A 54097-nucleotide genomic window follows, 5' to 3' on the forward strand; every position below is an offset into this window, starting at 1 on the left:
CATACGCGACGTTTCGTTCTCGGCCTGAGCAGTTCACCATTCCTCGTTATGGAGCAGCTCGCAGGCGAGTTACGATACCGAATCCCATCAATTTCTTCCGATTGTCGGCAGTGATCTCCAATGGGTGGGTCGAAATTCGAAATCATATTTCGAAGTCTAGGATTACAGAGTTCAGGCCAATTTTAGACGCCGAGGGTCCGCGGGCGGTATTCAAGTTAGATTTTGGCATTATTGATAAAAGGACGGCAGAAATACTATCTGATTATGATTATGCATTTAAAACTGATATAACTCGATTTTACCATAGTATATATACGCATTCTATAGCTTGTGCGCTCTATGGAAAAGATTGGGTGAAGAAAAATAGATATCAAAAGTAATTCAAAGAATCTCTTGGTAATCTACTAGATTTAGAACTTAGAAAAGGTCAGGAAGATCAGTCTGTTGGGATGCCGATTGGGCCTGATACTTCGCGCATTCTGTCGGAAGTGGTTGCGGTGGGGTTGGAGCGAGAGCTTCAGCCGCTGCTTCACGATCTTGATCGACGCTCGATCCGTTATGTGGATGATATTCTAATCGGGTTCGACGAGGGCGAAAATGATGATCAAGTGGCCGCCGCACTAGAGGCGGCCATGTCTCACTACGAGCTCGATATTAATGTCTCCAAGACGCGAACTTTGGGGAAGCGGGGTGTAGAGTGCATTGAGTGGGTTTCGGAACTTAGAGCTTGCCGAGTGCGGCTACGGAGCGCCGAAAATCAACGGAGTGACCTAGAACGTTTCTTTACGCTTGCGCTATTTTACGCTGATCAAAATGAAAAAGACGCTGTTTTAAAATGGGCCATGAAACGTGCCAGGTCGTTCAAGCTAAATAATGTTAATTCGAGTCTGTATTTCGACTATATGATAAGATGTTCGCGTAAGTCGTTGTCGACGTTGCCGATATTAGCTCAATCCCTGATCGAGGCGCATAGTAATTCAGTTCCGATCCCCCTCGACCGGGTGGAGAAATTTGTTCGCGATACCATCCGTGTCCACTCCCGCGTAGGGCACGCCTTCGAAGTGAGTTGGTCCCTCCTGATCGCAAAGGGGCTGCGTATTCGTCTGAGGCGGGAGCAACTGACTGACGTTTTCAAGTTGGAGAGCAGCCCGTGTGCACTGCTCTGTATGGATCTTAACGCTCGTGGTCTAATTGAAGGAGGAATCGACGAAGCGGCATGGCTTCCATATGGCACCGCTGATGGGCTGGCGTCCCCCATGTGGCTCCTCGCCTACGAAGCTGCACTGAAGGGATGGTGGTCAGACGGGCGTCGCGACTATGTCCGCAACCATCCTCTTTTTGGTCCTATGCTTCGACGAGGAGTTTTCTTCTACGACGAAAAGCGGAACGTGCCGCGTCTCCGCAAGGAGTTAAAGGAGGCCAAGACGCAACGAATTCGGGCAGGCCTGATCCTTAGCAATTGGCTGGACTACCTTTGACCAGTTCGTTGCTTCGAATCTCGGAATCTGAGTGTCAGCGGCCGGCGGAGTTCGGTTGGGAGGCCATCCAAAAAGCGGGGGTTGAAACAGCTCCGATGTTGGTTCGACCATCTGCCCCCCTCACCCCTCAAACCGCTCCATGAACCCCACCACCCGGCGGTCCACGCGCGCATCCTGACCGCGGATCGGCCGTACCAGCGACTGCCCCTCCAAAGCCCGCGAGCCAGCCACATAGGCCCACCCGAAGCGAAGGCGCCGTCGCCGAAGTCGATGCGCGGGTCTTCGAGCGTCAGCCCCACCCAGCGCGGGGGTATCACCCCCGCGCTGGGCTTCAGCGCCAGCCGCTCCGCTCCTGCGGCTCGCCCCCCTATCAGGCCTTCCGGATGCCCGGCGGCTGCCAGGTGCCCCTGCCGGCGGGGAGGATGGAGGGGGGCGTTTCCTTGGGCCAGTAGAGGCGCATCACCAGGTAGATGGGGCCGTCCGGCGCGGGCAGCCAGTTGCTCTCCTTGTCCGGGCCGGGGGACTTGTTCTGGATGAGGAGGGTGACCGACCCGTCGGCGTTGCGCTTCAGGTTCGGCAGCATCGGCGAGTTGATGAGGTAGCGGTCGATGGGGTTCTTGATGAGCAGCTGGTTCACGCCGTCATACATGGTCACCGACCAGAAGGCGTTGACCGGCGGCAGGCCATCGGCCGGGAAGGTCAGGGTGTAATTGTGCCTGGAGCCGTCGAGGGTCTGGCCATCGGCATCCAGGCGCGTCATCGGATAGGTGGCCTCGACGGCGTCATTGCCATAGATGCCGGCCTGGGCCCCCACCGCCCGCAGCAGCCAGTCGCCGTTGAAGAAGGCGGCGTCGCCCGCGGGCGAGCCCACCCGCCAGCCGTTGAAGTTCGTGCCGAAGGCCGCCACGGCCTCGGTCACCTTGCGCTGGCCCTCCTTGAGGCCCAGCAGGATCTCGGCCTTTTCCTCCAGCGAGAGGGTCTTGAAATCGAAGCTCTTGCCGGCCCCGACGCCGATGGTGGCCAACTGCGCGCGGATCTCGCGCTCCTCCGGCAGGGCGGGGGAGAATTGCAGCGCGAAATCGAGGAACTCGAAGAAGTCCGTGCGCGCGAGGTCCTTGGTGAACTTGGGGAAGTCCGGCACCGGCGCGGCCGGCGGCGCCGCCTTGCCGAGGAAGGCGGAGAGCGGCCGCAACTGGTAGCCCGCCTGCACCTTCTTCACGTTGTCGATGTCGGCGGCATCGAACAGCTGGGTGCGGAAGATGGTCAGGGCAAAGTCGGTGCTGGCGCGAAAGACCTTGCGGATTCCGGGCGTCGTCTCGCCGGTCCAGCGCGGCCCGACCGCCAGGAAGTCGCCGGCGTCGTTGCCGGTGGCGCGACTGCCGATATAGCCGTAGTTGAAGGTGTTGCCGTCCACCAGCTGGACCGAATAATAGCGCTTGGGGTCCACCGCCGGCACCGAGATGACCTGTGGCTCGGCGCGCAGGTCCAGCCACGCCAGCGAATAGGGCGTGTCGCTGTTTGGCGTGGGGACCGAGGTGTCCTGATAGGTGAAGACACGGGCTTCGTTGTAGATCTGGTTGAACGGGGCCTTGAACTGGCCCGAGTTCTTGTCGACCACGTATTCGTACATCACCCCATAGTTCATCACCAGCGGCAGGCCGTAGATGAAGCCGGCCTCGGCGATGTCCTTCGCCTTGAAGAAGCCGGGGCGATCGGGAGCCGGCGCCGCGCGGGACAGGCCGGGCACGAGGGCCGGCGCGGACAGCCCGCCGGCGGCGAGGATCTTCAGGAAATGACGCTTTGAAAGCATGGGCGACCTTCTCTTGTGGGAAGGGACGCTGCCACTCCCGGCAACGGCCCGGCCTCGGTTTGGATTGAGCCATCCGTCCTGTGTTTATGTGCGACGCTTGAACACCAACAGGTTTCGCCATGACGTGGAGAGAGTCGGTCTAAATTGAGGACTGTTTCCGACAGTTGTTCCCCATGATGATGTGCTCATTTCTAGCGTGAGTCGCAGGCAGGTAAACCCAGGGCTCCAGGTGATGTCGCGCCGGCTTAAATCCTTATCCAGACCGGAAATTTAAGCGGAAGCAGGGGCCAAGGAGAATGCGTTGATTGGAATGTTTAGTGCATGAGGGCGGTTTCTGCGTCAACTGTCGAAAAACCGGCGCGCGGCGATACATGCAATAATCAAACGCAGTGCGCCAACTTAATACCGCCATCGACTCTGTCGTTCCGTCATGATAGATGACGCTGCGTCAGACTTATCCTCACCCCTCGAACCGCTCCATGAACCCCACCACCCGCCGGTCCACGCGCACGTCCTGTCCCCGGATCGCCCGTACCAGCGAGAGCCCTTCCAGCGAGCGCGCCCGCGACAACGCCACATAGGCCTGCCCCGGGGCGAAGGCGCCGTCGCCGAAGTCGATGCGCACGTCTTCCAGGGTCAGGCCCTGCGCCTTGTGCATGGTCAGCGCCCAGGCGGGGGCCAGCGGCAGCTGGGTGTAGGTGCCCACCACCTGCGCCTCGATGCGGCCGCCCGGCTCGTCCCAGCCGTAGCGGATGCGCTCCCAGGTGAAGGATTCGATCTCCACCACCGGCCCGGCATCCAGCTTCACCATGGCGGAATTGTCGCCCAGCCCCACCACGGTGCCCACCGAGCCGTTGACCCAGCGCCGGGCCGGATCGTTGCGCAGGGCCATCACCCGCGCGCCGCGCTTCAGCACCAGCCGTTCCGCCACCGGCAGGCGGTCGCCCTCCAGCCCGAACTCGCCCTTCAGCAGGCCGGAGAATTCGCGGCCGGCGTCGGCCAGGGTGGCAAGGCCTCGGGCGTTGTAGGCGTCGGCGCGGGCATTGGTGGGGGTGAGCAGCACCGGAAGGGCGCCGTCGCGATGGGGGCGCACGCAGGCGTCGTTCAGGGCCTCCGCCGCCTCCCGCGCGCCGCGTCCGCGCCGGATGGCGTCCAGCATGGCGATGAAGGCGCGGTCGGTCTGCCGGTGCACGTGGGTAAACGGCACGCCGACCGGCTCGCGGTCGGCCAAGGCCTTGGCGTTGAAGGCGAAGGGGCCTTCATAGCCCATCCGGCCCAGCATCTCCTGCTCGGCCATGGGCACCACCGGGGGGAGCTGCAGGAAATCCCCCACCAGCACCATCTGCACCCCGCCGAACGGCTCGGAAGTGTCGCGGGCGATGCGGAGCGAAATGTCGATGGCGTCCATGAGGTCGGCGCGGACCATGGACACTTCGTCGATCACCACCCGGTCGAGTTTCTTGAGCAGGCGGCGCACCTGCACCCGTGGCTTCACCTCGTCGGGGTTGAGCAGGCGCGGGGGGATGCCGAAGAAGGAATGGATGGTCTGCCCGCCGGCCTGGAGCGCCGCGACGCCGGTGGGGGCCAGGAACACCTGCCGCCCGCGCGGGGTCTTGCGCAAGGCGTGCAGGAAGGTCGTCTTGCCGGTGCCGGCCCCGCCCAGCACCATGAGCAGCGGGGCGCGGCTGTCGATGGCGGCGAGTGCCCGGCCGGCCGCGTCCGCCACGTCGGGAGCGGCCGGCAAATCGCTTGGCGAGTCACTCGGCAAATCGCTCACGACAGGAGGCCGGCCTCGCGGGCGAGGTCGAGGAGGGGACGCTGGGGCCGCGCGCCCATCTGGCCGATGATCTCCCCCGCCGCCAGCGCGCCGAGGCGCAAAGCGGTGGCCGGGTCCAGCCCGCGCGTGTAGCCGGCGAGGAAGCCGGCGGCGAAGAGGTCGCCGGCGCCGGTGGTGTCCACCACCTTCTCCACCGGATGGGCCGGCACGCTCACCACCGCGCCGGAGGTGACAAAGGAGGCCCCCTTCTCCGAGCGCGTCACCACCGCCTCCTTCGCATCGCGGCGCAGGGCGACGATGGCGGCATCGAAATCGGCGGTCTCGTAGAGGGATTTCAGCTCGCCCTCGTTGCAGAACACGAGGTCCACGGTGCCGCCCCGGATCAGGTCCAGGAACTCGCCGCGATAACGGTCCACGCAGAAGGCGTCAGACAGGGAGAGGGCCACCTTGCGGCCGGCGCCGTGGGCGATCCGGGCGGCGGCGAGGAAGGCCTCCTTCGCCGGCGGCGGGTCCCACAGATAGCCTTCCAGATAGGTGATTGCGGCGCTTTCCACCTCGCCCGCATGGATATCGGCGGTGGTGAGATGCTGGGCGGCGCCGAGATAGGTGTTCATGGTGCGCTCGCCGTCGGGCGTCACCAGGATCAGGCAGCGCGCGGTAGCGGGTCCGTCGGCGGCGGCCGGCGTGGCATAGGCGACCCCGGCGGCGCGGATGTCGTGGCCGAAGACGGTGCCGAGCGTGTCCGCCTTCACCCGGCCGACGAAGCCGGCGCGCCCGCCGAGGGAGGCGATGCCCGCCGCCGTGTTGGCCGCCGAGCCGCCCGAGGCCTCGGTGCCCGGCCCCATGGCGGCGTAGACCTCTTCCGCCCGTGTCTCGTCGATGAGGGCCATGCCGCCCTTCACCATGGCGTGCCGGGCCAGGACATCCTCCTCGGCGCGGGAGAGGACATCGACGATGGCATTGCCGATGGCGAGAACGTCGAGGGCGCTTGAGGTCACGAGGGGCAATCTCCGCAAAGAATCGGCGGAGCCGTAGCATTGGGCGAGGGGCCGGCGCAATCTTCGCCTTAACCCTGCGTTTGTCCCTGGCGGCTAGGCTGTATAGGGCGGCGTGCCTTCCTGTTGCGGCCAAGGCTTTGTTTTTGACACTTTTGTAGCCGTAGAGAACAGACCATCGGGGTGTCATCCAGGGGCGGGGCAGCCGTGCTTCGTTACGCGCGCGTCACCAGAAGTGATGGCGTGCCGCGCGCCAGGGATGATAAGGCAGATAAACCCCTGTGGAATCAGTGCCCGCGCCAGCGTGGAGCAAGAGGGAACATGTCGCGCAAATATTTCGGGACGGACGGTGTGCGCGGGCGCGCCAACGCAACGCTGACGGCCGATCTGGCGCTTCGGGTCGGCATGGCCGCGGGCCTGACCTTCCAGCGGGGCGAATACCGCCACCGCGTGGTCATCGGCAAGGACACCCGACTGTCCGGCTACATGATTGAGAACGCCCTGGTGGCGGGCTTTACCTCCGTGGGCATGGACGTGCTGCTGCTCGGCCCGGTGCCGACCCCGGCGGTGGGCATGCTCACCCGCTCCATGCGCGCCGACCTGGGCGTGATGATCTCCGCCTCGCACAATCCCTATGACGACAACGGCATCAAGCTGTTCGGCCCCGACGGCTTCAAGCTCTCCGACGAGGTGGAGCGGGAGATCGAGGGGCTGATCGACGAGGACATGGCCAAGCGCCTCGCCAAGCCCGCCGAGATCGGCCGGGCCAAGCGGCTCGAAGGCGTGCACGCCCGCTATATCGAATATGCCAAGCGTACCCTGCCGCGGGACCAGACCTTCGACGGTATCCGCGTGGTGGTGGATTGCGCCAATGGCGCCGGCTACAAGGTCGCCCCCGAAGCCCTGTGGGAGCTGGGGGCGGACGTGGTCTCCATCGGCGTCGAGCCCGATGGCATGAACATCAACCGCGACGTGGGCTCCACCTCGCCCGCCGCGCTGTCCGCCAAGGTGCGGGAAGTGCGCGCCGACATCGGCATCGCCCTCGACGGCGACGCCGACCGGGTGATCATCGTGGACGAGAAGGGCCACGTGGTGGACGGCGACCAGCTGATGGCGGTGGTGGCCGAGAGCTTCAAGGAAGACGGCCGCCTCGCCCGCAGCGGGCTGGTGGCCACCGTCATGTCCAACCTGGGCCTGGAGCGGCATCTGGCGGGGGAGGGCATCTCGCTCGCCCGCACTGCCGTGGGCGACCGCTACGTGCTCGAGCGCATGCGCGCGGACGGCTACAATGTGGGCGGCGAGCAGTCCGGCCACATCATCCTGTCGGACTATTCTACCACCGGAGATGGCCTCGTGGCCGCGCTCCAGGTGCTCGCCGTGGTGGCGCGGCGGGGCAAGCCGGTGTCCGAGGTGTGCCATCGCTTCGATCCGCTGCCGCAGATCCTCAAGAATGTGCGCTATGCCAGCGGCCGGCCGCTGGAGGACGAGAAGGTGAAGATCGTGATCGCCGATGCGGAGCGCCGCCTCGCCAATCATGGCCGCCTGCTGATCCGCCCTTCGGGCACCGAGCCGGTGATCCGGGTGATGGGCGAGGGCGACGACCGCGACCTCGTCGAGAACGTGGTCGACGACGTCATCGACGTGCTCCAGAAGGTCGCCGCCTGAGCCCCCGCTTAACTGTTCGTCAGGGTTAATCCGGCCTTAAAGCTTGCTATGCGAGGGTCTGCTTCGAAAGCGGATCTTGGCACGGGTTCAAGCAATGGTGCGGTTTTGGAGTGCGGGGCGTTGTGGTCTCGCCGGCGCGGCGGCGGTGGCCTTCCTGTCGGCCGGAACGGTGGCGCAGGCGGCTGACCCCGAGGCCGCCGACATGCTGGCCAAGCTCGGCCGCCCCGGCGATTTCTCCCTTGCCCCTCCCGAGGTTTCGGACGATGCCCCCTCCGGCTGGTACATGCGGGCGGATGCCGGCTATGTGGCCTCCACGGGTGGCCGCGTCACCACCGCGGGCGTGCCGGCGGGCAGTGATCTGTCCGGCTCGGGCTGGTCGGTGGGTGGCGGGCTGGGCTACCGGTTTCTCCCGGTGCTGCGCGGCGAGGTGAGCCTCGACTATCTCGACCTCGGCACAGCCCGGAACGGCGTCGCCCACCTGTCGTCGAACGCGACGGTGGCACTGGCGAGCCTGTACTGGGACGTGATCACGCTGGCCGGCTTCACGCCCTATCTGAGCGCCGGCCTCGGCTTTTCCATTAATACGCTCGATGTGACCCCGGCTGCCTTCGGCCCAGCGGTGAACGACTGGCAGTTCGCGTGGTCGGCGGGGGCGGGGTTGTCCTACGCGCTCAGCTCCGACCTCAGCCTGGATGTGGGCTACCGCTACCTGGATCTAGGGTCGCCGTCGTCCGCCGGAGTGTTCGCTGTGAGCGATACAATTGCCCACCAGGTGCGCTTCGGCGTGCGCTACATGCTGCGGTGAGCATTCAACACCGGCAGGCAAAAAGCGAGCTTCAGCGGTGCCGTCCGCGCCGCGCCATGAGCCAGCGGATGCGGTCGGCCAGTTGCTGGGGCTGATAGGGCTTGTCCACGGCCGGGCCATCCTCGCACAGGTCGGTGGCCTGGGCGGCGGCCATGGCGGGCGAGCCGGCCAGCACCACATCCATGTGGGGATGGGTCTCCCGCAGCCAGCGCGCGAGCGCAAAGCCTTCCCGGTCGCCGGTCGCGGCGGCGTCGGCGAGCACGATGTCGATGCCCTCGGCCTCCACCTCCAGGATCAAGCCTGCTTCTTCGCCGGTCGCCGCCTCCAGCACCCGGTAGCCGCAGCCACGCAGGTAATCGGCGATGACATGGCGGACGACGATGTCGGTCTCCACCACCAGGACGGTGGGGGCGGGCTCGGCTGCATCGGCTTGCATCATCAGGAGGCCTCGTTTGCGAACTGGGCGTGGATGAGCTGGATCACGGTTTCCACGCTGTAGGGCTTGGCGAGGAAGGGCGCGACCAGGGCCGCCACCGAACCGTCCAGATGGCCGGAGGTGAGGATCACCGGCAGGCTGGGGCGCTCCGCCTTCAGCATGCGGGCCAGCTCGTAGCCGTCCAGCGTGCCTTCGGTGCGCACGTCGGTGAACACCACGTCCACATGCAGGCCAGCGATGATGGCCTCGTAGGCTTCCTGCGCCGAGGCCGCCTCGATGACGGTGAGGCCGGCCTCCCGCAATTCGCCCGCCGTGACCAGCCGGACGAGGGCATCGTCCTCGACCAGCAACACTGTGCGTGCGGCTGCTACCGTACTTGGCGCGAGACCTGGAGCTGACATGATCCGATTATTCTTCCGGCGCGACGTCGAACCTGAGAACGCCGTTATCGCGCTCCGGTTCCCCCGACTTTCAAAGAGGGGGGCACAAAATCAGGAAAGCCGATGCCCGCCATCCCAACTTTCGATTGGCCGGCGGCGGCCGGGCCGTTGACAGTGCGCGAGACTTTCCAAGTTCGCCTGCCAAATTCGCCTTCCAGAAAACAGGACACCAGCGGTGGCAACCACGATCTTCTTCATCAACGGGCCGAACGCCAATCTCTACGGCCTCGACCCGTCCGGCACCTACGGCAGCGAGAGCTTCCCGGCCATCGAGGCGCGCTGCCACGCCCATGCGGCGGCGCTGGGGGTCACCCTCGATTTCCGCCAGTCCAACCATGAGGGCGTGATCGTGGACTGGATCCAGGAAGCGCGGGCCAAGGCGGATGCCATCGTCATCAATGCGGCGGGCCTCACCTATACGTCCATCGCCATCCTCGATGCGCTGCTGGCCTTTCCCAAGCCCATCATCGAGGCGCACATGAGCAATGTGTACCGGCGCGAGCCGTTCCGGCACCATTCCTTCGTCTCCAAGGCGGCGACGGGGATCGTGGCGGGCCTTGGCGCGCTGGGCTACGAACTCGCCATCAGCGCGGCGGCGAAGCTGGCCGCGGCGCAGGCGGAGGGGACGGGCAAGTGAGCGAGCAGGCGAGCGGGGCGCTGGTGTTCTACAGCGCCGTGGACATCGGACAGGAATGGACGAGCGCCCTTCAGGCCGCCCATCCCGGCCTCGACGTGCGGATCGCACGGGCGGGGGACGGCCATGTGGAGGGGGATCCGGCGGAGGTCCGCTACGCGCTGGTGTGGAAGCCGCCCCACGGCTTCTTCGCGCGCTTCCCCAACCTGAAGCTCGTCATCAATCTCGGCGCCGGCGTGGATGCCCTGGTGGCGCGGGATGATCTGCCGGACGTGCCGGTCACCCGCCTCAGCGACCCCAACATGTCGCAGATGATGGCGTCGTTCGTGCTGTTCTGCGTGCTGCGCCACGCCCGCGACATTCCCACCTTCGAGCGGGCGCAGCGGGAGGGGCGCTGGCACTATGTGCATCCGCGCACGGCGGCCGAGACCCGCGTGGGCGTGCTCGGCCTCGGCGACCTGGGCGCGGTGGCGGCTCTGGAGCTGGCCCGGCACGGCTTCGACGTGCGGGGCTGGTCGCGCACCCCCAAGGCGCTGGAGGGCGTTTCGTGCTTCCACGGCCTTGAAGCCTTGCCCGGGTTCCTCGCAGGCAGCGACATCGTGGTGGTGATGCTGCCGCTGACGCCTGACACGCGCGGGCTCGTGAACGCCGCGCGCCTCGCGCAGCTGCCCAAGGGTGCCAAGTTCATCAACGTGGCCCGCGGGGCGGTGGTGGACGAGGCGGCGCTGATCGAGGCGCTGCGCTCCGGCCACATTGCCGAGGCAACCCTCGACGTGTTCGAGGTGGAGCCGCTGCCCGCCGAAAGCCCGCTCTGGGCCATGGACAACGTGCTGGTGACACCGCACCTCGCCTCCGTCGCCATCCCGCGCACTGCCGCGCCCCAGATCGTGGAGAACATCCGCCGCATCGAGGCGGGCGAACAGGTTTTGAACCAGGTGGACCCCAAGCGGGGGTATTGAAGCGCGAGGGGAGGGGGTCCCCTCGCGCTTGTGGCGGTCGGTCCCTCAGCGCTTGGCGATGGCCTCGCGGGCGCGGTCGTGGGGCGCGACCGCCTCAGGCGTCACGGCGTCGCCGAAATCGGCCATCTCATAGAGCGGCCGGATCTCGATCTCGCTCGGGCCGGGCATGGGGTTGGGGCAGCGCTTCACCCAGGCGACCGCCTCTTCCATGTCCTTGACCTCCCACAGCCAATAGCCGGCGATCAGCTCCTTGGTCTCGGCGAAGGGGCCGTCCATGACGATGCGTCCCGGGCCGTCGAAGGCGACGCGCTTGCCATTCGAGGACGGCTTCAGGCCGTCGCCGGACAGCATGATGCCGGCATTGGCCAGCTCCTCGTTGAACTTGCCCATGGCCTCCAGCAGTTCGGACGAGGGCATGAGGCCCGCCTCGCTGTCGGCCGTCGCCTTCACGATCACCATCACGCGCATGTCGCTCTCCTCGGTTCTGGCTGGCCATGGCGGCCTGCATCCCCCCAAGGACGGACGCCGGCGGCCGTCCCGACATCCCATTTGAATTTTACGCTACGTCATCGTGCCGCGCAGCCTCGGGAGCAACGCAGTTTCTTCACACGAACCGGTGCCCACTTCGCTCGAAACCACTTTAGTCCATGTCCGGTGCGATGGACCCGGGGGCGAACATGCCGCCGGGGGAGAAGGCATCGGACAGGAAGCGTGCGAACACCTCCACCGCCGGGCGCATGGGCTGGCGGCGCAGGGTGAGGCGCATCACCTTCACCGGCGGCAGGCGCTCCTTCAGCGGTCGCACCGCTACCCGGCTGCCGTCATAGGCCATGGTGGTGCGGGGCGAGGCATTGTGCAGCGTGTAGCCGCGCTTCTGCCCCACGAGGCCCCGGATCAGCTCGTAGGAGCGCGAGCGGTAGGCGATGCGCGGGGTGATGCCGGCGGCATCGAACAGGGAGAAGAAATAGTCGCGGGTGTGGGGCAGGTCGTAGAGCAGGAAGGGCTCGTCGGCCACGTCCTTCAGCGAGACCACGCTCTTGCCTGCCAAAGGATGATCGGCCGCCACCACCAGCAAAGGCGGCAGGTCGATGAGCAGTTCCCCCGACAATTCCTCCGGCACCGCATAGCCGTAGGACACGGCGATCTCCAGCCTGCCGGAGAGGATGCCGTCGAGGATCTCCCGCTGGTCTCCTTCTTCCAGCTTCACCGTGATGCCCGGCTGCACCTCGGCAAAGCGCGCCAGCAGCGCCGGCATGAAGCGCGGCGCGATGGTGAGGAAGCAGCCCAGCGCGATTTCCCCCCTCAGACTGTCGCCGAGCGCCTCGGCGGTCTGGGCGAAGTCGCGGGCGTGGGCGAGGAGATGGCGCGCCTCGTTCACATAGCGCTGCCCGGCCGAGGTGAGCGAGATGCCCCGCGCATGGTGGCGGACGAAGAGCTGAAGCCCGAGATCCGCCTCGGTCTGGGCGATGGCGGCGGAGATGGAGGGCTGGGACACGTTGAGCTGGCGTGCCGCCTCGGTGACGTTGCCGCAATCGGCCGCGGCCACCACGTAGCGCAGGGCGCGCAGGGACACGTTCATCTCCCCGGGGCTTCCGGGCAGGCCAAGACGCTGGATGGAAAAGGCAATCGCGAAAGCGGGCAGGGGGCGGACACGACCACGTCGGCGAGGCTCCGGTGACGGCCCCACTGTGGCGCATTGATCTGGATCATAAAAGCCGATCTTTTCGCCTCAGAGAAAATATTTTATCGATCCGAGCGCCGGCCCCACACTCTGCACCAATCCTAGGCATGACCAATTCGGGAGCAGGCGCGAGATGATCAGGACCGGAGCCGCCTACAAGGACGGCCTGCGCGACGGGCGCGAGATCTGGATCGACGGCGAGCGGGTGAAGGATGTCACCACCCATGCCGCCTTCAAGCCCATCGTGGATATCAAGGCGCGCATGTACGACCTCCACCACGAGGAGGCCACCGCCCCGGCGCTGACCTATGTGGAAGACAATGCGGTGCATTCCATCTTCCACCAACCGCCCACCACACAGGAGCACTGGCACGCCAAGCGCCAGGGTGTGGACATCCTTTTGAAGGACGTGGGAGGGGTGGTCACCCGCGTCGGCGATGAGACCATCGGCGAGATGTGGTCGCTGCAGGACGGTCGCGACATGCTGGCCGCCATCGACCCGCGCTTCGCCGCCAACATCGACAACCACATCAAGCGCGTGGTGGAGGAAGACCCCTTCCACGTCTCCGCCAATACCGATCCCAAGGGCGACCGCTCCCGCCACATCTCCGAGCGCGACCCGGACATGATGGTGCACGTCACGAAAGAGACGGACGCGGGCATCATCATCCGCGGCGCCAAGTACGAGACCGCCGCCGCCTATGCGGACCAGGCCTATCTCAAGCCCACCGTGGGTGCCTGGACCGACGAGAAGGAAAGTGACTACGCGCTCGGCTGCATCGTCAAGATGGGCGCGCCGGGGGTGAAGCACATCTGCCGCTCGGGCTTCGCCGGCCGCACCAACCCGGCCGACTATCCCCTCGCCAATCGCTACGACGAGGTGGATACGCTGGTGATCTTCGACGACGTTCTCATCCCCTGGGAGGACGTGTTCTTCTATCGCTATACCAAGGCGGCCCAGTTCGTGCGCGGCACGCTGCACCGCTACTCGGCCTATCCTTATGTGCTGCGCCTGCTCTACGTGGCCGACATGATGATCGGCGCGGCGCTGTGGAACGCCAAGCAGACCGGCCTCGACAAACTCCAGTCGGTACAGGAGAAGCTGGCGGACCTTGCGGTCTATCGCGAGGGCATCAACGCCCACCTCACCGCCTCCATCGCGCTGGCCGAGAAGAGCCCGGCGGGGCTGCTCATGCCCAACCAGTCCATCCTCTATGCCGGGCGCGTGCTGGCCTGCTCGCAGCTTCCGGCCATGATGCATGCCACCCGCGAGCTGATCGGCGGCCAGATCTGCGTGACGCCGAACGTGGCGGCGTTCGAGGCCGAGGGCACCTCGGACTGGCTGAAGAAGTTCTACACCCTCAACGACAATTGGGAATCCGACGACCGGCGCAAGCTGCTCGCCTTCGCGCGCGATCTCGTCTCGTCCGATTATGCCGGCCACCGCCTCGCCTTCGTGCAGTTCGCCCAGGCGCCGCACTTCAATCACTTGGCGGCGGTCTACAAGAGCTTCGACTTCGAGGGTCCGCTGGACTTCGTGCGCAAGACCGCCGGCCTCTCCGACAGGGTGAAGGGGTCGCTGAAATGAGCGCCCCCATCGATCCGGCGCTGTTCCGCGAGGCCATGCGGCGCATGGCGTCCGGGGTGGCGGTGATCGTCACCGACGGGCCGGCCGGGAAGGCCGGGCTCACCGTCTCCTCGCTGGCCTCTTTGTGCATGGAGCCGCCCTCGCTGATCCTGTGCATCCATGAGAAGAGCGCGGCGCTGGCGACCATCGAGGCCAACGGCGTGTTCGTCGCCAACGTGCTCGCCCATCACCAGTCGCGGGTCGCCGACGCCTTCGCCGGCCAGATCCCCGAACTGCGCGATGACCGCTTCGCCGCCGCCCGTTGGGACGTGGCGGCGAGCGGTGCGCCGGTGCTCGCCGACGCGCTCACGAGCTTCGATTGCCGGCTCGCCGCCCACCACGCCTATGGCACCCACCGCATCGTGGTGGGCGAGGTGACCGCGGTCCACGGCATCGAGGCCGAGGCCGAGCCGCTGCTCTACGCCAACCGCGCCTATCGGCGCCTCTCCGCTGCCTGAGGTTCGCACCGTGACCACCCAAACCCGGACCACCCACACCCGCATCCGCCCTTTCAACACCAAGCAGGCCTATCCCGAGCAGAATCTCGACAACGACGTATGCATGGCGGTCCGTGCCGGCAACACGGTCTACCTGCGCGGCCAGACCGCCATGGACCTCGACGGCAACATCGTCGGCGTCGGCGATGCGGCGGCCCAGACCGAGAACGCCATGGCCTGCGCCAAGGTGCTCCTGGAAGAGGCCGGCGCGCGGCTCGAGGACGTGGTGAAGATCGTCATCTACATCACCGACCGGGCCTATCGCGAACCGGTCTACCGCGTGGTGGGCTCTTGGCTGAAGGGGGTCTATCCGGTCTCCACCGGCATCATCGCGCAGGGCCTCGCCAAGCCGGAATATCTGATGGAGATCGACATCATCGCCGAGATCCCGGCCGAGCGGGCGTGAGGGCGGCGAGCGCCCTTCGGCGTGCTCGGTCCGTCGTCGCGGCGCGCGGCGGCATGCGCATGACGCATTCCAAACGCCGTCATCCCCCGGCTTGACCGGGGGATCCACTCGGCGGCCGGGTCGCTGCTCCGGACCAGCCGGGCAGGACGGCGGTGAAGCATCGGGCCTCTCATCCTCGCGCCGCTATCGGTGCGGGGAATGACTGTATTTAATGAAGTAATGATACGCTCAAACGCTTCTAAAATACTTTAGAATTGCAATTTTCCTGTTTCATTCGCGCGCCACTCTACGTACATTTACGTAAAGGTCTCGCGTCGGATGTCGCAGGATCGGCCCATATAATCAACCGCCGCAAAGGCGGATCCAGAGGAGAACACGGATGAAAGGCAAGTTCCTTGCCCTCGGCCTCGCACTGGCCGCCCTCGCGGCGGGTCCGGTGAGCGCTGCGGAAAAGCTGGTGGTGAGCACGTGGGGCGGCAGCTTCCGCGATCTCATCGCCGACACCATCGCCAAGAAGTTCACCGCCGACACCGGCGTGGAAGTTGAATATATCACCGGCGGCACCATCGACCGGCTGAACAAAGCGAAGCTCGCCAAGGGTTCCCCCGAAAGCGACATCACCTTCACCACCGCCCATGTGGGCTGGCTCTATGCCACCGACGACCTGTTCGAGACGCTGGATCTGGCCAAGATCCCCAATGCGTCGAAGCTGGTGCCGCAGGCCAAGGTGAGCCCCTATCACATCGGCGCCTGGGCCTATGTCTACACCATCGGCTACCGGCCCGACCTGACGCCGAAGAACATCACCTTCTCGTCCTGGGCCGACCTGTGGAGCCCCGAGCTGAAGGGCATGATCGCGGCCCCCGATTTTGACCCCAGCCACATCATCGCGGTGTCCGCGCTGCTGGCCGGCGGCTCTCCTGCGGACTGGCAGAAGGGCGAGCAGAAGCTGCTGGCGCTGAAGCCGAATTTCAAGGCCTTCTACACCAACGACGCCAACTCCCAGCAGCTCATCGCCACCGGTGAGACGCCGGTGCAGATCATGCTGTCCATGAATGCCTACTACATGATCGCGCAGGGCGTTCCGATCAAGCTGGTGATCCCGAAGGAAGGCGGCGTGCTCGGCATCGACACCATGGCCATCATGAAGGGCTCCAAGAAGCAGGAGCTGGCGCAGAAGTTCATCAACACGGCGCTCGATCCCGAGGTGCAGGGCCAGATCGCCGAGCTGAAGAAGGGATCGCCCACCGTGCTCGGCGCCAAGGTGAGCGCCGAGACGGCCAAGCTTCCGGGCGTCTTCACCACCGCCGAGCAGTGGGAGAAGGAAACCATCATCATCGACCACAAGCTGCGCGCGGAGAAGACCGCCGAATGGCGCAAGTGGTTCTCCGAGAACATGATCGCCAAATAGTCGTCGAGCAAGTCGTCGTCGAGACTGCCGGTCATGGCGGGCGCGGCTCTGCGTCCGCCCGGGATGTGAGGCGGACGCCCGGCCCCCAGACTGCCCTGATCGGTGGTCGGGCATCGCATCACTGCGGAGGGGAAGTGTGGGGCCCCTGCCCACTCTCCCCTCCGCCCCGGACAGGACGCCGGGACGGCTCAAGAATGGTCGAATGGCATGAACAAGCGCCCCTTCCTCGCCCTGTTCGTCACCCCAGCCGTGCTGGCGGCCCTTGCCTCGGCGGCGGCGCTGGCGGCGATCCTGCAATATGCCTTCCGCGCCTATGTGCCGGGATCGCTCGATCCGGGCGGCTTCTCCCTGTCGAATTTCGAGGCGCTGCTGCGCCCGCTCTATGCGCAGGTGTTCGTGCAGACCGTGTGGATCTGCCTGCTCACCGCCTTCATCACCCTCCTGGTGGCCTATCCCCTGGCCTTCGCGCTGGTGCGCACGCGCAACGTGCCGCTGAAGTCGTTCCTGCTGATCACGGCGGTAACGCCGCTGTTCCTCGGCGAGGTGGTGCGGACCTATTCCTGGATCATCGTTCTGGGCAATACCGGCTTCATCAATTCGACTCTGGTGGGCCTTGGCCTCGTGGAGCGTCCGGTGCAGATGATGTTCACCACCTTCGGCGTGGTGGTGGCGCTGGTGCATGTGACGCTGCCGGTGATGGTCATCATGCTCGCCGCCGCGCTCTCCCACATCGACGTGGACTATGAGAAGGCGGCCACCTCGCTGGGCGCCGGGCCGGTGAAGGCATTCCTCACGGTGACGCTGCCGCTCTCCATGCCCGGGGTGGTGGCGGGCGTTTCCACCGCCTTCGCCTGGACGTTCTCGGCCTTCGCGACTCCCCAGATGATCGGCGGCGGGCGGGTGAGCATGATCTCGACCCTCGTCTACCAATTGGGCTTCGCCTCCTTCAATTTCCCGTTCGCGGCGGCGCTTTCCATCACCGGCATCGCGCTCACCTTCGCGGTGCTGGCCATGGCGAAGCAGGCCATCCGCCCGCTGGAAAAGATCGGAGCCCACTGATGCGCCGCCGTGTCATTCCCGCCCGCGTCGGCGAGCGCATCCTGAAGGTCGCCGGCTGGAGCGTGGTTGCGCTCATCGTCGCCTTCATCATCCTGCCGGCGGTGGTGGTGGCCATCTCGGCCTTCAACGACCGCGCCATCCTCACCTTCCCGCCGCAGTCGTGGTCGCTGCGCTGGTTCCGGCGGGCCTTCACCTATCGCGATTTCGCCGTCGGCTTCCAGAACGGGCTCATCATCACCGCGTTCGCCTCCTCCATCGCGCTGGTGGTGGGCGCGGGCTTCGCCTTCGCCATCGACCGCTACAGCTTTCGCGGCAAGACGGCGCTGGAGGCCATGCTGACCTCGCCGCTGGTGATCCCGCACTTCACCATCGGCCTCGGCTTCCTCATCCTCGCCGCGCAGGTGCATGCCACGCGCACCTTCGCCCTCGTCATCGTCTGCCATGTGGTGCTGGTGCTGCCCTTCGTCATGCGGTCGGTCTATGTGTCCCTGCGCAATCTCGACGGGCGGCTGGAGCTGGCCGCCGCGAGCCTCGGGGCGAAGCCCGGCATGGCGCTGTGGACGGTGACGCTGCCACTCCTCATCCCCGGCCTGTTCTCGGGCTGGCTGTTCGCGGCCATCCTGTCCTTCAACGAGTTCACGGCCTCGCTGTTCGTCACCGCCCAGGCGACCCAGACCTTGCCGGTGGCCATGTACAACTATGTCCGCGAATATGCCGACCCGACGCTCGCGGCGCTCTCCGTCATCTACATCGTGGTGACGGCGGGCCTCCTCACCCTCGCCAACCAGTTTCTCGGCCTCGGAAAGGTGCTGAACGTTGAGCATGCCCGCTGAACGCCGCGATCCGCAGGAGCGCGCCTCCATGTCCTCAACCCCGCCTGACGTGGCGTCCCGGACCCACCCGGTGGGCGTCCAGATCGACGGCGTCACCAAGCGCTTCGGCGACGCCACCGCGCTGCACGAGGCGTGGCTGAAGATCGGCCAGGGCGAGTTCATGACGCTGCTCGGCCCGTCCGGCTGCGGCAAGACCACCCTGCTGAACCTCATCGCCGGCTTCCTGGAGGCGGACGGCGGCGAGATCTTCGTCTCCGGCAGCCTGATGACCGAGACGCCGCCCTATGATCGCGAGATCGGCGTGGTGTTCCAGAACTACGCGCTGTTCCCGCACATGAGCGTGGCGAAGAACGTGGGCTATGGCCTGCGCATGCGCGGCGTGCCGAAAAAGGAAATCGAGCAGCGGGTGGCCGAGGCGCTGGCGCTGGTGAAGCTCGCCGCCTTCGGCGATCGCAAGCCGCGCCAGCTCTCCGGCGGCCAGCAGCAGCGCGTGGCGCTGGCCCGTGCCCTCGTCATCCGCCCCAAGGTGCTGCTGCTGGACGAGCCGTTCTCGGCGCTGGACAAGAATCTGCGCGGCTCCATGCAGGTGGAGCTGAAGGAGATCCAGAAAAAACTGGCCGTCACCACCATCTTCGTCACCCACGACCAGAGCGAGGCGCTCTCCATGTCCGACCGCATCGCGGTGATGTCGGACGGGCGCATCCGCCAGGTGGGCACGCCCGACGAGATCTATCGCCGGCCGCTCGACCCCTTCGTTGCCGCCTTCGTGGGCGACGTGAACGTGCTGCCGGCGCGCCTCGAACGCCGCCTTGGGGATGTGGCCACCGTCGCGCTGGGCGAGGGCCGGGTGCAGGTGCGTGCCGAGACCCTGGACGGCCTTGCGCCCGGCGCCGCCGTGGACCTGTTCGTGCGGCCGGACGCCATGCGTTTCGCCGATGCCGACGGCGTGCTCGCCGGCACGGTGGCGACCCATGTCTACCAGGGCTCCCACGTGGACGTACTGGTGGATGTGCCGGCCGCGAAGGGCGGCCGCGTTACCGTGCGCGTGCCCGGCCATGACGCGCCGGGCCGCTGGCCGGCAGGCGCGCGCGTCACCCTCGATTTCGCGGCGGGCGACGCCGTGGCCTTCGCCTCCGATGCGAAGTGATGGCGGCGTCCGGCCTTCACAAGCCGGGCGCCGTGGCGGGCCCGAGATCCTAGAAAGCGGGCGCAGTGGCAGGGGACCGGGCGCGGCTCTCGAAGGCGGCCTGCTCGGGGGCGTAGCGGTCCCACAGGGCGCGCAGGGTGGCGATGGGGGCCTCGTCCCAATCCACCCGCAGGTCCACCACCGGCCAGTCATAGATGCGCGCCACATGAAGGCCCGCCGCATGCTCGTCCCCGGTTTCGCCGCCAGCTTCGAGCCCGGCTTCCAGCCCCCGCAGCAGCCGCTCGGCCAGCGGCAGGGTGGGGTTGGCGAGGAAGGCGTCGCGCATGGCGGCCGGCACGCCGTCATGGGTGAGGAGATTGCCCAGAGCGATGCAGCCGTGCCCTTCCGCGACCGCCGCGATGGGCAGGGCCTCGGCGCCCGAATGCCACGCCACCTGTCCGTAGCGGTCGATGACGCTGGCCTGCCGGAAGGCGGGCTCCGGTGTTCCCGCCAGCAGGGTTGTGAGCACGCCGCCGGCGCCGAGGCCCTGCCGCAGCAGCCCGAGGCCGGCGGGCCCCAGGGCGGGGTCGGTCACATTCTGCGTGGTCACGAGCCCGAGCGGGCTCACCCAGGCGCACCGGCTGGCGACGCAGATGCTGGACGAGGTGATGGCGATGCCGAAGGCCCCGGTTTGCGGGCAGCGTGCGGCGATGGAATAGGTCATTCCCGTCTCCTTTTCATGAATTTTCTAGCGGGGCGGGCATGAGCAAGCAAGTATTATCCGAAGAAATACTTGGAAAACTCATCTCAATTCCTTCGATTACAGATACCGCCAATGAAGAGGTGGTCTCCGCCATCGCGGCTATCGCCGCCCCCTTCGCCCGCGTGCGTCGCCTGCCCAACGTCGGCGGCGAGAAGACCGCGCTGCTGATCTCCATCGGGCCGGAGGACCGCCCCGGCATCGTGCTGTCCGCCCACACCGACGTGGTGGCGGTGGCGGGACAGCCGTGGACCAGCGATCCCTTCCGCCTCGCCGTGCGGGATGGCCGGCTGTACGGGCGCGGCACTTCCGACATGAAGGGCTTTGTCGCCTGCGTCCTCGCGGCGCTGCCTGCCTTCGCCGCCGCCGATCCGCAGACCCCCGTGCATGTGGCCCTGTCCTACGACGAGGAGATCGGCTGCAAGGGCGCGGGGGATCTGGTGGCGGCAATCGCGGCGCTGCCGGCGCTGCCGCTGCTGTGCATCGTGGGCGAGCCCACGGGCATGAAAGTGAAGCGCGCCCACAAGGGCAAGACCGGCTGGCGCGCCACTGCGCTGGGCCGCACCGGCCATTCCGCCCTGCCGCACCAGGCGGCGAACGCGGTGACGGCGCTGGCCCGGTTCACCGCCCGGCTCGCGGATCTGGCGGACGAGCTGAGGACCGGCGCGCAGGACGGCGCCTTCGATCCGCCCTATGCCACGCTCCACATCGGCTCCCTCCACGGCGGCGGGGCGCTCAACGTGGTGCCGGACCAGGCGGTGATGGAATTCGAGCTGCGCTCCATCCCCGGCAGCGACACCGCCGCCCTGTTCCGCCGCATCGAGGCGCTGGCGGAGGAGGCGCGCGCGGCCCTGAAGGCGCAAGCGCCAGAGGCGGACCTGCTGCTGGAGGAGCTTTCCGCCTATCCCGCCCTCGCCACCGCCCCCGACGCGCCGGAGGCCGCTGCCGTGGCGCGGCTCACCGGCGACAATGGCGCCCCGGGCACCATCGCCTTCGGCACCGAGGCCGGGCTTTACGCGCAGGCGGGCATCCCTACCCTGGTCTGTGGCCCAGGCGACATCGCCCGCGCCCACAAGGCGGACGAATGGGTAGGGCGTGAGGAGCTTGCCCAATGCGATGCCATGCTGGCCCGCCTGGCTGATATCATCCGCCGGCCCGCCGCCGAATGGATCAATGTCGAGCCGCGCGGCGCGTGAGCCAATTCCCGCGGCACCGGTCGAGCACCGGAGCTGAGACACAAGACTGAAAGGCCCCTTCATGTCGACAGAGAAAGCCGCCTTCACCCGTCCCGCCGTCCGGCTCACCCATGCCGGCGCGCTCGTCGCCCTCAACGCGGCGGTGGCGAAGGCGGAGGCCATGGGCGTGCCGCAGAACATCTCCATCGTGGACGAGGGCGGCAACCTTCTCGCCTTCGTGCGCATGGACGGGGCCAAGCTGCTGTCGCGGGAAACCTCCCTGTCCAAGGCCATCAGCGCCGCTTCCCACCGCCAGCCCACCAGCCGGCTTGATCCCGCGCTGGAATTGAAGCTCGCCATCGCCGCCGGCGGGCGGCTGACCAACCTGGAGGGCGGCTTCCCCATCATTCTCGACGGGGTGTGCGTGGGCGGCATCGGCGTCGGCTCCGGCAAGGGCGCGGAGGACGTGGAGGTGGCGAAGGCGGCCCTGGCAGCCATCGGGGCGGAAGTTTAGGCAGCGCCAAGGAACGGGCATATGGTGCGGGCGCGCAGCTCTGGCGCGGGGCTGCGGCAACCGGCGCCATCGGCGCCCTTGCCTTGGCCCTGAAGCTGCGGCACACGAGACGCGCCATCACCGGGGAACAGCCATGTCGTCGACCATCTCTCCCCTCGCGCCCAAGTTCGTGCCCGAATTGCTGCCGGTGCCCGGGGTGAACTTCACCACCGCCGCCGCCGGCATCCGCTATCACGGGCGCACCGACGTCCTGGTCATGTCCTTCGTTCCGGGCACCACGGTGGCTGGCGTCACCACCAGGTCCCTGTGCCCCTCGGCGCCGGTGGAGTGGTGCCGCGAGCTGCTGAAGAAGGGCAAGGCCCGCGCCCTGGTGGTGAATTCCGGTAATGCCAACGCCTTCACCGGCCTGAAGGGCCGCGAGGCGACCCAGCTGACCGCCGAGATCGCCGGCGTGGCGCTGGGCTGCAAGACCTCGGAGGTGTTCCTTGCCTCCACCGGCGTCATCGGCGAGCCGCTGGACGCCACCAAGTTCGAGGGCGCGTTGACGGAGGCCGCCGGCCGCCTCGTGGACTGGCCCTGGCTCGACGCCGCCCGCGCCATCATGACCACCGACACCTTCCCCAAGCTCGCCACCGCCCAGGTGCTGCTGGGCGACGTGCCGGTGACCATCAACGGCATCGCCAAGGGCGCCGGCATGATCGCCCCGGACATGGCGACCATGCTTTCCTTCGTCTTCACCGATGCGCCCATCGCCGCCGGCGTGCTGCAGGACCTGCTCTCCAAGGGGGTGAAGAACACCTTCAACGCCGTCACCATCGACGGTGACACCTCCACCTCCGACACCCTGCTCCTGTTCGCCACCGGCGCCGCCAAGGCGCGCGGCGCGAAGACCGTGAAGAGCGCGGACGATCCGGCCCTGCGCGCCTTTCGCCACGCGCTGGTGGACCTGCTCGCCGACCTCGCCGAGCAGGTGGCCCGCGACGGAGAGGGCGCCCGCAAGCTGCTGCGTATCCAGGTGACCGGCGCGGTGTCGAAGAAGTCGGCGCGGCGCATCGCCATGTCCATCGCCAACTCGCCGCTGGTGAAGACCGCCGTGGCCGGCGAGGACGCCAACTGGGGCCGCGTGGTCATGGCCGTGGGCAAGGCCGGCGAGCCCGCCGACCGCGACCGCCTCACCATCTCCTTCGGCGACTATCGCGTCGCCCACGAAGGCGCGCGCGACCCTGATTATGACGAGGCCGTGGTCTCCCACTACATGAAGAACGACGTGATCGACCTGTTCGTGGACCTCGGCCTCGGCCGCGGCTCCGACCGGGTGCTCACCTGCGACCTCACGAAGGAATACGTGGCGATCAACGGGGATTATCGCTCGTGAAGATCACCCTCGTCGCCGCCTGCGCCCTGGTGGACGCGGACGGCCGCGTGCTTGTCGCCCAGCGGCCGGAGGGCAAGGCCCTTGCCGGCCTCTGGGAGTTTCCCGGTGGCAAGGTGGAGCCGGGGGAGCGGCCCGAGGCGACGCTGATCCGCGAACTGGACGAGGAACTGGGCATCACCGTCAAGGAAGCCTGCCTTGCCCCGCTCACGTTCGCGAGCCACGGCTACGAGACCTTCCACCTGCTGATGCCCCTGTGGATCTGCCGCCGCTGGGAGGGCACTATCCAGCGCAAGGAGCATCAGGCACTGCAATGGCTGCGCCCCGGCCGCCTGCGCGACATCCCCATGCCTCCCGCCGACGAGCCGCTGATCCCCGCCCTCATCGACCTGCTCGGCCCCTGAACCACCCACCATGACCTCTGCCGTCGCCACCCGCATCGGCCTGCTCGCCATCCTGCTGTGGGCGACTCTTGCCGTCCTCACGGCGGCGACGGGACAGGTACCGCCGTTCCTCCTCACAGCGCTGACTTTCGCCATCGGCGGCGCGGTAGGCCTGGGAGCGGCGCTGGCCGGCCCGGGGCTGGGCGTGCTGAAGCAGCGACCGCTGGCCTACCTGCACGGCGTGGGCGGGCTGTTCGGCTACCATTTCCTCTATTTCACCGCGCTGAAATGGGCACCGGCGGCGGAAGCCGGGCTGATCGCCTATCTGTGGCCCCTGCTCATCGTGCTGCTCTCCGCCTTCCTGCCGGGGGGCGGGCTGCGCCGCGTCCATGTGATCGGCGCGCTCATGGGCTTTGCGGGAACGGTGGTGCTGCTGTTGGGGAAGGGCGGCTTTACCGGCGTCGAGATGCGCTTTGCGCCGGGCTATCTCGCCGCCTTCGCCTGCGCCTTCATCTGGTCGTCCTATTCGGTGGCGTCCCGCCATTTCGCCGACGTGCCGACCCAGGCGGTGGCCGGCTTCTGCCTCGCCACGGCGGTGCTGGCAGGCCTGTGCCATCTGGCGCTCGAGCACACCGTATGGCCGTCCGGCGCGCTGGAATGGGCGGCGGTGGCGCTGCTGGGCCTCGGCCCGGTGGGGCTTGCCTTCTACACCTGGGACATCGGCATGAAGCGCGGCGACGTGCGCCTTCTGGGCGTCGCCTCCTATGCCGCGCCGGTTTTGTCCACGCTGCTGCTGGTGGCGACGGGCTTTGCCGCGCCCTCCTTGTCGCTGGCGCTGGCCTGCGCCCTCATCGTCGGGGGAGCCTTCGTCGCCACGCGGCGTTGAGGTCACGTCCCTACTGAAGGAGAACAGCCATGGCTGGTCCCGTGACTACCCATCCCGCCCTCACTCCCGGTGCCGTGGCGGTCGTGACCGGCGGCGCCTCTGGCATCGGTCTCGCCGCTGCTGAGCGGTTCGCCGCGCTAGGCATGAAGGTCGCCATCGCCGACCTGCCGGGGAAAAAGCTGGAGGCCGCCGCCGCCGGCCTCGCCGGCATCGCAACCGGCGGGGCGGCCGATATCCTCGCCGTCGCGACAGACGTGAGCGAATTGTCCGACATCGAGCGGCTCGAAGCCGAGGTGGCGGGCCGCTTCGGCGGCACCGACGTGCTGCTGAACAATGCCGGCATCCAGCCCGGCAGCGCCCTGTTCGGCCCGCTGGAGAATTGGGAGAAGGTGATCGCGGTGAACCTGTGGGGCATCATCCTCGGCTCCCGCGTGTTCGGGCCGAAGATGATCGCCCGCGGACGGCCGGGGCTCATCGTCAATACCGGCTCCAAGCAGGGCATCACCACCCCGCCGGGGGACCCGGCCTACAATGTCTCCAAGGCCGGGGTGAAGGTGTTCACCGAGGCCCTCGCCCACGAATTGCGCAACATCGAAGGCTGTGCCGTCACCGCCCACCTGTTCATTCCCGGCTTCGTCTTCACGCCGCTGGCGGCGGTTGGGCGCACCGAAAAGCCGGCCGGGGCCTGGACGGCGGAACAGACCGTGGATTTCATGCTGGAGCGCCTCCAGGCCGGCGATTTCTACATCCTGTGCCCGGACAATGACGTGACCCGCGCCCTCGACCAGAAGCGCATCGCCTGGGCGGCGGGGGACATCATCGCCAACCGGCCGCCCCTGTCGCGCTGGCACAAGGATTACGCCGCGGCCTTCGCCACCTTCGTGAAGGGCGACTGACGCCGCATTGCAGCAACGATCTTGCGCCGGCGCCCTTGCGCTTCAGGAGGCGAGGCCGTAGCACTCCGCGCCGGAACCGCCGCCTTCAGGGTGGCGACAGCGGCAACGCGGATCGAGGTCCTGACGACTCGACAGCCGCAGGCCCAGAAGAACGCACAAGAGAACTCCAAGGACACGACCCATGGCCACCCACAAGCTGCTCCTCCTCGCCGGCGACGGCATTGGCCCCGAAGTGATGGCCGAGGTGAAACGGGTGGCCGCATGGCTCGATCAGGCGGGCCTCGCATCCTTCGCCATCGAAGAGGACCTGGTGGGCGGCTGCGCCTATGACGCGCACGGCGCCGCCATCTCCGAGGACGCCATGGTCCGCGCCAAGGCTGCGGACGCGGTGCTGCTCGGCGCCGTGGGCGGCCCCAAGTGGGCGAGCGTGCCCTATGAGGCGCGCCCCGAGGCGGGCCTGCTGCGCCTGCGCAAGGACCTGCAGCTGTTCGCCAATCTGCGCCCGGCCATCTGCTATCCGGCGCTGGCCGATGCCTCCTCCCTCAAGCGCGAGGTGGTGGAGGGGCTCGACATCCTCATCGTGCGCGAGCTGACCGGGGGCGTCTATTTCGGCGAGCCCAAGACCATCATCGACCTTGGCAACGGCCAGAAGCGCGCCATCGACACCCAGGTCTACGACACCTACGAGATCGAGCGCATCGCGGCCGTGGCCTTCGAGCTGGCCCGCACCCGCCGCAACAAGGTGACCTCCTCCGAGAAGCACAACGTGATGAAGTCCGGCGTGCTCTGGAAGGAGGTGGTCACCGCCCTCCACGAGCGCGCCTACAAGGACGTGGAGCTGGAGCACAATCTCGCCGATTCGCTGGCCATGCAGCTGGTGCGCTGGCCCAAGCAGTATGACGTGATCGTCACCGACAACCTGTTCGGTGACATCCTCTCCGACATCGCCGCCATGCTCACCGGCTCGCTGGGCATGCTGCCCTCCGCCTCGCTGGGAGCGGCCGATCCGGTCACCGGCAAGCGCGCGGCGCTGTACGAGCCGGTGCACGGCTCGGCGCCGGACATTGCCGGCAAGGGCATCGCCAACCCCATCGCCATGATCGGCTCGCTGGCCATGGCGCTGCGCTATTCGTTCAACCAGGGCGAGGTGGCGGACCGCATCGACCAGGCCATCGCTGGCGTGCTGGCCTCCGGCAAGCGCACCGGCGACATCGCCGGCCCGGGCACCGAGACCATCGGCACCCAGGACATGGGCAAGGCCATCATCGCCGAGCTCGACGCCGCCACAGCCTGACCGGGGTTCGAATAAGCCCGCGCGGCGCTTGAGCGACACCCTCTCGGCACCGGTCAAAGACCGGGGCCGTTGGTCGTACTCAACGAAAACGCGCCGTCCGGGGGCCGGGCGGCGCGTTTTTCGTTTCGGATCTGAAGGCCTGCGCGGCTCAGCCGCGTTCCACCTCGAAGCCGGCTTCGCGCCAGCCGATGATGCCGCCCTTCATGTGCTCCTCGTACGGCAGGCCCGCCTTCTGGGCGTAGGCCGCGGCCTGCTGGGAGCGCTGGCCCGAGCGGCAGGAGAAGACCAGGCGCTTGCCCGCCGGGTCGGGCAGGGCGGCGGGGTCGAACTTGCTCAGCGGAAAGGGCGTGGCGCCCGGAATGCGCTCGGCCTGGATCTCGTTCGCCTCGCGCACGTCCACGAGAATGATGGTGCCGTCGGCGAGGCCCTGACGGACCTCTGCCGGCGAAAGATGCGTGATGGTCCCGCCGAAGGGGTTGCGTTCGCTCATGAATGACTGTCCTGGGAACGAGGGTGCCGGAGCCTGCACCGAACCCGCCTCGCGATGCAAGAGCCGTTCCGGGCAGTGCAGTATTCCGTCCCGCTTCGGCAGGCGCCAGTGACGAGGTATTATAATACATTATACCCCCCGGGGGCGCGCGGCCCTTTACGCCGGGGGGCAGGGGATGCAGAACGGTTGCGAAGCTGCATGTCGGCCTAACGTCCCGCTCATCTGGCGTTCATGTTGGCTTTGCTAGATCAGCGTCCATCGCAGCACGCCATCGGCGAGATCCGGTGGCTGCGGAAAGGAAGACAATGACCATCCGTTCCGGCCTCGCCCTGGCCCTTGCCGTCGCCACCTTCGCCGGCACCGTGGCACCCGCCGCGGCGCAGAACAGCACGGTGGGCGGCGCGCTCATCGGCGGCACGGCAGGCGCGCTCATCGGCGGCGCCGCCACCGGCTCGGCGGGTGGCGTTGCGGCGGGTGCCATCATCGGCGGCACCACCGGCGCCATCATCGGCAACCAGCAGGACCGCAACCGGAACCGCGCCTACTACTTCTGGGGCAATGACGGCCGCTGCTATCTGCGCCAAAGCAATGGTGCGGTGGTGCGCGTGTCCCGCGGCAACTGTTGATTTCAACTATTCACGGCTGTTGATCGGTTCCGTTCCCCCGCACGGATCCGATCAGTGGGAGAGGCGCCGGCCCTGGCCGGCGCCTTTTTCCGTTGCGCGACTGGATTCCAAAGGTCCAGCTTGCATCGCAAGCGGATCGGCGCCCGCCCTTTCCTCAAGTTCAGAGGGCGATTCACCGCGCAAATTGGTTCAATTTGCCCGGATCGCGCTCTAGACTTGCCGCCATGCTGTCTGCTCCCTCCGCCGCCGCCCAGCCGTCCATGCTCGATCTCGACAGCCTGCGCACGGGCGGAAAACGCGTGGTGGCGCGCGCCTTGGCCTTGATCGAGACCGCGCGTGGCGCGCCCGACCTCGTCGCCCTGCTCGATCAGGCGGCGCAGGCCGGCAAGGCCCATGTGCTGGGGCTGACGGGGCCACCCGGCGTGGGCAAATCCACCCTCACCAATGCCCTGGTGCAGCGCGCCCGTGCCGCCGGCCGCACCGTGGCGGTGCTGGCGGTGGACCCGTCCTCCCGGCGCACCGGCGGCGCCCTGCTGGGCGACCGCGCCCGCATGAAGACCGACCCGGAGGACCGCGGGGTGTTCGTGCGGTCCATGGCCGCACGTGACCGCCTCGGCGGCCTGTCGGACGATTCGGTGGCGGCAGTGGTCCTGCTGCGCGCCATCTACGATCTGGTGATCGTGGAAACCGTGGGCGTCGGCCAGTCCGAGGCGGACATCTCCCTCGTCGCCGACACAGTGGTGCTGTGCATCCAGCCGGCCTCCGGCGACAGCCTGCAATTCATGAAGGCGGGCGTCATGGAACTGCCCGACATCATCGTCGTCACCAAGGCCGACATGAAGGAGGTCGCGCGCCGGGCGGCCTCGGAAGTGGCTGGCGCGCTTTCACTTTCCGGCTCCGGCGCGGCGGGCTGGACGGTCCCGGTCATCCGCCTGTCCGCGGCGACAGGGGAGGGGCTGGAGGCGTTCGACGATGCGGTTTCGCGCCATCTCGCCTTCATGGACGAGGACGGGCGGCGCGCCGCGCACCGGGCCGCGCAGGAGGAAAAATGGGTGGAGGAGGCCGTGCGCGTGCGCTTCGGCACCCATGGCCTTGCCCGCGCCCGTCGCCTAGTGCTCGGTGCCAAAACACCGTTCGCCCGCGAGGCGGAACTCGCGACGCTGTTAACCTCCGGGCAAGGCTGATTGGACAATGCTCTTGCGTGTCACCGCCGGGCAACGCCCCGGCGCCCCATTAGGGACACGATGACACGTCAAGGGCAGGAGCCATGGAGTTTCGCCGAGATCGAGGGACGAGCATCAGGCGGATCGCGTCGCCTGTCCTGCTTGCCGCCGCTTTCGCCGCCGTGCCGCCCGCAATCGCCGGGGCGGATGGCGCCGATTCCCGTTCATCTGCCAGCGGGCTCGTCATGCTGGCCGCGCCGGCGCGGGCGCTCAAGGTCAGCACGCTGGACCTGCCCCAGCCCATCGGCACCGGCCTGCCCGAGCCGCGCGTGGTGTTCAACGACGCGCCGCGGGTGATCCGGCCGGGGGCGGCCATCGTCACCGCCTCGTTCACCGATGTGGCCGTGCCCCCGGAGGCATTCAGGGCCGCCGCCATCGCCGGTGCGCCGGTGGCGGATGACCCGACCCCGCCGAACCCCGCGGCTGTGGCCTCGGCGTCGGATGACGACGCCTTCGCCTATCCCCCGCCGCTGGTTCTCGACGCCGAGGATGTGCCCGTACGCACCGGGCCGAGCCAGCCCCACCTCGAACTCGCCCTCGATTTGCTGCTGGAATTGCCGCTGATCCAGGACAATTCCGGCCCCATCGCCGAGGATGCCTCCTTCGGCCCTGATTTCGGCGCCGTGCGCGAGAGCGACGGCGCTCCCGCCGCGGAGGTGCCGCCCGCCGCGCCCATCGAAGAGGCCGACGCGCAGCCGGCGCTCCATCACGATCCGGTGGCGGTGTTCAGCCGCGATCCCGACGTGTTCCCGGCGCTGGCGTTCGAATATCACGCCCTGGCCGAGCAGGGCTTCGTGCCGCTGCCGGCCCCGCGCCCCACCGGCGCGGTTGAGATCGCCACCAGCGCCGGCGCCGAGGCGGTGGAAGCGGCCGAGGATGGCGAGCGCGACGGCATCTGGCCCTCGCCCGCCCAGCGCCTCAGCCTTGCCGGCGAACAGCTGGCGCGGGCGCAGAAGTGCCTGGCGGAAGCCATCTATTTCGAAAGCCGGGGCGAGCCCAAGCGCGGGCAGGTGGCGGTGGCGCAGGTCATCGTCAACCGGGTGTTCTCGGGTTACTACCCCAACGATGTGTGCGGCACCGTCTACCAGAACGCCCACCGGCACCTGGCCTGCCAGTTCACCTTCGCCTGCGACGACGTGCGCGACGTGGTGCGCGAGCCGGACATGTGGGTGCAGGCGAAAGACATCGCCGCCGACATGCTGGACGGCAAATTGTGGCTCACCAGCGTGGGCCGTGCCACCCACTATCATGCCTATTGGGTGCACCCGAGCTGGGTGAGGGAGATGCGCAAGCTCGACCGCATCGGCGTGCACACCTTCTACCGCCCCCGCCGCTGGGGCGAGGGCTGAATACATCTGGCCGGTGAGCTTCACACACCAGCCAATAATCCAAGCCCGCGTGGCGGTTGAGCGTCGCCGTCTCGGCGCCGGTCAAGGACCGGTGCCGTTGGCATAATTGCCGGCCATGCCGGCGTCAGGCGTGGCCGGCCTCGCTGGAAAGCATGCCGGGATCGATTCCCAGCTTCCGCAAGGCGTGGTTGTACTTGGTGTCCACCACGTCGCCGAAGATGAGATCCGAATCAGCCGGGCAGTTTAGCCAGCCGTTGGCCTGGATCTCGGTCTCCAACTGTCCGGGCGCCCATCCGGCATAGCCCAGCGCCAGCACGGCACTGCGCGGCCCGCGACCGCCGGCAATGGCCTTCAGGATGTCCAGCGTCGCCGTCAGGCAGATGCCGTCGTCGATGGGCAGGGTGGAGTTCTCGACGAAATAGTCGGCCGAGTGCAGCACGAAGCCGCGCCCGGTCTCCACCGGCCCGCCGCGCAGGACTTTGACCGCCCCGGCGCTCTTGGGCAGCAAGATGCGCTCGGAGGAGGGGATCACGTCGAGCTGGACCAGGAGGTCGGTGAAGTCGATGTGGCTCGCCGGCTGGTTCACCACGATGCCCATGGCCCCCTCTGCCGAGTGGGCGCACAGATAGACGAGGGTTCGTGCGAACTGCTCGTCGCGCATGGTCGGCATGGCAATGAGCAACTGCCCGTCGAGGAAGCTCGAACCCCCACTTGGGACGTTGGGTTTCTGGCTCGCAATCATCTTTGAAGGGTACCGCGCATCCGGGCTTTTGGAAATGCGAATTGAGCGCGTCGTCACCGGGCGCGGGTGCAAAATCGGTCTTGTCTGCCCCTCGCGTGTCACACGCTTGTGCTCGCGGGGGGCTTTGCGCGCCGCCGCGGAGAGGCTACCCGCTGGGGCATGATCTTGCTGCGCACCTTTGCCGAAAGCGGCCGCTTGGGGCTTGCTGTCCTGTCCCTGTCGGGCCTGTTGCTCTCCGCTCCGGCGGCGCGGGCGGAAGCCCTCGCCAAGGTTTCTGGAGCCGAGGTGGAGCTTCTGGCCGGCGCGGTGTCCGGTGCCCAGGTGGATGCCGGCATCGAGGTGCGCCTCGCGCCCGGCTGGAAAACCTACTGGCGCTATCCCGGCGACAGCGGGGTGCCCCCGGCTCTGTCCTTCGAAGGCTCGCAGAACGTGGCGGGCGTCACCATCGCGTGGCCGGCCCCGAAGCGCTTTGCCGATGGCGGCGGCGGCTTCTCCATCGGCTACAAGGGCGCGGTGCTGTTCCCGCTGAAGGTTCAGTTGGCCGATCCCGGCAAGCCGGCGCGGCTCCAGCTCGCGTTCGATTTCGCCGTGTGCGAGGCCCTGTGCATGCCGGCGAAGGTGGACCTCTCCCTGGTCATCGATGCCGCCGGCGGAGCGGATGCGGCGCGCATCGCCACCGCCCGCGCCACCCTGCCGACGCCGCAGGCGCTGGGCGCAGGCGATGCGCCCTCGGTGCGGTCCGTCGCGCTCGACACCACGACCACGCCGCGCCGTCTCGTCATCGAGGTGAAGACGGCGAACCCCAAGGCCGACCTGTTCGCCGAGGGCCCCGACGCGCACTGGGCCCTGCCGCTGCCGCAGAAGACCGCGCTGCCCGACGGGGCCGCCCGCTTCGTGGTGCCGCTGGAAGGCGTGCCTTCGGGCGTGGACCCGGCGGGCGCGCTCATCACCTTCACGCTGGTGGACGGTCCGAAGGCGGTCACCACCACGGCACCCGTGCCGTCGCCCTGAGCGGGCTGTCCGGCCTGCCGCTCGGGCCTCCCAGCGCGCTTTTCTCCTCCGTAAAACCCCGTATTGTCGGCGCGGGCCGGAACGGCCTGTGACTGTCGGAGAAAACGATGCCCATTTCGGTCGGCGATAAACTGCCCAACGCCACCTTCCGCGTTCCCACCGAAGACGGCCCCGTGCCGAAGACCACCGACGAGATCTTCAAGGGCAAGAAGGTGGTGCTGTTCGCGGTGCCGGGCGCCTTCACGCCCACCTGCCACAAGAACCACCTGCCGGGCTACGTGCACGAGGCCGACGCCATCAAGGCCAAGGGCGTGGATGCCATCGCCGTGGTCTCGGTGAACGATCCCTTCGTCATGAGCGCCTGGGAGAAGGCCTCCGGCGCGGACGGCAAGATCGTGTTCCTGTCCGATCCGGACGCGTCCTTCGCCACTGCCCTGGACCTCACCTTCGACGGCTCGGCCGCCGGCCTCGGCGTGCGCTCCAAGCGCTATTCCATGGTGGTGGAGGATGGCGTGGTGACGAGCCTCAATGTGGAGGACGTGCCCTCAAAGGCCGACATTTCTGGCGCGACCGCCCTGCTGGCACAGCTCTGAGAGCCTCCACGCCGCCTTGACCCTCCGGCCTGGCCGGAGGGGCTCACCAGGCGATGCCGGCCTCAGTTCGGCGCGGCGCAGGCTTCGCCTCAGGCTCAGGCGATGATGTCCGGGAACAGCTGGTCTTCCACCTGGCTGATGCGGTCCTTGAGCTGCAGCTTGCGCTTCTTCAGCCGCTGGATCTGCAACACGTCCGAGCCGGACACCGCCAAAAGTGCGTCGATGGCGGTGTCGAGGTCGCGATGCTCCTGCTTCAGCCGCTCCAGATGGATCCTGAGGTCCCGTTCGTCGTCGCTCGTCATTCCCACATCCGTCACCGGCAGGCTCGCCATTCACATCCGCGGGAGCATCGCGCCGAGCGGCGCCGGCAGACCCCCGTGGACACAAATACGCGACCCCGCTGCCGCATCGCCGAGGCCCTGGAAAAACCGTCGCTTCCCAAAGTTGAAACAGGGCCGCCGCCCTTCCCCCGAATTTCGTACTGACTATGGCACGCGCTTGCCGCGCTGCAAGATGGGAGCTTGCCGGAAGGGCGAGAAAGGCAATCGACTCTTCGTCGGCTCCGTGACAGACTGATGTCGTGTTGCAGACAGGGAGTGGCTTAGAATGTCCATCCAGTCGCACCTTCAGGAGTTGAAGCGGCGCCACCAAGCCATTGAGCAGGAACTCAATCGCGAACTTGCCCATCCGGCTTCCGATCCCGTTCGTATTGCCGAGTTGAAGCGCAAGAAACTGGTCCTTAAGGACCAAATGACCAAGATCAACGGATCTTCCACCCTACATTGATGGTTCGACGGAACGTCACCGGCCGGGCGGTTGTGTCCGGGCGGTGCGTTTCGCGCGTCCCAGGAACCGAGCTGAGCGGCGGGCGCCGCAGCAACCCTTTGCGTTCCGGCGCCGGGGGCTTTAATCCGGCGCCATGGCTCCTCCCCTCGTTCTCCTCCAGGACATCCATCTGCGCTTCGGCGCGACACCCCTGCTCGACGGGGCGGAACTTTCTGTTTCTGCCTCCGAGCGCGTGTGCCTTGTCGGGCGCAACGGTTCCGGCAAGTCGACGCTGCTGAAGGTAGCGGCGGGCATGGTGGCGTCGGATTCCGGCTCCCGATTCTTCCAGCCCGGCACCACCGTGCGCTATCTGCCGCAGGAGCCCGATTTCTCCGGCTATCCCACCACCTTGGCCTATGTGGAGGCGGGGATGGGACCGGGGGATCAGGAATATCGCGCCCAATACCTGCTCGACGAGCTCGGCCTGACGGGCCGCGAAGATCCGTCCAACCTCTCCGGCGGCGAGGCGCGGCGGGCCGCGCTCGCCCGCGTCATCGCGCCGGAGCCGGACGTGCTGCTCCTCGACGAGCCCACCAACCACCTCGACCTGCCAGCCATCGAATGGCTGGAAAGCGAGCTGAGGGGGCTGCGCTCGGCCATTGTCCTCATCAGCCATGACCGGCGCTTCCTGGAAACCCTCTCCCGCGCCACGGTCTGGCTGGAAAGGGGCCATACCCGGCGGCTCGAGCAGGGCTTTTCCGCCTTCGAGACCTGGCGCGACGAGGTGCTGGAGCAGGAAGAGACCGAGCGCCACAAGCTCGATCGCAAGATCGTCGCGGAGCTGGACTGGCTGCGCTACGGCGTCACCGCCCGGCGCAAACGCAACGTGCGCCGCCTCGGCCTGCTGCATTCCATGCGCAAGGACCGCCGCGAGGAGCGCCGCGCCGTCGGCAACGTGAAGCTCTCGGTGAGCGAGGCGGAAACGTCCGGCAAGCTGGTCATCGAGGCCAAGGGTATTTCCAAGTCCTACGGCGACCGGGCGGTGGTGAAGGATTTCTCCACCCGCATCCTGCGCGGCGACCGCATCGGCATCATCGGCCCCAATGGCGCGGGCAAGACCACCCTCATCAAGCTCTTGACCGGGGAACTCGCCCCCGACGGCGGCACGGTGAAGCTCGGCACCAACCTGGAGATCGCCAGCCTCGACCAGAAGCGCGCCGCGCTCGACCCGACCACCACGCTGAAGGATGCGCTCACCGGCGGCGGTTCGGACCAGGTGATGGTGGGCGGCCAGCCCAAGCACGTCATCGGCTATCTGAAGGACTTCCTGTTCTCCCCCGACCAGGCCAATGCGCCGCTCTCGGTGCTGTCGGGCGGCGAGCGCGGCCGGCTGATGCTGGCGCGGTCCCTGGCGCTGCCCTCCAACATGCTGGTGCTGGACGAGCCCACCAACGACCTGGATCTGGAAACCCTCGACCTGCTGCAGGAGATGGTGGCCGACTATCCCGGCACGGTGATCCTGGTGAGCCACGATCGTGACTTCCTCGACCGCACCGTCTCCAGCGTCATCGTGGCCGAGGGCGACGGCGTGTTCCGCGAGTATGCCGGCGGCTATTCGGACATGGTGACCCAGCGCGGTCGCGGCGTGGAGGCGCGGGACAAGGGCGCGCCGGTGGCGAAGGCCAAGGGCGCGGAAAGCAAAGGCACACCGGCGACGGCCGCCACGGCGCCGGGCAAAGACAAGCGCAAGCTGTCCTTCCATGAGCAGCACGCGCTGAAAACCCTGCCCAAGACCATGGCGACGCTCAAGGCCAAGGTGGAGAAGATCGCGGCTGAACTGGCGGACCCGGCACTCTACGCTCGCGATCCTGCCCGCTTCCAGAAGACCTCCGCCGCGCTCACCGAGGCCCAGGGCGCGCTGGATGCGGCGGAAGAAGAGTGGCTGCGGCTCGAAATCCTGAAGGAGGAGCTGGAGGGTTGAGCCAGCGTGGCACCGCCGGTGGCAGGGCCTCGGCTCAGCCGCTCCGACGTGCCACCAGCACCGCGCTTTCGAAATCGATCACCAGGTCGCCGTGCTGGTTGGTGCCGGAATTGTACGCCTTCAGCAGGCCCCACTGGGGGCGCCCGCGGGTGGCGATCTTCTCCCGCGCCTCGGTGGCGTAGGTGATGGTGTCGCCGGCATAGACCGGCTTCAACCAGCGCAGATTGGTGAAGCCGGGGGAGGGGCCCACCTCAAGCATGCGCCCGCCCTTGGCCTCGAGGGCCCTGGCCGAGCCCACGTTGTAGGCGATGAAGAACTTCATCCACATGGACGCCGTGTGCCAGCCGGAGGCCACCAGCGCGCCGAAATGGCTGCGCTTGGCCGCCTCGGGATCCACATGGAAGGGTTGGGGATCATAGAGCCGGGCGAAGGCGATCATCTCGGCTTCGGTGAAGGTGTGGCGGCCCAGCACCTCGCGGTCGCCGATTTCCAGTTCCTCGAAATAGGTCATGCGAGGCGGGCTCCCGGATTGCGGCGGCCGATCATGATGATGCAGACCTGGGACATGGCCACGGTCTTGTCGGCCTTCACCAACTCGAAGCGGAAGGTGACGAGGCCCATCTCCGGCTTGCTTTTGGAGGTGCGGCTTTCCAGCACCGTACGGCGCAGGGTCAGCATGTCGCCGGGGAACACCGGGGCGAGCCATTTGTTCTCGGTGACGCCGGGCGAGCCCATGCTGGCGGTGCGCAGCAGGAAGCCGTCGCAGATGAGCCGCATGAGGACGGCGCAGGTGTGCCAGCCGGAGGCCGCCATGCCGCCGAGCAGCGACGCCTTGCCCGCCTCCTTGTCCAGATGCATGGGCTGGGGATCGAACTCGCGGGCGAAGGCGACGATCTCTTCCTCGCCGAACTGGTGCGAGCCGAACGCCTTCACCTCACCGATGATGAAATCTTCGAAGAAGATGTCGGGCAAGGCGCCCCTCCTGTCGTTGGACTGCGATGGAAGGCGAGGATGCCGCAAACGTCAAGGTGGGGGGTGGGGATGACCGGAGCGTCAGGCCCCGAAGGTGGCCTTGTCGCTCCCCACCAGGACGTCGCGGATGTTCTGGGCGACCGGGAAACCATAGCCGCCTTCGCGATGGGGCGCGTAAAGCACGCCGTCCTCGTGATAATCGGAAACATAGAGGTGCACGCCCACGTACATCATGGAGAGAATGAGCGCCTGCAGCGCATCCACCCCGTGGATAACCATGCTCTTGGTGCGGTCCGGCCAGTCGATCTCGAAGCGGCAGCCCCAGGACTCTCCGGGATGCTCCACGATGTGCTCGGGCTGGTGCAGGCGGATCTCCACCGGCGTGTCACCGGCCTCGCCTTTGATGAAAAGGGTGTGCGTGAGGATCACCATGGCTGGGCTCCGCGGGGCTGAAATCAGAAGCTCATCTTGTCGACGCCGATGAGCAGGTCGCGCAGATTGTTCGGAACGGGAAAGCCGTAGCCCTCCTCGCTGTCGTAGGCGCGAAGCGACCCTTCTTGGTGATAGGTGCTTGTGTACAGATCCGCTCCGATCATTTGAAGCGCGATGGTCAGAGACTGAAGGGCATCCTCGCCCTGTGCCGTAATGCTATATTGTCCTTCGGGCCAGTCAATTTCGTATTTACATCCCCAAGAATGCAAAAGTTGTAATGGTTTGTATATTCTAATTTCGATCTTTTCTTCTCCATTATTTATACGAATGAAAATATTGTGTTTTAAAATAATCATTGGATTTTCCTCAATAATTTAGCGGCGGGATCGGGTGACCCCTGAGGCATGCGGCGTAGCGTTGCGAAGCCTGTGCTCGGCACGACTTTAAACCGACCATATCGCAGTGAAACATGTCGGCCTCGTACTGTTGCCAGCATTGTGCCTCGACTGCTGGCGAGATGCGCCGCGCCGCGACCGAAATGCTCCGCTCGGCAACGGCGGGTTTTGACCCGGTGCTGTCGTTGCTGCCCCCGGCCCATCGCCCGCCACCCGGCGCGCCGCTGGGAATGCGCGGCTGGCTGGGGTCATAGCCGCCCTTCAGGGCGAGGCGCAGTTGCCAGGCCGCAAGATCGAGCCGCAGACCCAGGGTGATGCGGCGCAGGTCGTCGAGCGCGTCCGGCTTGGCAGGTGACGGCTTGGCAGGTGACGGCTTGGTAGGTGACGGCTTGGCAGGTGGTGGTGACACGGCGTTCCTCGCTCCAATCGACTGGAGTGGGGATTTTAATCCTAGACAAGACTCGCGTGAGTAGTTTTGCTCAGCCTGGGCTCACAGCGGCCCATCCGGCGCCATGTGCTTCAGCTCGAAGGTGAGCACCTCCGTGCCGTCCTCCCGCCGGGCGCTGGCGCGGCGGTGAAAGATGGTCCAGCCCGGCCGACTGCCGCTGGGGCGGGCCTCCAGGACCTCGGTGAAGAAAACGATGGTGTCGCCCGCGCGCACGGGAGCGAGCCACTTCAACTCGCTCATGCCGAAGCCGACGCCCACCGGCGAGAGCACGGCCGGGTGATCCGGCGGCAGGCCGTCCACTGCGCCGTTCGCGCGCACGAACAAGCCCATCCACACGCAGGCCGTATGCCAGCCGGAGGCGACAAGCCCGCCGAACGGGGAGGCGGCGGCCGCCGCCTCGTCCACATGGAAGGGCTGGGGATCGAAGGCCCGGGCGAAGCGCAGGATCTCGTCCTGCGTGAAGGTGAAGCGGCCGATCTCCACCGACCCCTCGCTCCCGGCCATTCCCGTCGCCCGCCTACTTCAGTTGGCGAAGCGGAAGTGCAGCACGTCGCCGTCGGCGACCACATATTCCTTGCCTTCGAGGCGGAAGCGCCCGGCCTCGCGGGCGCCGCCCTCGCCCTTGAACTTCACATAATCGTCGTAGGCAACGGTTTCGGCGCGGATGAAGCCCTTCTCGAAATCCGAATGGATCACGCCCGCCGCCGCCGGCGCCTTGGTGCCGGCCGTGATGGTCCAGGCCCGCGCCTCCTTCGGCCCCACGGTGAAGTAGGTGAGGAGCTGGAGCAATTCGTAGCCGGCGCGGATCACCCGGTTGAGGCCGGGCTCGTCCAACTCGATGGCCTCCAGATAGTCCTTCTGCTCCTCGGGGGGCAGCACCGCGATCTCGCTCTCGATCTTGGCCGAGACCACCACCGCCATGGCGCCTTCGAGCTTGGCCCGCTCGAACACCTGTGCGGAGAGGGAATTGCCCTCCTTGGCTGAGGCCTCCTCCACGTTGCACACGTAGAGCACGGGCTTCGCCGTCATGAGGCCGAGCATGGAGAACAGCTTCTCCTCCTCCGGCTTCACCTGCGCGAGGCGGGCGGGCTTGCCCTCGCGCAACAGGACCAGGGCGCGGGTCATGAGGTCGAGGGTTTCCTTGGCCTCCTTGTCGGCGCCCTTGGCCTTCTTCTCCAGCGCACCGGCGCGCTTCTCCAGGCTTTCGAGATCGGCGAGCATCAGCTCGGTCTCGATGGTCTCGATGTCGTCCACGGGGGAGATCTTGCCCTCCACGTGGGTCACGTCGCCGTCCTCGAAGCAGCGCACCACATGGGCGATGGCGTCGCATTCGCGGATGTTGGCGAGGAACTGGTTGCCGAGCCCCTCGCCCTTGGAAGCGCCGCGCACCAGGCCCGCGATGTCCACGAAGGTGAGGCGGGTGGGGATGATGGCCCCCGAGCCGGCAATCTCGGCCAGCGTGTCGAGCCGCGGGTCGGGCACCGCTACGTCACCCACATTGGGTTCGATGGTGCAGAACGGATAGTTCGCCGCCTGCGCCGCCGCGGTCTGGGTGAGCGCGTTGAAGAGGGTGGACTTGCCCACGTTGGGAAGCCCGACGATGCCGCATTTGAAGCCCATGGAACGCTCAGGTTTGGCCGCCGGCCGGTATCGGGGCAGCAGTGTCAGATGGCGAGGGATGTCGCGGGGACAGCTCTTGCCCTCCGCATATCCCCTCACGGCGTGGCTCCGCAACCCATCGGACCGACGCGGCCACGCCGCATCGGGCCGCGAAGGCTCGCGCCTCAGCCCTTCTCGCCCACCCGCTTCTGCTCGCCGAAGCCCTGGGCATCCAGGAACAGGTGCGCGCGGTTCTGGAACTCCTCCGGCCGCTTCTGGGCGAGCAGGTCGGCAAAGTCGGCGCAGGCGTCGCAGATGGCGTCGAGCCAGGGCTTCTCGCTCTTGGCGAAGTCGCTGAGCACGTAGGCATGAACCAGCGCCTTGTCGCCGGGGTGGCCGATGCCGAGGCGGACGCGGAAATAATCGTTGCCGCACTGGGCGGTGATGGAGCGCAGGCCGTTGTGGCCGGCGTTGCCGCCCCCCTTCTTGATGCGCAGCTTGGCCGGGGGCAGGTCCAGTTCGTCGTGGAAGACGAAGATGTGATCGAGCGGGATCTTGTAGAAGCGCTGCGCCTCGGCGACGGCGCGCCCGCTCTCGTTCATGTAGGTTTCGGGGAACAGCGCGATCACCTTCTCGCCGGCGATCTCGCCTTCCGCCGCCATGGACTGGAAGCGGCGGCGCAGCGGGCCGAGACGGTGGCGGCGGCAGATGGCCTCGAGCGCCATGAAACCGATGTTATGCCGGTTGCCGGCATATTTCGGGCCGGGATTGCCGAGCCCTGCGAACAGGAACATGTGGCGCCTCCGGCCCGAACGTTCTGGAGCATCCTGCTGTCTGTGCGGCAGCAGGATGGAGACTGCTAGCTCAGGCCTTGGCCGCTTCGGCCGCGTCTTCGGCAGCGGCATCCGCCTGGCCCGACGGGGCGACGACGGTGGCCAGCGTGTCATCGCCATGGCCGGCCCAGGTCACGCCCGCGGGCAGCTTGATGTCGGACAGGTGGAAGGTGTCGCCGTAGGCAGCGCCGGTCAGGTCCACCTCGACGGAGGCGGGGATCGACTCGGCGGGGCAATCCAGCTCCACAGCGTGGGCCACCACGTTCAGGGTGCCGCCGGCCTTGAGGGCGGGGGAGGCTTCCTGATTGAGGAAGTGCACCGGCACCTCGACCGTCACGGTCGTGCCCTGCGAGACGCGCAGGAAGTCCACGTGCAGGGGGAAGTCCTTCACCACGTCCAACTGGTAGTCGCGGGGGATCACGCGGTGCTTGGCCCCGTCCACGTCGATCTCGAACAGCGTGGTGAGGAAGTGGCCGGCATAGATGATCTTGTTGATTTCGCGGAAGTTCAGCGAAATCGTCACCGGCTCCTGCTTCTCGCCGTAGATCACGGCGGGCACGCGCCCGGCGCGGCGCTCGGCACGGGCGGCCCCCTTGCCGGCCCGCGGGCGCGCCACAGCCTTCAGTTCCTTGATGGCAGTCATGGCACTCGTCCTAACATTGATAAGATTCTACAACGACGCATGTCGCGATGCGGGCACACGTCTTCGGCCGCAAGCACGCCTCCAGGGGGGCGCATGCCGCGAACGAAGGCGCGCTTATAGCCGCGCCATGCCGGCGATGCAACAAAGACGGGCCTTTTCGGGCTCCGCAGAAGCACACTGGGGGAAGAGATGCGGCGGAACGGGACGGCGGCGCGCCTGCTGGCGGGCCTTATCCTGATGGGGGCTTTCGCCCCGGGGGCGGCGCTGGGGCAGCAGGCCACGCCTCCTCAGCCTGCGGCCGGACGTGCCGTCGGTCTTGCCGCTAGTCTCGCCACCGCCAATGCCCGCATCGCGGTGTGGGACATTCCCGATATCGACCTCCTGCCGGACGACGAGGAGGGGCGCCTCGTCCGCTACGGCCGCTCGGTGCTGGAGGCGAGCGCGCGCCATATCGGCCCCCACGCGGCGGACCCGGCCCAGCGCTTTGCCGGCAACAACCTCGCTTGCGCCAATTGCCATCTCGATGCGGGACGCAAGAAGTTCGGGCTGCCGCTGGTGGCCGCGGCGGCGGACTATCCGCGCTATTCCACCCGTTCCGGCGCGATGGCGGACCTCGCGGACCGCATCGACAGCTGCATGATGCGCTCCATGAACGGCCGTGCCATGCCACGGGAGGCGCGGCCCATGCGCGCCCTGCTCGCCTATCTCACCCTCCTGTCCTCCGCCCTGCCGAAGGATGCGCAGATCGAGGGCGCCGGGGCCGGCGCCATCCCGCCGCTGGAGCGGCCGACGGATCCCGCACGCGGGGCGGTGGTCTATGCGCATACCTGCGTCGCCTGTCACCGGGCGGGCGGCGAGGGGCTGCGCCGCAATGAGGCGGATGCGAGCTTCGGCTATGGGGTGCCGCCGCTCTGGGGGCCGGACAGCTTCAATGACGGCGCGGGCATGAACCGGCTCGTCACCATCGCCAATTTCGTCCATGACAACATGCCGAACGGTGTGAGCTGGGTCATGCCGGTGCTTGCGCCGGAGGATGCGTGGGACGTGGCGGCCTATGTGGCGAGCCAGACGCGGCCCCATCGCGACGGGCTCGACCGGGACTTTCCGGACCTGCTCGACAAGCCCGTGGACACCCCGTACGGCCCCTATGCGGATGGCTTCTCGCAGGCGCAGCACAAATATGGCCCGTTCGGTCCCATCCGCGCCGAGATCGCGCGGCTGAAGGCGGACAGGGGCCGCGTGCCCAATCCCAACGTGCGGTGAGGCCGTTGGGCGTCCGAAAAGCTACTTCGGCGTGCCGGACTGGCAGGCGTTCGGCTTGCCCTGGCCGAACCAGTTGCCGCATTTGTCGCAGCCGCCGAGGCCGAGAGCGAGCGCCGCGACCACGGCGAGACGGATGACGGCGCGCATGGCTTCTCCTGTTCGATGCGGCGCGACTTTAGAGCGTTTTCGCGCGAAGTGGATACCGGTTCGCGCGAAGAAAACGCTTGAGCCAAATCGCCCTCCCGATGCGGCGGGGAAGGGAACCCTCTCCCGCCGCATCCGGCTCAATAGACGATGACGTGCCGGACCACCTCGCCGCGGTCGAGGCGGTCGAAGCCCTCGTTGATCTCATCCAGCGGGCCGGTGGAGGAGAGTAGGCGGTTCACCGGCAGCTTGCCGCGCTGGTAGAGCGCCATGAAGCGCGGAATGTCGCGCGGCGGCACGCAGCTGCCCATGTAGCTGCCCTTGATGGTGCGTTCCTCCGCCACGAGATGCACCGGCGGCAGCGAGACGCGGGCGTTGGGATTGGCGAGACCACCCGTGGCGGTGGTGCCGCCGCGCTTGGTGATCTTGTAGGCCAGCTCGAAGGCAGGGGCCGAGCCCGCCATCTCCACCGCATAGTCCACGCCGCCTTTGGTGGCGGATTTCACGGCGTCCACGATGTCCGGGTCGTTGGCGAGGAAGGTGTCGGTGGCGCCCAGCGAGCGGGCGATGTCGAGCTTGGCCGGCGACAGGTCGAGGGCGACGATCTGCTCCGCCCCCGCCGCCACCGCGCCCATCACGGCCGAGAGGCCGACGCCGCCGAGGCCCACCACGGCGACGGTCTGGCCGGGCCGCACCCCGCATGTGTTCACGATGGCGCCGACGCCGGTCATCACCGCGCAGCCGAACAGGGCGGCGTCCACCAGAGACATTTCGGGGTCGATCTTGATGATGGAGCGGCGCGAGATCACCGCATATTCGCCGAAGCCGGAAATGCCGCACAGGTGGTAGGCATCGGTGCCGTCATCGCAGGTCAGCCGCCGGCCGCCGCCGAGCAGGGTGCCGGCGCCATTGGCCGCCTGGCCGGGGCCGCACATCTGGGCGCGCCCGTCGAGGCAGGAGGGGCAGGTGCCGCAGGTGGGCACGAAGCTCATCACCACATGGTCGCCGGGGGCAAGATCGGTCACCCCGGGGCCGGGCTCCACCACCACGCCGGAGGCCTCGTGGCCGAGCACCATGGGCAGCTGGCGGGGACGGTCACCATTGATCACCGACAGGTCGGAATGGCACAGGCCCGCCGCCGCGATCTTGATCAGCACCTCGCCAGCCTGGGGCGGGGCGAGCTCAACCGTTTCAATGGAAAGCGGGCGCGTCTGCCCGTAGGGCTTGCTCACAGGGGACGTGCGGAGCACGGCGGCGCGAATACGCATGATATTTCCTCCCGAGCCTCTTTGCCGACCGTATTGAGGGCGCCGGGGCGCACCGTCAAGCGTGTTGGTTTGGGCATTTGGGAGGAGCGAATTTCAGTCGCGCGGACGGAAATTCGGGGTCATGGGACGCCTCTCGCCCGGAGCCGCTGCGAACCCGTGAGGCTGCGGCCCGGAGCGCGGGCTTAAGTCGTCCTGAAAGTCGACCTCAGGCGGCCTCGGCGGCGGTCATGCGGGCAAGAAGCAGGTCGGCCGTTTCTCCGGCGAGGAGGGCGACATTCTGGTCCTGCGTGATCATGGCGGCGACGATGGCCCCGTCGATCAGCAGTCCCAGCTGGTGGGCGGCGCCGTCCGGGTCCCGCGCACCGGCCTCGGCGGCGAGGCGGGAGAGGGTCGCGAGCACCACCTTCTTGTGGGCAAGGGCGATCTGGCGCATGCGATCGTCCCTCTTGTCGTGCTCGGCCACGGCATTGATGAACGGGCAGCCGAAGAAGCGCTCGTCGCCGAACCAGTCGCGCAGCACCGGGAAGATGCGGCGCAGGCGGGCAAGCGGCGTTGCCTCGCCCTTGAGCAGTTCGCCGAGGAACCAGTCGCGCCAGGCCGCGCCTTCGCGCTCCAGCACGGCTTCCACCAGCCGCTCCTTGGAGCCGAACGTCTTGTAGAGCGTCGCCTTGGCGGTGGCCGCCTCCGCCACCACCGCGTCCACGCCCACTGCGGTGATGCCGTATTGGCAGAACAGGCGCGTCGCCGCCGCGATGATGCGCTCGCGCGCCTTCGGCTCCGCTTCGGGAGCGGGCTCCGGGGCGTGGGGATTGGGGCTGCGCGTCGGTTTGGCCGCCTGGGCCTTTGCCATCCCCGCCCGCCCAGTCTTCGCCTGTTGCATTGCTTCTCACCACCGTGCCGCTTTGGCGGGCACAAAGACAGACCTGTCTGTCAGATATAGGCAGGAATCATGCCGTGCAATCCTGTCGGTGGACAGGGCAAAGTCCTGTCTTCTCTTAAGGAAGCAGAGTTTCCCCCTGGGCTCTGCGCCTCAGCCTTGCACGTGGCATGCGCCCTGCATAAGACAGACCGGTCTGTCTATATCTGCCGAGGAGATCCGGATGTCTCAATCCAACACCGTCCTGACCGGCTGCCTGATGCCCGAGGCGACCGCGGGCTGTCTCGCCCCCATCGACAAGGACGGGCTCGAGAAGCTCATCGCCGCCGGCAAGGCCGATCCCAAGGTCATCAAGACGCTGAAGTGCAAGACGGTGGCCGAGGGACGCTTCCGTCATGCCAACTATATCCGCAACCTCGCCCCCTACATCGTGGACGAGCCTCCGGGCCTGCTCGGCGACGACACCGCCCCCAACCCCTCCGAGGCCTCGCTGGCGGCGCTGGGCTCCTGCCTTGCGGTGGGTCTGCATGCCAATGCGGTGCATCGCGGCTGGACCGTGCGCAAGCTGGAACTCCAGCTCGAAGGCGACCTCAACATCACTGCCGTCTGGGGCACGGGCGACGTGAGCGAGAAGCCGGTGGGCTTCACCGACGTGCGCGTGAAGGTGGAGATGGAGTGCGACGGCGTGCCGAAGGAAGAGGTGGATGCCCTCATCTCCCACGTCACCAAGTGGTCGCCGGTGGCCAACACCTTCGTGCGCCCGGTCAACCTCGAGGTGGCGCTGGCCTGATCCGGCCTTCGGCCCGCTCCACGGCATGCCCGCTCAATGCGGGCGTGCCCCGCCTTCCGCCTTCCGGGACCAGAGGATTGCCAGAGGATTGCCATGTCATTGACCGCCGTGACCGCCTTGTCGCCGCATGATCTGTCCGCATCCGACCTCGATCCGGGGGCGGCCCTCGCCGAGATCGGGAAGATCGCGGTGACCGATCTGTCCGCCTGGGCCCGGGCCATCGACGAGGGCACCTATCCGGCCACCCTGCTGCACCGCTTCGCCGATGCCGGCGCCTTCCGCCTGCATCTTGGCGAGGGCCACAGGCTCGGCGCCGCCATTGAGGGCATGAGCCGGATTTCCGAGGTGTGCACCTCCTCCGCCTTCATGGCGTGGTGCCAGAACACCCTGGTCTGGTACCTGATCAATTCTCAGAATGCGGCGGCAAAGGCCAAGTATCTCGCCGCTGCCGCCACCGGCCATGTGCTGGGCGGCACGGCGCTCTCCAATCCCATGAAGTCCTTCTTCGGCATCGAGACGCTGAAGCTGAAGGGCACCCGCGTGGAGGGCGGTTACAGTGTGAAGGGCATCCTGCCGTGGGTGTCGAACCTCGGCCCCGACCATTTCTTCGGCGCCATCTTCGCGCGGGAGGGCGGCGAGCCGGTGATGGCGCTCATCGACTGCGCCGATCCGGCGGTGACGCTGAAGCCCTGCGAGCCCTTCCTGTCCATGGACGGCACCGGCACCTACGGGGTGCAGGTCCGCGACCTGTTCGTGCCCGACGACATGGTGCTGGCGCACGAGGCCATGCCCTTCGTGAAGACGATGCGCGCCGGTTTCATCCTGCTGCAGGCGGGCATGGCCATCGGCCTGATCCGCGACTGCATCGCCATGATGCGCGAGGTGGAAGGCCCGCTGGGCCACGTCAACCGCTTCCTCGACGTGCAGCCGGATGCCATGGCCGAAACCCTCGCCGCCATCGAGAGCGAGGTGAATGCGCTGGCGCAGACGCCCTTCGACACCAGCCCGGACTACTGGCGCCGGGTGGTGGCGGCCCGCCTGCTCGCCGGCGAGGCCAGCGTGGCGGCGGCCCACAACGCCATGCTCCATTGCGGCGCTCGCGGCTATGTGCGGGCCAGTCGCTGCCAGCGCCGCCTGCGCGAGGCCTATTTCGTCGCCATCGTCACGCCGGCCACCAAGCAATTGAAGCTGATGCTGGAACAGATGCCGGCCTGAGTGCCGGTGCGACTTTTTGGGGACGGGCAGATGCCGAAAGAAGCGGGGGCGAGCGACATGACGATGTATTTTGGCTCCTGGAACGCGTGGTCGCGCGATCCGGCGCTCCCCATGGCGGAGGGGCATCCGGCGGCGGCCATGTCCTGAACCGAAGGAGCGATGACCGTGCCCGAGATCACCTGCTATTTCAGCCCGCAATCGGGCTATGCCTATCTAGGGCACCCCCGCCTCGTCGCCATCGCGCGCGAGCACGGCGCCAGCATTCTGTGGCGGCCCGTGGATATCCTGAAGGTCTTCGCCGAGGGCGGCTCCACCGCCCCGGCCAAGCAGTCCCCCGTGCGCAATGCCTATCGCAAGAAGGACATCGTGCGCTGGGCCAAGCTGCGCGGCATTCCCATCACCACCGAGCCGGCCTTCTGGCCCACCGATACGCTGCCCGCCTGCCGGCTGATCGCCGCCGCGCAAGGCGAGGGGATCGACCCCGAAGCCCTCATCTTCGCCTGCCTCAGCGCGGTGTGGGCGCGGGACATCCAGATTTCCGAGCGCGCCAACCTCATCCGCCTCGCCGACGAGGTGGGGCTGGATGGCGCGCGCCTCGTGGAGCTGTCCGACAGCGTGGCCGCCGCCGAGCAGGTCCAGCGCAACACCGTGGCGGCCATCGAGGCCGGCGTGTTCGGCTCGCCCTCCTATGTGCTGAATAGCGAACTCTATTTCGGCCAGGACCGGCTGGACTTCGTCGCCGCCGCGCTCGCAGCCGGAGAGCCGGGGGCGGCGCTATGAGCGCCCCCGTCGTCATCGTCGGGGCGGGGCAGGCGGCGGCGCAGGCCGTCACCTCCCTGAAGGCGGAGGGCTATGCCGGCGATATCATCGTGATCGGCGACGAGCCCTATCTGCCCTACCAGCGCCCGCCGCTCTCCAAGGCCTATCTCGGCGACGAGATGACCGAGGACCGGCTGGAGCTGAAGGCGCCCAAATTCTATGCGGATGCCGGGGCGGAGCTGCGCCTTGCCACCCGCGTTGCCCGCCTGCTGCCGGCCGAGAAGGCCGTGGAACTGGCGGACGGTTCCCGCCTTCCCTATGGCGCCCTGCTGATCGCCACCGGCACCCGCGCCCGCGCGCTGCCGGTGGCTGGGGCGGAACTGGCGGGGGTCTTCTCCATCCGCTCCATCGATGACGTGAAGCACTTCCGTGCCGCAGCCGTGCCGGGGGCGAAGCTGGTCATCATCGGCGGCGGCTATATCGGCCTCGAGGTGGCGGCCAAGGCGAAGAAGCTCGGCCTCGACGTGACCGTGGTGGAGGGCCAGCCGCGCCTGCTCGCCCGCGTCGCCTGCACCACGATCTCCGACTTCGCCCGCGCCCTGCATGAGGGCAATGGCGTCACCGTCCTCACCGGCATGGGCGTGGCCCGGCTGATCGGTACGGAGCATGTCACGGGAGTGGAACTGGCCGACGGCCGGGTGCTGCCGGCTGACCTTGTGCTCTCCGCCGTGGGCGCGGTGCCCAATGCGGAGCTGGCGGCCGAGGCGGGGCTGGCGCTGGAAAACGGCATCCGAGTGGATGAGACCACCCGCACCAGCGCGCCAGACATTTATGCCGCCGGCGACGTCGCCTCTTTTCCGAGCAGGCTCTACGGCCGGCGTGTGCGCCTTGAATCCGTGCAGAATGCCATCGATCAGGCCAAGGCTGCTGCAAAAGCGATCATGGGTGGTGTCGTTGCATACGATCCCATCCCCTGGTTCTGGTCCGATCAATACGATGTGAAGCTCCAGATCGCTGGCCTCCTCGACGGCTACGAGCGCACCGAAACCGAGGGCGACGCGGCCGCCGGACGCTTCTGCGTGCGGTATTTCGCGGGGGATCGGCTGCTGGCGGTCTGCTCGGTCAACGATCCCAAAAGCCACATGCTGGCCCGCAAGGCGCTCGCCATTCCACCGCCGGTGCCTGCCCCCGGCTAGGCGGTGGCACGGGCATTGCCATCACGAAGCGTCACCTGCCCTGCGTCACTTGCCCGCCGAACCCTCGCAACCCGCCCTCACGGAGCGCCCCGATGTCGATGTTCTCGAACCCGTTCTCGCTGAAGTCGAAGCTCGGTCGCTGCCTGTGCGGGCGCCATGCGACGCCGGAAGAGCACGCGGCGTCGGAACGGGCGGCGGGGCTGGGCGACGAGGCGCGCTATCGCGATGTGGTGGCCTCCGGCCTCATGCGCGCGCTGTTCCCGAACGACATGAAGCGCCGGGCATTTCTCAAGGCGGTGGGCGCCTCCACCGCCGCGGCGGCCCTCGCCACCTTCTTCCCCCTGGATGCCGCGACCGAGGCCTTTGCCGCCACCGGCAAGCCGGAGAAGACCGACCTGAAGGTGGGCTTCATTCCCATCACCTGCGCCACCCCCATCATCATGGCGCACCCCATGGGCTTCTATGCGAAGCAGGGGCTCAATGTGGAGGTGGTGAAGACCGCGGGCTGGGCGGTGATCCGCGACAAGACCATCAACAAGGAATACGACGCCGCCCACATGCTGGCGCCCATGCCGCTGGCCATCTCCCAGGGTCTCGGCTCCAACCCCATCCCCTTCGTCACCGCCGCCATCGAGAACATCAACGGCCAGTCCTTCACCCTCGGCATCAAGCACAAGGACAAGATGGACGTGAAGTCTTGGAAGGGGCTGAAGTTCGCCATCCCCTATGACTTCTCCATGCACAATTACCTGCTGCGCTATTTGCTGGCGGAGAACGGCATCGATCCCGACACCGACGTGCAGCTGCGCGTGGTGCCGCCGCCGGAGATGGTGGCGAACCTTCGCGCCGAGAACATCGACGGCTTCCTCGCCCCGGACAACGTCGCCCAGCGCGCGGTGTTCGACGGCGTGGGCTTCATCCACTCTTTGTCCAAGACCATGTGGGACGGCCACCCCTGCTGCGCCTTCGCGGCGAGCCGGGAGTTCATCACCACCATGCCCAACACCTATGCGGCGCTGCTGCGGGCCATCATCGATGCCACCGGCTTTGCCTCCAAGACCGAGAACCGCAAGGCCATCGCCGAGGCCATCGCGCCGCCGGCCTATCTCAACGCGCCGGTGACGGTGCTGGAGCAGGTTTTGGTGGGCAAGTTCGCGGACGGCCTCGGCAACATCAAGGACGATCCCAAGCGCATCGATTTCGATCCGTTCCCCTGGGAGAGCTTCGCGGTGTGGATGCTGACCCAGATGAAGCGCTGGGGCCAGATCAAGGGCGAGGTGGATTACGCCTCCGTGGCCAACCAGGTGTTTCTCGCCACCGACGCCGCCAAGGTGATGAAGGAGATGGGGCTGACCCCGCCGACGACGACCTCCAAGTCGTTCTCGGTGATGGGCAAGGTGTTCGATCCGGCAAAGCCCGCCGAATACGCCGCTTCCTTCGCCATCAAGCGGAGCTGAGCGATGAAGAGCCTCGGCGTGCGCGCCGGCCTGCTTTCGGTGCTGCTGTTCGTCGCCTTCTGCGTGCTCTGGCAGGTCGCCGTCACCCCGAGCGCAAGCACGGGGCCGGCGCTGGATCCGGAATATGCCAAGCTGATGGGCATCGCCACCGTTGGGGCGAAGTCGGCCATGCCGGGGCCGCTCGACGTGGCGGCAAAACTCTGGGACAACCTGAAGCGGCCATTCTACGACAACGGGCCGAACGACAAGGGGCTGGGCCTCCAGCTGCTCTATTCCATCGGGCGGGTGGCGCTGGGCTATTCGTTGGCCGTGCTGGTGGCGGTGCCCATCGGCTTTCTGATTGGCATGTCGCCGCTGGCCTACCGCGCGCTCGACCCGTTCATCCAGGTTCTGAAACCGATCTCGCCGTTGGCGTGGATGCCGCTGGCGCTCTACACCATCAAGGATTCCGCGCTCTCGGCCATCTTCGTCATCTTCATCTGCTCGGTGTGGCCCATGCTGCTCAACACCGCCTTCGGGGTGGGGGCGGTGCGGAAGGAGTGGCTGAACGTCGCCCGCACACTGGAGGTCGGCCCGTGGCGGCGGGCCTTCACGGTGATCCTGCCGGCAGCGGCGCCCACCATCCTCACCGGTATGCGCATCTCCATCGGCATCGCCTGGCTCGTCATCGTGGCGGCCGAGATGCTCGTGGGCGGCACCGGCATCGGCTACTTCGTGTGGAACGAGTGGAACAACCTCTCCATCGCCAATGTCATCGTGGGCATCCTGCTCATCGGCGTCGTGGGCATGGTGCTCGACCTGATCCTGGCGCGCCTGCAGAAGCGCGTGACCTTTCCGGAGTGAGCGCCGTGGCTGCGAGCGATCCCAAATTCATCTCCATAGAGGGCATCGCCCGGCGCTATCCGGCCGCGGGTGGCGGTTCCACCACCATCTTCGAGGACCTGTGGCTGCAGGTGCCGCGGGGCGAATTCGTCTGCATCATCGGCCATTCGGGATGCGGCAAGACGAGCGTGCTCAACATCCTTGCCGGGCTCGAAAATCCCTCCGACGGCGTGGTGGTGGTGGACGGGCAGGCCATCGAGGGGCCGAGCCTCGATCGCGCCGTCATCTTCCAGGGCCATGCCCTGCTGCCGTGGAAGAGCGTGCTCGGCAACGTGGCCTATGCGGTCTCGTCCCGCTGGCGCAAGGCGGGCCGGGCCGAGGTTGAGGAGCGGGCGAAACGCTTCATCGATCTCGTGGGCCTCAAGGGCAATGAGGGCAAGAAGCCGGCGGAGCTGTCCGGCGGCATGCGCCAGCGCGTGGGCATCGCCCGGGCGCTCTCCATCGAGCCCAAGATCATGCTGATGGACGAGCCGTTCTCGGCGCTGGACGCGCTCACCCGTGGCACGCTGCAGGACGAGGTGCGGCGCATCTGCAAGTCCACCGGGCAGACGGTGGTGATGATCACCCACGATGTGGACGAGGCCATCTACCTCGCCGACAGGATCGTGCTCATGACCAACGGCCCGGAGGCCATGGTGGCCGAGGTGGTGGAGAACCCGCTGCCGGCCGACCGCCGCCGCGATACCATCCACCGCGAGCCGGACTTCTACACGGTGCGCAACCACCTGGTGGATTTCCTTGTCGCCCGCAGCCGCACCTTCAGGGACCAGATGCCGGCGGGCCATGACCCGCGCCATCCGCCCCTGGTGCGCCTTGGCGGGCCAGCCGCGCCGCCCCCCGCCAACACCATTCCCTTTCCCGCCGTTGCCAAGGCCCGCGACTGACCGCGCGGGGCCGGCCCGACACGACCCCAGAGTGGAGAGCAAGACCCATGAAGCGCGAGCAACTCACCGAGAAGATCCTCGATATCAAGCGCGAGAAGGGCTGGACCTGGAAATACATCTGCGAGGAGATCGGCGGCATGTCGCCTGTCCTCGTGGTGGGCGCGCTGCTGGGCCAGATGAAGCTGGTGAAGCCGCTGGCGAAGAAGGCCGCCGAGCTGTTCGGCCTCTCCGAGGTGGAAGAGCGCATGCTGAACGAGGTGCCCATGCGCGGCGCCGGAACCCCCATGCCGCCCACGGACCCGCTCATCTACCGCTTCTACGAACTGGTGATGGTGAACGGGCCGGCCTGGAAGGCACTCATCGAGGAGGAGTTCGGCGACGGCATCATGTCGGCCATCGACTTCAACATGGAGATGGTGCGCGAGCCCAACCCCAAGGGCGACCGGGTGCAGATCACCATGTCCGGCAAGTTCCTGCCCTACAAATACTATGGCAACGAGCAGGGCATCCCCGACTACGGCTTCAAGGAAGGCTGAAGGGGCGGGGCGTTCGCGTCCGGCGGATCGTCGATGTACCTATGACAAAAGAAAAACCCCGCCGGGCAACCCGGCGGGGTTTTGCATTTCGCAGAAGCTGCAATGGCAGCTTCAATCGTTGAAGAGCGCGGTCTGCTCGGGGGCCGGGGCCTCGCCCGCGGCCTGCTCGGTCGTGCCCTCGGCGCGGGTGCGGAAGCGGCGGCGACGGCCGCGACGGGCATCCGTGCCTTCGGTCGCCTCGGCGGCCTCAGGGGCTTCGGCGGCCTCCTCGCGGGGAGGCTCGACCCGCGCGGGCTCGGCGCGGACGGGCTCAGGGCGGGGCGGCTCGGCGCGGGCGACTTCCGCCCGGGGGGCCTCGGCCTTCGGCGTCTCTACGCGGGGCGCCTCCACCCGGGGCGCCTCGGCGCGGGGCTCCGCGCGCTCCTTGGCGATGGCGGGGGAGCCGGTGATGAAGGACGGCAAGCCGAGATCCTGCTCCTCCTCCCGCTGGGGGCGGGGGGCGCGGGGCGCCTCGGCCTCCTCGCTGCGGGGGACGCGCGCGGCGCGCGGCGTGAAGCCCTCGCCGCTCTCGTCGCGGTTGCGGCGGCGGAACTCACGCGGTGCGCGATCCTCACGGGGTTCACGCTGCTCGCGGGGCGCGCGATCTTCGCGGGGTGCCCGGTCTTCGCGGGGCTCGCGCTGCTCGCGGGAGTCCCGCTGCTCAAGAGGCGCGCGATCGTCGCGCGGTTCCCGCTGCTCGCGGAAGTCGCGCTGCTCGCGGGGGGCCCGCTGCTCGCGCGGTTCGCGCTGGTCCCGCTGCTCGCGGGCCTCGCGCTGCTCCCTTGGCTGGTAGCCTTCGCCGCTGTCGTCGTCGCGGTTGCGGCGGTAATTGCCCTGGCGATTGTCGCGCTGACCGCGATCGTCGCCCCGGTTATCGCGATTGCTGTCGCGGTTCTCACGCGCCTCACGGGGCTGATAGGGCTGCTCGCCACGGTTGAAGGCCGGCTGCGGCGCATCGAGGGCGCCCACATCGTCCGTGTCCTCGTCGTCCATCTCGTCGTCGCGGCCGAAGCCGGGCGGGGGCGCGAACTGGCCCTGGAGCGAGGCGATGAGGCGCAGATAATGCTCGGCGTGCTGGAAATAATTCTCAGCGGCCACGTGATCTCCGGACGACTGGGCGTCGCGGGCGAGCTGCTGGTATTTCTCCGCGATGTGGTGGGCGGTTCCACGCACCTTCGTGTCCGGGCCGTTCGATTCGTAGACCCGTGTCAGAGGGTTCGAGCTGCGCCGGTTGCCGTTGCCGTTGTTGTTGTTACGGCCGCGCATGCGCTGCTTCTGCTGACCATTTCTCATGTGGATCAATCTCTACTCGCCCCGGCGTTCACGCCGCCGTCTGCGCCCGGTCGCCATGCGCCGGTGAACTTCGCAACACGCCCGATGGTTGGTCCGGGCGGCGCACGCCAGGATGCGCGCTGTTCCGCTTTCGCAGGCCAAGAACGTCAGCTTCGCGAGCCGCCTGCGCCGGCATTCGCGCTGGTCTGAAATTACGATCGTTCGTTAAGTCAGGATCTGTCCGATCATCGAGCCCCGTCCCGTGCCCCCCAGCACGGCCGCCGTTACACGATACGCTGCCGAGCCATCCGGCCCGCGCGCGCTCAACACCGTGAAACGATCTCACCGCCGGATGCTGGAATGTGCGCAGCATGCGCGCGCATCATCCCACCGCATCCATAGCGCCCGAAACATCTGCCTGAGATTTCGGAAGCCCGCATCAGCCCCTTGGGCCAACGCCTCGGTTCGATTCCTGAGGTAGACACTAGCCATTT

General features: G+C 67.3%; 59 protein-coding genes. 35 read left to right on the top strand and 24 right to left on the bottom strand.

Annotation, left to right across the window (positions count from 1 at the left end; all coding sequences use genetic code 11):
• Positions 1-449: 449 nt before the first annotated feature.
• Positions 450-1478 (top strand): RNA-directed DNA polymerase, encoded by a 1029-nt coding sequence (locus FZ033_RS13335; RefSeq protein WP_149576614.1) that lies wholly within the window; start codon positions 450-452, stop codon positions 1476-1478.
• Positions 1479-1848: 370 nt separating this feature from the next.
• Here the strand turns inward: FZ033_RS13335 and FZ033_RS13340 are convergent, their stop codons facing one another.
• From FZ033_RS13340 to FZ033_RS13350, 3 genes are all read right to left on the bottom strand, one after another.
• Complete coding sequence (locus FZ033_RS13340) at positions 1849-3288, bottom strand: DUF1254 domain-containing protein (RefSeq protein WP_149576615.1); 1440 nt, start codon at positions 3286-3288, stop codon at positions 1849-1851.
• 460 nt (positions 3289-3748) lie between these two features.
• Complete coding sequence (locus tag FZ033_RS13345; protein WP_232847468.1) at positions 3749-5014, bottom strand: ATP-dependent DNA helicase; 1266 nt, start codon at positions 5012-5014, stop codon at positions 3749-3751.
• Between the two features lie 47 nt (positions 5015-5061).
• Positions 5062-6063, bottom strand: a complete 1002-nt coding sequence (locus FZ033_RS13350) for an adenosine kinase (protein ID WP_149576616.1) — start codon at positions 6061-6063, stop codon at positions 5062-5064.
• 318 nt (positions 6064-6381) lie between these two features.
• Between FZ033_RS13350 and glmM the strand changes: the two genes are divergently transcribed.
• Together glmM and FZ033_RS13360 are read left to right on the top strand one after the other, a co-directional pair.
• Entirely contained in the window at positions 6382-7725 is a 1344-nt protein-coding gene (glmM, locus tag FZ033_RS13355; protein ID WP_138401272.1) for a phosphoglucosamine mutase, read from the top strand.
• A 94-nt stretch (positions 7726-7819) separates the two neighbouring features.
• Positions 7820-8530, top strand: a complete 711-nt coding sequence (locus tag FZ033_RS13360) for an outer membrane protein (RefSeq protein WP_149576617.1) — start codon at positions 7820-7822, stop codon at positions 8528-8530.
• 31 nt (positions 8531-8561) lie between these two features.
• On the opposite strand, the gene FZ033_RS13365 is transcribed toward FZ033_RS13360, so the two are convergent.
• Both FZ033_RS13365 and FZ033_RS13370 read right to left on the bottom strand, forming a co-directional pair.
• Entirely contained in the window at positions 8562-8969 is a 408-nt protein-coding gene (locus tag FZ033_RS13365) for a response regulator transcription factor (protein ID WP_149576618.1), read from the bottom strand.
• The gene (locus FZ033_RS13370) at positions 8969-9367 is read right to left on the bottom strand and encodes a response regulator (protein ID WP_149576619.1); all 399 of its coding nucleotides are present in this window, start codon (positions 9365-9367) and stop codon (positions 8969-8971) included. The genes FZ033_RS13365 and FZ033_RS13370 overlap by 1 nt, the downstream gene beginning before the upstream one ends.
• Before the next feature lie 214 nt (positions 9368-9581).
• Between FZ033_RS13370 and FZ033_RS13375 the strand changes: the two genes are divergently transcribed.
• A complete protein-coding gene (locus FZ033_RS13375; RefSeq protein ID WP_149576620.1) occupies positions 9582-10043 on the top strand; it encodes a type II 3-dehydroquinate dehydratase in 462 nt (153 codons plus the stop codon).
• On the top strand, positions 10040-10999 hold the full coding sequence (locus FZ033_RS13380; RefSeq protein WP_149576621.1) for a 2-hydroxyacid dehydrogenase: 960 nt from the start codon (positions 10040-10042) through the stop codon (positions 10997-10999). Before FZ033_RS13375 ends, FZ033_RS13380 begins: the two co-directional genes overlap by 4 nt.
• A gap of 45 nt (positions 11000-11044) precedes the next feature.
• Here FZ033_RS13380 and FZ033_RS13385 read toward each other — a convergent pair whose 3' ends face one another.
• Both FZ033_RS13385 and FZ033_RS13390 read right to left on the bottom strand, forming a co-directional pair.
• Entirely contained in the window at positions 11045-11467 is a 423-nt protein-coding gene (locus FZ033_RS13385; protein ID WP_149576622.1) for a YciI family protein, read from the bottom strand.
• A 172-nt stretch (positions 11468-11639) separates the two neighbouring features.
• Positions 11640-12578: a LysR family transcriptional regulator gene (locus FZ033_RS13390; protein ID WP_149576623.1), complete on the bottom strand. Its 939-nt coding sequence runs from the start codon at positions 12576-12578 to the stop codon at positions 11640-11642.
• A 235-nt stretch (positions 12579-12813) separates the two neighbouring features.
• On the opposite strand from FZ033_RS13390, the gene FZ033_RS13395 reads away from it, so the two are divergent.
• From FZ033_RS13395 to FZ033_RS13425, 7 genes are all read left to right on the top strand, one after another.
• Positions 12814-14268 (top strand): 4-hydroxyphenylacetate 3-hydroxylase family protein, encoded by a 1455-nt coding sequence (locus FZ033_RS13395; RefSeq protein WP_149576624.1) that lies wholly within the window; start codon positions 12814-12816, stop codon positions 14266-14268.
• Positions 14265-14765: a flavin reductase family protein gene (locus FZ033_RS13400; RefSeq protein ID WP_149576625.1), complete on the top strand. Its 501-nt coding sequence runs from the start codon at positions 14265-14267 to the stop codon at positions 14763-14765. Before FZ033_RS13395 ends, FZ033_RS13400 begins: the two co-directional genes overlap by 4 nt.
• A 10-nt stretch (positions 14766-14775) precedes the next feature.
• Complete coding sequence (locus FZ033_RS13405; RefSeq protein WP_149576626.1) at positions 14776-15210, top strand: RidA family protein; 435 nt, start codon at positions 14776-14778, stop codon at positions 15208-15210.
• Between the two features lie 379 nt (positions 15211-15589).
• Positions 15590-16621: an ABC transporter substrate-binding protein gene (locus FZ033_RS13410; protein WP_149576627.1), complete on the top strand. Its 1032-nt coding sequence runs from the start codon at positions 15590-15592 to the stop codon at positions 16619-16621.
• A gap of 207 nt (positions 16622-16828) precedes the next feature.
• Positions 16829-17680, top strand: coding sequence for an ABC transporter permease (locus FZ033_RS13415; RefSeq protein WP_149576628.1), 852 nt, complete (start codon positions 16829-16831; stop codon positions 17678-17680).
• Positions 17680-18513: an ABC transporter permease gene (locus FZ033_RS13420; RefSeq protein WP_149576629.1), complete on the top strand. Its 834-nt coding sequence runs from the start codon at positions 17680-17682 to the stop codon at positions 18511-18513. Before FZ033_RS13415 ends, FZ033_RS13420 begins: the two co-directional genes overlap by 1 nt.
• A complete protein-coding gene (locus tag FZ033_RS13425; protein WP_232847469.1) occupies positions 18503-19660 on the top strand; it encodes an ABC transporter ATP-binding protein in 1158 nt (385 codons plus the stop codon). The genes FZ033_RS13420 and FZ033_RS13425 overlap by 11 nt, the downstream gene beginning before the upstream one ends.
• A 49-nt stretch (positions 19661-19709) precedes the next feature.
• Here FZ033_RS13425 and FZ033_RS13430 read toward each other — a convergent pair whose 3' ends face one another.
• Entirely contained in the window at positions 19710-20363 is a 654-nt protein-coding gene (locus FZ033_RS13430; protein ID WP_149576630.1) for a DUF1028 domain-containing protein, read from the bottom strand.
• A 38-nt stretch (positions 20364-20401) separates the two neighbouring features.
• Here FZ033_RS13430 and argE point away from each other — a divergent pair, with 38 nt between their 5' ends.
• The 7 genes from argE to leuB all read left to right on the top strand — a co-directional run bounded on the left by argE (position 20402) and on the right by leuB (position 26919).
• A complete protein-coding gene (gene argE / locus FZ033_RS13435; protein ID WP_149576631.1) occupies positions 20402-21595 on the top strand; it encodes an acetylornithine deacetylase in 1194 nt (397 codons plus the stop codon).
• 61 nt (positions 21596-21656) lie between these two features.
• On the top strand, positions 21657-22088 hold the full coding sequence (locus FZ033_RS13440) for a GlcG/HbpS family heme-binding protein (protein ID WP_149576632.1): 432 nt from the start codon (positions 21657-21659) through the stop codon (positions 22086-22088).
• A gap of 133 nt (positions 22089-22221) precedes the next feature.
• Positions 22222-23463, top strand: a complete 1242-nt coding sequence (gene argJ, locus FZ033_RS13445; RefSeq protein WP_149576633.1) for a bifunctional glutamate N-acetyltransferase/amino-acid acetyltransferase ArgJ — start codon at positions 22222-22224, stop codon at positions 23461-23463.
• The gene (locus tag FZ033_RS13450; protein ID WP_149576634.1) at positions 23460-23864 is read left to right on the top strand and encodes a (deoxy)nucleoside triphosphate pyrophosphohydrolase; all 405 of its coding nucleotides are present in this window, start codon (positions 23460-23462) and stop codon (positions 23862-23864) included. Before argJ ends, FZ033_RS13450 begins: the two co-directional genes overlap by 4 nt.
• A 10-nt stretch (positions 23865-23874) precedes the next feature.
• Positions 23875-24729 carry an aromatic amino acid exporter YddG gene (yddG, locus tag FZ033_RS13455; RefSeq protein ID WP_149576635.1) on the top strand — a complete coding sequence of 285 codons (855 nt, stop codon included), beginning with the start codon at positions 23875-23877 and terminating at the stop codon, positions 24727-24729.
• 29 nt (positions 24730-24758) lie between these two features.
• A complete protein-coding gene (locus tag FZ033_RS13460; RefSeq protein WP_149576636.1) occupies positions 24759-25625 on the top strand; it encodes an SDR family NAD(P)-dependent oxidoreductase in 867 nt (288 codons plus the stop codon).
• Between the two features lie 181 nt (positions 25626-25806).
• A complete protein-coding gene (gene leuB / locus FZ033_RS13465) occupies positions 25807-26919 on the top strand; it encodes a 3-isopropylmalate dehydrogenase (RefSeq protein ID WP_149576637.1) in 1113 nt (370 codons plus the stop codon).
• A gap of 148 nt (positions 26920-27067) precedes the next feature.
• Here the strand turns inward: leuB and FZ033_RS13470 are convergent, their stop codons facing one another.
• Positions 27068-27409: a rhodanese-like domain-containing protein gene (locus FZ033_RS13470; protein WP_149576638.1), complete on the bottom strand. Its 342-nt coding sequence runs from the start codon at positions 27407-27409 to the stop codon at positions 27068-27070.
• 305 nt (positions 27410-27714) lie between these two features.
• Between FZ033_RS13470 and FZ033_RS13475 the strand changes: the two genes are divergently transcribed.
• The 3 genes from FZ033_RS13475 (at position 27715) to FZ033_RS13485 (ending at position 30607) form a co-directional block, all read left to right on the top strand.
• Positions 27715-28035: a glycine zipper domain-containing protein gene (locus tag FZ033_RS13475; RefSeq protein ID WP_149576639.1), complete on the top strand. Its 321-nt coding sequence runs from the start codon at positions 27715-27717 to the stop codon at positions 28033-28035.
• Positions 28036-28259: 224 nt separating this feature from the next.
• Complete coding sequence (gene meaB / locus FZ033_RS13480) at positions 28260-29219, top strand: methylmalonyl Co-A mutase-associated GTPase MeaB (RefSeq protein WP_149576640.1); 960 nt, start codon at positions 28260-28262, stop codon at positions 29217-29219.
• Between the two features lie 224 nt (positions 29220-29443).
• The gene (locus tag FZ033_RS13485) at positions 29444-30607 is read left to right on the top strand and encodes a cell wall hydrolase (RefSeq protein ID WP_210247890.1); all 1164 of its coding nucleotides are present in this window, start codon (positions 29444-29446) and stop codon (positions 30605-30607) included.
• 124 nt (positions 30608-30731) lie between these two features.
• On the opposite strand, the gene FZ033_RS13490 is transcribed toward FZ033_RS13485, so the two are convergent.
• Positions 30732-31349, bottom strand: coding sequence for a YqgE/AlgH family protein (locus FZ033_RS13490; RefSeq protein ID WP_149576641.1), 618 nt, complete (start codon positions 31347-31349; stop codon positions 30732-30734).
• A 159-nt stretch (positions 31350-31508) separates the two neighbouring features.
• Here FZ033_RS13490 and FZ033_RS13495 point away from each other — a divergent pair, with 159 nt between their 5' ends.
• Both FZ033_RS13495 and FZ033_RS13500 read left to right on the top strand, forming a co-directional pair.
• Positions 31509-32360, top strand: coding sequence for a protein-disulfide reductase DsbD domain-containing protein (locus FZ033_RS13495; RefSeq protein ID WP_149576642.1), 852 nt, complete (start codon positions 31509-31511; stop codon positions 32358-32360).
• Positions 32361-32467: 107 nt separating this feature from the next.
• On the top strand, positions 32468-32953 hold the full coding sequence (locus FZ033_RS13500; RefSeq protein WP_149576643.1) for a peroxiredoxin: 486 nt from the start codon (positions 32468-32470) through the stop codon (positions 32951-32953).
• Positions 32954-33048: 95 nt separating this feature from the next.
• Here FZ033_RS13500 and FZ033_RS13505 read toward each other — a convergent pair whose 3' ends face one another.
• A complete protein-coding gene (locus tag FZ033_RS13505) occupies positions 33049-33255 on the bottom strand; it encodes a YdcH family protein (RefSeq protein ID WP_138401301.1) in 207 nt (68 codons plus the stop codon).
• 304 nt (positions 33256-33559) lie between these two features.
• Between FZ033_RS13505 and FZ033_RS13510 the strand changes: the two genes are divergently transcribed.
• Both FZ033_RS13510 and FZ033_RS13515 read left to right on the top strand, forming a co-directional pair.
• Positions 33560-33739, top strand: a complete 180-nt coding sequence (locus FZ033_RS13510) for a YdcH family protein (RefSeq protein WP_012114619.1) — start codon at positions 33560-33562, stop codon at positions 33737-33739.
• Positions 33740-33872: 133 nt separating this feature from the next.
• Positions 33873-35699, top strand: a complete 1827-nt coding sequence (locus FZ033_RS13515; RefSeq protein ID WP_149576644.1) for an ABC-F family ATP-binding cassette domain-containing protein — start codon at positions 33873-33875, stop codon at positions 35697-35699.
• A gap of 34 nt (positions 35700-35733) precedes the next feature.
• Here the strand turns inward: FZ033_RS13515 and FZ033_RS13520 are convergent, their stop codons facing one another.
• The 9 genes from FZ033_RS13520 to FZ033_RS13560 all read right to left on the bottom strand — a co-directional run bounded on the left by FZ033_RS13520 (position 35734) and on the right by FZ033_RS13560 (position 41021).
• Positions 35734-36210, bottom strand: a complete 477-nt coding sequence (locus FZ033_RS13520; protein WP_149576645.1) for a MaoC family dehydratase — start codon at positions 36208-36210, stop codon at positions 35734-35736.
• Positions 36207-36671, bottom strand: a complete 465-nt coding sequence (locus FZ033_RS13525) for a MaoC family dehydratase (RefSeq protein WP_149576646.1) — start codon at positions 36669-36671, stop codon at positions 36207-36209. The genes FZ033_RS13520 and FZ033_RS13525 overlap by 4 nt, the downstream gene beginning before the upstream one ends.
• Positions 36672-36752: 81 nt before the next feature.
• Positions 36753-37103, bottom strand: coding sequence for a DUF6968 family protein (locus FZ033_RS13530; RefSeq protein ID WP_149576647.1), 351 nt, complete (start codon positions 37101-37103; stop codon positions 36753-36755).
• Positions 37104-37126: 23 nt separating this feature from the next.
• Complete coding sequence (locus tag FZ033_RS13535) at positions 37127-37459, bottom strand: DUF6968 family protein (protein WP_149576648.1); 333 nt, start codon at positions 37457-37459, stop codon at positions 37127-37129.
• A gap of 10 nt (positions 37460-37469) precedes the next feature.
• Positions 37470-37907: a hypothetical protein gene (locus FZ033_RS13540; RefSeq protein ID WP_149576649.1), complete on the bottom strand. Its 438-nt coding sequence runs from the start codon at positions 37905-37907 to the stop codon at positions 37470-37472.
• A gap of 81 nt (positions 37908-37988) precedes the next feature.
• Positions 37989-38450 carry a MaoC/PaaZ C-terminal domain-containing protein gene (locus tag FZ033_RS13545; RefSeq protein ID WP_149576650.1) on the bottom strand — a complete coding sequence of 154 codons (462 nt, stop codon included), beginning with the start codon at positions 38448-38450 and terminating at the stop codon, positions 37989-37991.
• 18 nt (positions 38451-38468) lie between these two features.
• Positions 38469-39566: a redox-regulated ATPase YchF gene (gene ychF / locus FZ033_RS13550; protein ID WP_149576651.1), complete on the bottom strand. Its 1098-nt coding sequence runs from the start codon at positions 39564-39566 to the stop codon at positions 38469-38471.
• Between the two features lie 164 nt (positions 39567-39730).
• Complete coding sequence (gene pth / locus FZ033_RS13555) at positions 39731-40339, bottom strand: aminoacyl-tRNA hydrolase (RefSeq protein WP_149576652.1); 609 nt, start codon at positions 40337-40339, stop codon at positions 39731-39733.
• 70 nt (positions 40340-40409) lie between these two features.
• Positions 40410-41021, bottom strand: a complete 612-nt coding sequence (locus FZ033_RS13560; protein WP_149576653.1) for a 50S ribosomal protein L25/general stress protein Ctc — start codon at positions 41019-41021, stop codon at positions 40410-40412.
• A gap of 189 nt (positions 41022-41210) precedes the next feature.
• On the opposite strand from FZ033_RS13560, the gene FZ033_RS13565 reads away from it, so the two are divergent.
• A complete protein-coding gene (locus FZ033_RS13565) occupies positions 41211-42284 on the top strand; it encodes a c-type cytochrome (protein ID WP_149576654.1) in 1074 nt (357 codons plus the stop codon).
• Between the two features lie 21 nt (positions 42285-42305).
• On the opposite strand, the gene FZ033_RS24545 is transcribed toward FZ033_RS13565, so the two are convergent.
• The 3 genes from FZ033_RS24545 to FZ033_RS13575 all read right to left on the bottom strand — a co-directional run bounded on the left by FZ033_RS24545 (position 42306) and on the right by FZ033_RS13575 (position 44546).
• The gene (locus FZ033_RS24545) at positions 42306-42431 is read right to left on the bottom strand and encodes a hypothetical protein (protein ID WP_269149865.1); all 126 of its coding nucleotides are present in this window, start codon (positions 42429-42431) and stop codon (positions 42306-42308) included.
• A 137-nt stretch (positions 42432-42568) separates the two neighbouring features.
• Positions 42569-43696, bottom strand: a complete 1128-nt coding sequence (locus FZ033_RS13570; RefSeq protein ID WP_149576655.1) for a zinc-dependent alcohol dehydrogenase family protein — start codon at positions 43694-43696, stop codon at positions 42569-42571.
• Positions 43697-43901: 205 nt separating this feature from the next.
• Positions 43902-44546 (bottom strand): TetR/AcrR family transcriptional regulator, encoded by a 645-nt coding sequence (locus FZ033_RS13575; protein ID WP_232847470.1) that lies wholly within the window; start codon positions 44544-44546, stop codon positions 43902-43904.
• Positions 44547-44796: 250 nt separating this feature from the next.
• Here FZ033_RS13575 and FZ033_RS13580 point away from each other — a divergent pair, with 250 nt between their 5' ends.
• The 8 genes from FZ033_RS13580 (at position 44797) to cynS (ending at position 52292) form a co-directional block, all read left to right on the top strand.
• Positions 44797-45363, top strand: a complete 567-nt coding sequence (locus tag FZ033_RS13580; protein ID WP_188079472.1) for an OsmC family protein — start codon at positions 44797-44799, stop codon at positions 45361-45363.
• A gap of 93 nt (positions 45364-45456) precedes the next feature.
• Positions 45457-46578 carry an acyl-CoA dehydrogenase family protein gene (locus FZ033_RS13585; RefSeq protein WP_149576657.1) on the top strand — a complete coding sequence of 374 codons (1122 nt, stop codon included), beginning with the start codon at positions 45457-45459 and terminating at the stop codon, positions 46576-46578.
• A gap of 165 nt (positions 46579-46743) precedes the next feature.
• Entirely contained in the window at positions 46744-47358 is a 615-nt protein-coding gene (locus FZ033_RS13595) for a 2-hydroxychromene-2-carboxylate isomerase (RefSeq protein ID WP_210247891.1), read from the top strand.
• Entirely contained in the window at positions 47355-48533 is a 1179-nt protein-coding gene (locus FZ033_RS13600; RefSeq protein WP_149576659.1) for an NAD(P)/FAD-dependent oxidoreductase, read from the top strand. The genes FZ033_RS13595 and FZ033_RS13600 overlap by 4 nt, the downstream gene beginning before the upstream one ends.
• A 92-nt stretch (positions 48534-48625) precedes the next feature.
• A complete protein-coding gene (locus FZ033_RS13605) occupies positions 48626-49990 on the top strand; it encodes a CmpA/NrtA family ABC transporter substrate-binding protein (RefSeq protein ID WP_149576660.1) in 1365 nt (454 codons plus the stop codon).
• 3 nt (positions 49991-49993) lie between these two features.
• Complete coding sequence (ntrB, locus tag FZ033_RS13610) at positions 49994-50833, top strand: nitrate ABC transporter permease (RefSeq protein ID WP_149576661.1); 840 nt, start codon at positions 49994-49996, stop codon at positions 50831-50833.
• A complete protein-coding gene (locus FZ033_RS13615; RefSeq protein ID WP_149576662.1) occupies positions 50830-51756 on the top strand; it encodes an ABC transporter ATP-binding protein in 927 nt (308 codons plus the stop codon). Before ntrB ends, FZ033_RS13615 begins: the two co-directional genes overlap by 4 nt.
• 47 nt (positions 51757-51803) lie before the next feature.
• Positions 51804-52292, top strand: coding sequence for a cyanase (gene cynS / locus FZ033_RS13620; protein ID WP_149576663.1), 489 nt, complete (start codon positions 51804-51806; stop codon positions 52290-52292).
• A 111-nt stretch (positions 52293-52403) separates the two neighbouring features.
• Here cynS and FZ033_RS13625 read toward each other — a convergent pair whose 3' ends face one another.
• Complete coding sequence (locus FZ033_RS13625; RefSeq protein ID WP_188079473.1) at positions 52404-53624, bottom strand: DUF4167 domain-containing protein; 1221 nt, start codon at positions 53622-53624, stop codon at positions 52404-52406.
• Positions 53625-54097: the final 473 nt, after the last annotated feature.

Source organism: Xanthobacter oligotrophicus, assembly GCF_008364685.1.
Classification (GTDB): Bacteria; Pseudomonadota; Alphaproteobacteria; order Rhizobiales; family Xanthobacteraceae; genus Xanthobacter; species Xanthobacter oligotrophicus.

Excerpts from the sequence above, each read along its gene's own strand:
- FZ033_RS13400 (WP_149576625.1), top strand. The coding sequence starts at position 14,265 with ATGAGCGCCCCCATCGATCCGGCGCTGTTCCGCGAGGCCATGCGGCGC.
- FZ033_RS13335 (WP_149576614.1), top strand. The coding sequence starts at position 450 with ATGCCGATTGGGCCTGATACTTCGCGCATTCTGTCGGAAGTGGTTGCG.
- cynS (WP_149576663.1), top strand. The coding sequence starts at position 51,804 with ATGAAGCGCGAGCAACTCACCGAGAAGATCCTCGATATCAAGCGCGAG.
- FZ033_RS13530 (WP_149576647.1), bottom strand. The coding sequence starts at position 37,103 with ATGGTGATCCTCACGCACACCCTTTTCATCAAAGGCGAGGCCGGTGAC.
- FZ033_RS13510 (WP_012114619.1), top strand. The coding sequence starts at position 33,560 with ATGTCCATCCAGTCGCACCTTCAGGAGTTGAAGCGGCGCCACCAAGCC.
- pth (WP_149576652.1), bottom strand. The coding sequence starts at position 40,339 with ATGTTCCTGTTCGCAGGGCTCGGCAATCCCGGCCCGAAATATGCCGGC.
- FZ033_RS13490 (WP_149576641.1), bottom strand. The coding sequence starts at position 31,349 with ATGATTGCGAGCCAGAAACCCAACGTCCCAAGTGGGGGTTCGAGCTTC.
- FZ033_RS13415 (WP_149576628.1), top strand. The coding sequence starts at position 16,829 with ATGAACAAGCGCCCCTTCCTCGCCCTGTTCGTCACCCCAGCCGTGCTG.
- FZ033_RS13365 (WP_149576618.1), bottom strand. The coding sequence starts at position 8,969 with ATGATGCAAGCCGATGCAGCCGAGCCCGCCCCCACCGTCCTGGTGGTG.
- FZ033_RS13570 (WP_149576655.1), bottom strand. The coding sequence starts at position 43,696 with ATGCGTATTCGCGCCGCCGTGCTCCGCACGTCCCCTGTGAGCAAGCCC.
- glmM (WP_138401272.1), top strand. The coding sequence starts at position 6,382 with ATGTCGCGCAAATATTTCGGGACGGACGGTGTGCGCGGGCGCGCCAAC.
- FZ033_RS13600 (WP_149576659.1), top strand. The coding sequence starts at position 47,355 with ATGAGCGCCCCCGTCGTCATCGTCGGGGCGGGGCAGGCGGCGGCGCAG.
- FZ033_RS13360 (WP_149576617.1), top strand. The coding sequence starts at position 7,820 with ATGGTGCGGTTTTGGAGTGCGGGGCGTTGTGGTCTCGCCGGCGCGGCG.
- FZ033_RS13495 (WP_149576642.1), top strand. The coding sequence starts at position 31,509 with ATGATCTTGCTGCGCACCTTTGCCGAAAGCGGCCGCTTGGGGCTTGCT.
- FZ033_RS13425 (WP_232847469.1), top strand. The coding sequence starts at position 18,503 with ATGCCCGCTGAACGCCGCGATCCGCAGGAGCGCGCCTCCATGTCCTCA.
- FZ033_RS13390 (WP_149576623.1), bottom strand. The coding sequence starts at position 12,578 with ATGAACGTGTCCCTGCGCGCCCTGCGCTACGTGGTGGCCGCGGCCGAT.
- FZ033_RS13575 (WP_232847470.1), bottom strand. The coding sequence starts at position 44,546 with ATGGCAAAGGCCCAGGCGGCCAAACCGACGCGCAGCCCCAATCCCCAC.
- yddG (WP_149576635.1), top strand. The coding sequence starts at position 23,875 with ATGACCTCTGCCGTCGCCACCCGCATCGGCCTGCTCGCCATCCTGCTG.
- FZ033_RS13440 (WP_149576632.1), top strand. The coding sequence starts at position 21,657 with ATGTCGACAGAGAAAGCCGCCTTCACCCGTCCCGCCGTCCGGCTCACC.
- FZ033_RS13370 (WP_149576619.1), bottom strand. The coding sequence starts at position 9,367 with ATGTCAGCTCCAGGTCTCGCGCCAAGTACGGTAGCAGCCGCACGCACA.
- FZ033_RS13580 (WP_188079472.1), top strand. The coding sequence starts at position 44,797 with ATGTCTCAATCCAACACCGTCCTGACCGGCTGCCTGATGCCCGAGGCG.
- FZ033_RS13505 (WP_138401301.1), bottom strand. The coding sequence starts at position 33,255 with ATGACGAGCGACGACGAACGGGACCTCAGGATCCATCTGGAGCGGCTG.
- FZ033_RS13565 (WP_149576654.1), top strand. The coding sequence starts at position 41,211 with ATGCGGCGGAACGGGACGGCGGCGCGCCTGCTGGCGGGCCTTATCCTG.
- FZ033_RS13515 (WP_149576644.1), top strand. The coding sequence starts at position 33,873 with ATGGCTCCTCCCCTCGTTCTCCTCCAGGACATCCATCTGCGCTTCGGC.
- FZ033_RS13625 (WP_188079473.1), bottom strand. The coding sequence starts at position 53,624 with ATGAGAAATGGTCAGCAGAAGCAGCGCATGCGCGGCCGTAACAACAAC.
- FZ033_RS13560 (WP_149576653.1), bottom strand. The coding sequence starts at position 41,021 with ATGACTGCCATCAAGGAACTGAAGGCTGTGGCGCGCCCGCGGGCCGGC.
- argJ (WP_149576633.1), top strand. The coding sequence starts at position 22,222 with ATGTCGTCGACCATCTCTCCCCTCGCGCCCAAGTTCGTGCCCGAATTG.
- FZ033_RS24545 (WP_269149865.1), bottom strand. The coding sequence starts at position 42,431 with ATGCGCGCCGTCATCCGTCTCGCCGTGGTCGCGGCGCTCGCTCTCGGC.
- meaB (WP_149576640.1), top strand. The coding sequence starts at position 28,260 with ATGCTGTCTGCTCCCTCCGCCGCCGCCCAGCCGTCCATGCTCGATCTC.
- FZ033_RS13385 (WP_149576622.1), bottom strand. The coding sequence starts at position 11,467 with ATGCGCGTGATGGTGATCGTGAAGGCGACGGCCGACAGCGAGGCGGGC.
- FZ033_RS13430 (WP_149576630.1), bottom strand. The coding sequence starts at position 20,363 with ATGACCTATTCCATCGCCGCACGCTGCCCGCAAACCGGGGCCTTCGGC.
- FZ033_RS13470 (WP_149576638.1), bottom strand. The coding sequence starts at position 27,409 with ATGAGCGAACGCAACCCCTTCGGCGGGACCATCACGCATCTTTCGCCG.
- argE (WP_149576631.1), top strand. The coding sequence starts at position 20,402 with ATGAGCAAGCAAGTATTATCCGAAGAAATACTTGGAAAACTCATCTCA.
- FZ033_RS13410 (WP_149576627.1), top strand. The coding sequence starts at position 15,590 with ATGAAAGGCAAGTTCCTTGCCCTCGGCCTCGCACTGGCCGCCCTCGCG.
- FZ033_RS13460 (WP_149576636.1), top strand. The coding sequence starts at position 24,759 with ATGGCTGGTCCCGTGACTACCCATCCCGCCCTCACTCCCGGTGCCGTG.
- FZ033_RS13475 (WP_149576639.1), top strand. The coding sequence starts at position 27,715 with ATGACCATCCGTTCCGGCCTCGCCCTGGCCCTTGCCGTCGCCACCTTC.
- FZ033_RS13520 (WP_149576645.1), bottom strand. The coding sequence starts at position 36,210 with ATGACCTATTTCGAGGAACTGGAAATCGGCGACCGCGAGGTGCTGGGC.
- ychF (WP_149576651.1), bottom strand. The coding sequence starts at position 39,566 with ATGGGCTTCAAATGCGGCATCGTCGGGCTTCCCAACGTGGGCAAGTCC.
- FZ033_RS13585 (WP_149576657.1), top strand. The coding sequence starts at position 45,457 with ATGTCATTGACCGCCGTGACCGCCTTGTCGCCGCATGATCTGTCCGCA.
- FZ033_RS13605 (WP_149576660.1), top strand. The coding sequence starts at position 48,626 with ATGTCGATGTTCTCGAACCCGTTCTCGCTGAAGTCGAAGCTCGGTCGC.
- FZ033_RS13535 (WP_149576648.1), bottom strand. The coding sequence starts at position 37,459 with ATGATTATTTTAAAACACAATATTTTCATTCGTATAAATAATGGAGAA.
- FZ033_RS13500 (WP_149576643.1), top strand. The coding sequence starts at position 32,468 with ATGCCCATTTCGGTCGGCGATAAACTGCCCAACGCCACCTTCCGCGTT.
- leuB (WP_149576637.1), top strand. The coding sequence starts at position 25,807 with ATGGCCACCCACAAGCTGCTCCTCCTCGCCGGCGACGGCATTGGCCCC.
- FZ033_RS13420 (WP_149576629.1), top strand. The coding sequence starts at position 17,680 with ATGCGCCGCCGTGTCATTCCCGCCCGCGTCGGCGAGCGCATCCTGAAG.
- FZ033_RS13545 (WP_149576650.1), bottom strand. The coding sequence starts at position 38,450 with ATGGCCGGGAGCGAGGGGTCGGTGGAGATCGGCCGCTTCACCTTCACG.
- FZ033_RS13340 (WP_149576615.1), bottom strand. The coding sequence starts at position 3,288 with ATGCTTTCAAAGCGTCATTTCCTGAAGATCCTCGCCGCCGGCGGGCTG.
- ntrB (WP_149576661.1), top strand. The coding sequence starts at position 49,994 with ATGAAGAGCCTCGGCGTGCGCGCCGGCCTGCTTTCGGTGCTGCTGTTC.
- FZ033_RS13395 (WP_149576624.1), top strand. The coding sequence starts at position 12,814 with ATGATCAGGACCGGAGCCGCCTACAAGGACGGCCTGCGCGACGGGCGC.
- FZ033_RS13485 (WP_210247890.1), top strand. The coding sequence starts at position 29,444 with ATGCTGGCCGCGCCGGCGCGGGCGCTCAAGGTCAGCACGCTGGACCTG.